49 protein-coding genes and 1 pseudogene (2 of these 50 cut by a window edge) are annotated in these 57,671 nt (G+C 44.6%); 21 read left to right on the forward strand and 29 right to left on the reverse strand.

All coding sequences use genetic code 11. The features are described 5' to 3' along the window. Positions 1–1,428, reverse strand: partial view of a hypothetical protein gene (locus H6F41_RS05140; RefSeq protein ID WP_190402412.1) — the 5' portion only. 1,518 nt of this gene lie to the left of the window's left edge; only the first 1,428 of its 2,946 coding nucleotides appear in the window; it begins with the start codon at positions 1,426–1,428; its stop codon lies off the left edge, out of view. 24 nt (positions 1,429–1,452) lie between these two features. Between H6F41_RS05140 and H6F41_RS05145 the strand changes: the two genes are divergently transcribed. Beyond that, positions 1,453–2,286, forward strand: coding sequence for a PD-(D/E)XK nuclease family protein (locus tag H6F41_RS05145; RefSeq protein ID WP_190402413.1), 834 nt, complete (start codon positions 1,453–1,455; stop codon positions 2,284–2,286). A gap of 43 nt (positions 2,287–2,329) precedes the next feature. Here H6F41_RS05145 and gltX read toward each other — a convergent pair whose 3' ends face one another. After that, on the reverse strand, positions 2,330–3,766 hold the full coding sequence (gene gltX / locus H6F41_RS05150; protein ID WP_190402414.1) for a glutamate--tRNA ligase: 1,437 nt from the start codon (positions 3,764–3,766) through the stop codon (positions 2,330–2,332). Positions 3,767–4,030: 264 nt separating this feature from the next. Here gltX and H6F41_RS05155 point away from each other — a divergent pair, with 264 nt between their 5' ends. The 4 genes from H6F41_RS05155 (at position 4,031) to H6F41_RS05170 (ending at position 10,842) form a co-directional block, all read left to right on the forward strand. Next, entirely contained in the window at positions 4,031–4,735 is a 705-nt protein-coding gene (locus H6F41_RS05155) for a Uma2 family endonuclease (protein WP_190402415.1), read from the forward strand. Between the two features lie 72 nt (positions 4,736–4,807). Next, positions 4,808–5,374 (forward strand): Uma2 family endonuclease, encoded by a 567-nt coding sequence (locus H6F41_RS05160; RefSeq protein WP_190402416.1) that lies wholly within the window; start codon positions 4,808–4,810, stop codon positions 5,372–5,374. Positions 5,375–5,522: 148 nt separating this feature from the next. Then, positions 5,523–8,090 carry a TIGR03960 family B12-binding radical SAM protein gene (locus H6F41_RS05165; protein ID WP_190402417.1) on the forward strand — a complete coding sequence of 856 codons (2,568 nt, stop codon included), beginning with the start codon at positions 5,523–5,525 and terminating at the stop codon, positions 8,088–8,090. A 67-nt stretch (positions 8,091–8,157) separates the two neighbouring features. Then, positions 8,158–10,842, forward strand: a complete 2,685-nt coding sequence (locus H6F41_RS05170) for a CBS domain-containing protein (protein ID WP_190402418.1) — start codon at positions 8,158–8,160, stop codon at positions 10,840–10,842. Positions 10,843–10,845: 3 nt separating this feature from the next. On the opposite strand, the gene H6F41_RS05175 is transcribed toward H6F41_RS05170, so the two are convergent. Together H6F41_RS05175 and clpB are read right to left on the reverse strand one after the other, a co-directional pair. Then, entirely contained in the window at positions 10,846–12,645 is a 1,800-nt protein-coding gene (locus H6F41_RS05175; protein ID WP_190402419.1) for a SpoIIE family protein phosphatase, read from the reverse strand. 143 nt (positions 12,646–12,788) lie between these two features. Then, positions 12,789–15,407: an ATP-dependent chaperone ClpB gene (clpB, locus tag H6F41_RS05180; RefSeq protein WP_190402420.1), complete on the reverse strand. Its 2,619-nt coding sequence runs from the start codon at positions 15,405–15,407 to the stop codon at positions 12,789–12,791. A gap of 176 nt (positions 15,408–15,583) precedes the next feature. Between clpB and H6F41_RS05185 the strand changes: the two genes are divergently transcribed. The 3 genes from H6F41_RS05185 to H6F41_RS05195 are packed head-to-tail and all read left to right on the forward strand — an operon-like array spanning position 15,584 to position 17,279. After that, on the forward strand, positions 15,584–15,784 hold the full coding sequence (locus tag H6F41_RS05185) for an NAD(P)H dehydrogenase subunit NdhS (protein ID WP_190402477.1): 201 nt from the start codon (positions 15,584–15,586) through the stop codon (positions 15,782–15,784). Between the two features lie 2 nt (positions 15,785–15,786). Next, positions 15,787–16,344: an OmpA family protein gene (locus H6F41_RS05190; protein ID WP_190402421.1), complete on the forward strand. Its 558-nt coding sequence runs from the start codon at positions 15,787–15,789 to the stop codon at positions 16,342–16,344. 2 nt (positions 16,345–16,346) lie between these two features. Beyond that, entirely contained in the window at positions 16,347–17,279 is a 933-nt protein-coding gene (locus tag H6F41_RS05195) for a ribonuclease Z (RefSeq protein ID WP_190402422.1), read from the forward strand. Positions 17,280–17,403: 124 nt separating this feature from the next. Here the strand turns inward: H6F41_RS05195 and gltB are convergent, their stop codons facing one another. Further along, the gene (gene gltB / locus H6F41_RS05200; RefSeq protein ID WP_190402423.1) at positions 17,404–22,035 is read right to left on the reverse strand and encodes a glutamate synthase large subunit; all 4,632 of its coding nucleotides are present in this window, start codon (positions 22,033–22,035) and stop codon (positions 17,404–17,406) included. A 423-nt stretch (positions 22,036–22,458) separates the two neighbouring features. On the opposite strand from gltB, the gene H6F41_RS05205 reads away from it, so the two are divergent. Continuing rightward, a complete protein-coding gene (locus tag H6F41_RS05205) occupies positions 22,459–22,866 on the forward strand; it encodes an EVE domain-containing protein (RefSeq protein WP_190402424.1) in 408 nt (135 codons plus the stop codon). Between the two features lie 64 nt (positions 22,867–22,930). On the opposite strand, the gene H6F41_RS05210 is transcribed toward H6F41_RS05205, so the two are convergent. Next, positions 22,931–23,509 carry an Npun_F5749 family FMN-dependent PPOX-type flavoprotein gene (locus tag H6F41_RS05210; RefSeq protein WP_190402425.1) on the reverse strand — a complete coding sequence of 193 codons (579 nt, stop codon included), beginning with the start codon at positions 23,507–23,509 and terminating at the stop codon, positions 22,931–22,933. A 53-nt stretch (positions 23,510–23,562) separates the two neighbouring features. Here H6F41_RS05210 and H6F41_RS05215 point away from each other — a divergent pair, with 53 nt between their 5' ends. Further along, positions 23,563–25,602: a hypothetical protein gene (locus H6F41_RS05215; protein WP_190402426.1), complete on the forward strand. Its 2,040-nt coding sequence runs from the start codon at positions 23,563–23,565 to the stop codon at positions 25,600–25,602. 24 nt (positions 25,603–25,626) lie between these two features. Here the strand turns inward: H6F41_RS05215 and H6F41_RS05220 are convergent, their stop codons facing one another. Then, the gene (locus H6F41_RS05220) at positions 25,627–26,586 is read right to left on the reverse strand and encodes an asparaginase (RefSeq protein WP_190402427.1); all 960 of its coding nucleotides are present in this window, start codon (positions 26,584–26,586) and stop codon (positions 25,627–25,629) included. Between the two features lie 94 nt (positions 26,587–26,680). Between H6F41_RS05220 and H6F41_RS05225 the strand changes: the two genes are divergently transcribed. The 8 genes from H6F41_RS05225 to H6F41_RS05260 all read left to right on the forward strand — a co-directional run bounded on the left by H6F41_RS05225 (position 26,681) and on the right by H6F41_RS05260 (position 34,860). Continuing rightward, positions 26,681–27,574, forward strand: a complete 894-nt coding sequence (locus H6F41_RS05225) for an alpha/beta fold hydrolase (protein WP_190402428.1) — start codon at positions 26,681–26,683, stop codon at positions 27,572–27,574. Between the two features lie 86 nt (positions 27,575–27,660). Continuing rightward, positions 27,661–28,014, forward strand: coding sequence for a YkgJ family cysteine cluster protein (locus tag H6F41_RS05230; protein ID WP_190402429.1), 354 nt, complete (start codon positions 27,661–27,663; stop codon positions 28,012–28,014). Between the two features lie 91 nt (positions 28,015–28,105). Then, complete coding sequence (locus tag H6F41_RS05235) at positions 28,106–28,294, forward strand: hypothetical protein (RefSeq protein ID WP_190402430.1); 189 nt, start codon at positions 28,106–28,108, stop codon at positions 28,292–28,294. A gap of 81 nt (positions 28,295–28,375) precedes the next feature. Then, positions 28,376–29,851, forward strand: coding sequence for a phospholipase D-like domain-containing protein (locus H6F41_RS05240; RefSeq protein ID WP_190402431.1), 1,476 nt, complete (start codon positions 28,376–28,378; stop codon positions 29,849–29,851). Positions 29,852–29,964: 113 nt separating this feature from the next. After that, positions 29,965–31,302 (forward strand): 30S ribosomal protein S12 methylthiotransferase RimO, encoded by a 1,338-nt coding sequence (gene rimO, locus H6F41_RS05245; RefSeq protein ID WP_190402432.1) that lies wholly within the window; start codon positions 29,965–29,967, stop codon positions 31,300–31,302. A 423-nt stretch (positions 31,303–31,725) separates the two neighbouring features. Further along, a complete protein-coding gene (locus H6F41_RS05250) occupies positions 31,726–32,151 on the forward strand; it encodes an STAS domain-containing protein (RefSeq protein WP_190402433.1) in 426 nt (141 codons plus the stop codon). Between the two features lie 270 nt (positions 32,152–32,421). Continuing rightward, the gene (gene zds / locus H6F41_RS05255; RefSeq protein WP_190402434.1) at positions 32,422–33,825 is read left to right on the forward strand and encodes a 9,9'-di-cis-zeta-carotene desaturase; all 1,404 of its coding nucleotides are present in this window, start codon (positions 32,422–32,424) and stop codon (positions 33,823–33,825) included. A gap of 117 nt (positions 33,826–33,942) precedes the next feature. Continuing rightward, a complete protein-coding gene (locus tag H6F41_RS05260) occupies positions 33,943–34,860 on the forward strand; it encodes a histone deacetylase family protein (protein WP_190402435.1) in 918 nt (305 codons plus the stop codon). Between the two features lie 118 nt (positions 34,861–34,978). On the opposite strand, the gene H6F41_RS05265 is transcribed toward H6F41_RS05260, so the two are convergent. The 17 genes and pseudogenes from H6F41_RS05265 to H6F41_RS05345 all read right to left on the reverse strand — a co-directional run bounded on the left by H6F41_RS05265 (position 34,979) and on the right by H6F41_RS05345 (position 46,382). Beyond that, positions 34,979–36,274, reverse strand: coding sequence for a PrsW family glutamic-type intramembrane protease (locus tag H6F41_RS05265; RefSeq protein ID WP_190402436.1), 1,296 nt, complete (start codon positions 36,272–36,274; stop codon positions 34,979–34,981). Positions 36,275–36,319: 45 nt separating this feature from the next. Next, positions 36,320–37,012, reverse strand: coding sequence for a dethiobiotin synthase (gene bioD, locus H6F41_RS05270; RefSeq protein ID WP_190402437.1), 693 nt, complete (start codon positions 37,010–37,012; stop codon positions 36,320–36,322). Positions 37,013–37,228: 216 nt separating this feature from the next. Beyond that, positions 37,229–38,395, reverse strand: a complete 1,167-nt coding sequence (gene carA / locus H6F41_RS05275) for a glutamine-hydrolyzing carbamoyl-phosphate synthase small subunit (RefSeq protein ID WP_242022928.1) — start codon at positions 38,393–38,395, stop codon at positions 37,229–37,231. A 295-nt stretch (positions 38,396–38,690) separates the two neighbouring features. Further along, positions 38,691–39,074 (reverse strand): DUF5615 family PIN-like protein, encoded by a 384-nt coding sequence (locus H6F41_RS05280; RefSeq protein ID WP_190402439.1) that lies wholly within the window; start codon positions 39,072–39,074, stop codon positions 38,691–38,693. Next, positions 39,067–39,405 (reverse strand): DUF433 domain-containing protein, encoded by a 339-nt coding sequence (locus tag H6F41_RS05285; RefSeq protein ID WP_190402440.1) that lies wholly within the window; start codon positions 39,403–39,405, stop codon positions 39,067–39,069. The genes H6F41_RS05280 and H6F41_RS05285 overlap by 8 nt, the downstream gene beginning before the upstream one ends. 88 nt (positions 39,406–39,493) lie before the next feature. Continuing rightward, positions 39,494–39,649: a hypothetical protein gene (locus tag H6F41_RS05290; RefSeq protein ID WP_190402441.1), complete on the reverse strand. Its 156-nt coding sequence runs from the start codon at positions 39,647–39,649 to the stop codon at positions 39,494–39,496. Then, entirely contained in the window at positions 39,646–40,017 is a 372-nt protein-coding gene (locus tag H6F41_RS05295) for a HepT-like ribonuclease domain-containing protein (protein ID WP_190402442.1), read from the reverse strand. Before H6F41_RS05295 ends, H6F41_RS05290 begins: the two co-directional genes overlap by 4 nt. Then, complete coding sequence (locus tag H6F41_RS05300; protein WP_190402443.1) at positions 40,010–40,312, reverse strand: nucleotidyltransferase family protein; 303 nt, start codon at positions 40,310–40,312, stop codon at positions 40,010–40,012. Before H6F41_RS05300 ends, H6F41_RS05295 begins: the two co-directional genes overlap by 8 nt. A 16-nt stretch (positions 40,313–40,328) precedes the next feature. Beyond that, complete coding sequence (locus tag H6F41_RS05305; protein ID WP_190402444.1) at positions 40,329–41,669, reverse strand: type ISP restriction/modification enzyme; 1,341 nt, start codon at positions 41,667–41,669, stop codon at positions 40,329–40,331. Beyond that, the gene (locus H6F41_RS05310) at positions 41,666–41,854 is read right to left on the reverse strand and encodes a type II toxin-antitoxin system HicB family antitoxin (RefSeq protein ID WP_190402445.1); all 189 of its coding nucleotides are present in this window, start codon (positions 41,852–41,854) and stop codon (positions 41,666–41,668) included. The genes H6F41_RS05305 and H6F41_RS05310 overlap by 4 nt, the downstream gene beginning before the upstream one ends. Positions 41,855–41,864: 10 nt before the next feature. After that, positions 41,865–42,140, reverse strand: a complete 276-nt coding sequence (locus tag H6F41_RS05315; protein ID WP_190402446.1) for a type II toxin-antitoxin system RelE family toxin — start codon at positions 42,138–42,140, stop codon at positions 41,865–41,867. Next, on the reverse strand, positions 42,121–42,549 hold the full coding sequence (locus H6F41_RS19235) for a DUF433 domain-containing protein (protein ID WP_199288667.1): 429 nt from the start codon (positions 42,547–42,549) through the stop codon (positions 42,121–42,123). The genes H6F41_RS05315 and H6F41_RS19235 overlap by 20 nt, the downstream gene beginning before the upstream one ends. A gap of 14 nt (positions 42,550–42,563) precedes the next feature. Further along, positions 42,564–44,324, reverse strand: a complete 1,761-nt coding sequence (locus tag H6F41_RS05325; RefSeq protein ID WP_190402447.1) for an N-6 DNA methylase — start codon at positions 44,322–44,324, stop codon at positions 42,564–42,566. 135 nt (positions 44,325–44,459) lie between these two features. Further along, positions 44,460–44,783: a XisI protein gene (locus H6F41_RS05330; RefSeq protein ID WP_190402448.1), complete on the reverse strand. Its 324-nt coding sequence runs from the start codon at positions 44,781–44,783 to the stop codon at positions 44,460–44,462. 24 nt (positions 44,784–44,807) lie between these two features. Then, positions 44,808–44,957 (reverse strand): annotated as a pseudogene (locus H6F41_RS05335) (element excision factor XisH family protein); the annotation flags it as partial. 66 nt (positions 44,958–45,023) lie between these two features. Next, positions 45,024–45,545, reverse strand: a complete 522-nt coding sequence (locus tag H6F41_RS05340; protein WP_190402449.1) for a VOC family protein — start codon at positions 45,543–45,545, stop codon at positions 45,024–45,026. A 99-nt stretch (positions 45,546–45,644) separates the two neighbouring features. Continuing rightward, positions 45,645–46,382, reverse strand: a complete 738-nt coding sequence (locus H6F41_RS05345; protein ID WP_190402450.1) for a tRNA1(Val) (adenine(37)-N6)-methyltransferase — start codon at positions 46,380–46,382, stop codon at positions 45,645–45,647. Positions 46,383–46,468: 86 nt separating this feature from the next. Here H6F41_RS05345 and H6F41_RS05350 point away from each other — a divergent pair, with 86 nt between their 5' ends. Continuing rightward, the gene (locus H6F41_RS05350) at positions 46,469–47,083 is read left to right on the forward strand and encodes a nucleoside triphosphate pyrophosphatase (protein ID WP_190402451.1); all 615 of its coding nucleotides are present in this window, start codon (positions 46,469–46,471) and stop codon (positions 47,081–47,083) included. After that, positions 47,080–48,873: a 2-succinyl-5-enolpyruvyl-6-hydroxy-3-cyclohexene-1-carboxylic-acid synthase gene (menD, locus tag H6F41_RS05355; protein WP_190402452.1), complete on the forward strand. Its 1,794-nt coding sequence runs from the start codon at positions 47,080–47,082 to the stop codon at positions 48,871–48,873. Before H6F41_RS05350 ends, menD begins: the two co-directional genes overlap by 4 nt. 41 nt (positions 48,874–48,914) lie before the next feature. Here menD and H6F41_RS05360 read toward each other — a convergent pair whose 3' ends face one another. From H6F41_RS05360 to H6F41_RS05380, 5 genes are all read right to left on the reverse strand, one after another. Beyond that, a complete protein-coding gene (locus tag H6F41_RS05360) occupies positions 48,915–49,751 on the reverse strand; it encodes a nitrate ABC transporter ATP-binding protein (RefSeq protein ID WP_190402453.1) in 837 nt (278 codons plus the stop codon). Between the two features lie 149 nt (positions 49,752–49,900). Continuing rightward, positions 49,901–51,898, reverse strand: coding sequence for an ABC transporter ATP-binding/substrate-binding protein (locus H6F41_RS05365; protein ID WP_190402454.1), 1,998 nt, complete (start codon positions 51,896–51,898; stop codon positions 49,901–49,903). Positions 51,899–52,018: 120 nt separating this feature from the next. Beyond that, positions 52,019–52,861, reverse strand: coding sequence for a nitrate ABC transporter permease (gene ntrB / locus H6F41_RS05370; protein WP_190402455.1), 843 nt, complete (start codon positions 52,859–52,861; stop codon positions 52,019–52,021). A 49-nt stretch (positions 52,862–52,910) separates the two neighbouring features. Continuing rightward, positions 52,911–54,596: an iron uptake porin gene (locus tag H6F41_RS05375; RefSeq protein WP_242022930.1), complete on the reverse strand. Its 1,686-nt coding sequence runs from the start codon at positions 54,594–54,596 to the stop codon at positions 52,911–52,913. Between the two features lie 184 nt (positions 54,597–54,780). After that, on the reverse strand, positions 54,781–56,130 hold the full coding sequence (locus H6F41_RS05380; RefSeq protein ID WP_190402457.1) for a CmpA/NrtA family ABC transporter substrate-binding protein: 1,350 nt from the start codon (positions 56,128–56,130) through the stop codon (positions 54,781–54,783). A 350-nt stretch (positions 56,131–56,480) separates the two neighbouring features. Between H6F41_RS05380 and H6F41_RS05385 the strand changes: the two genes are divergently transcribed. Further along, positions 56,481–57,671 carry the start of a cyclic nucleotide-binding domain-containing protein gene (locus tag H6F41_RS05385; protein WP_190402458.1) on the forward strand. It continues 1,575 nt past the right edge of the window, so 1,191 of the gene's 2,766 nt are visible here — the first part of the coding sequence; its start codon is at positions 56,481–56,483; the stop codon falls past the right edge of the window.

The raw sequence follows: 57,671 nt of genomic DNA on the forward strand, positions 1-57,671 counted from the left end.
TGACTGCTCCAGTTGAGTTTCTGCCCTGACTACGGATTCTGATACAGCGCGTTTCATTTCGCGAGGATCGACGGTCATCATACTCAGATGCCCACTTTCCACATTTTGGATCAATAACTCTAAATATCCCCGTCGCAATAGAAGGATGATCCCCACCCAAATAATTGCCACAAAGACAATAACCGCCGCAAACGAATTGGAGAAAATATCCGCAGCCATGCTGCTGCTCTTAAAAATGCCACTGAATAGCCAAATGAGAACGCCTGCCCCACCTGTGGCGAGGGGATCGGCAATGCCACGGACAAAGGATTGAATTTGACTACGAAATTGGTCGGGAACTGCCTGAAATAGTGTTGGCGAGGTGGCGGCAACAATCGTAAAGCGAAATAACTCGTCAAAAAATTTCAGTACCACGAACCCAACTAGCAAACCGAAGGGGGCAAAACCTGCGATCGTGCCTGTGATGATAATGCCGATCGGGGGCATCAATACGGCAAAAAATACACCAATTCGCTCGATAATGCGGCTAGAGCCAAAAAGCTGTAATGTCAGCTTAAATACCCCCATAATGCCGCCAAAAATCCCTAAAAAGCTGCCGATCGCTTCTTCGGTTTTAAGATGAATTTCTAGTTGAGTTTGATACTGAAACTCAATCATGAAAAACAAAACCTGCGCGGCGATAAAGAAGCCAAACAGGAGCCAGACGTATTTTAAGATATTGCCTGAGAGGGAACGAGTGGCAATTTCACGGTCTTCATCGCTGCGATAAACAGTATTGGGAAAGGCTTGGCGATAGCGACTGCTGAGATAAAAAAGGACGCAGGAACCTAGCAAAATCATTAGGCAAGTGCCGAGGATCATATTGATCGCACCAACCCAGCGCACTAAAAAGGGGTAGGAAAACCCACCAACGATTTCCGCAACAATAATGCCTGTACTAATTAGCGGAAAGGCTCGTTTGATTTCACGAATGTTAAATAGTTGGTTCGCGGCAATATCATTGTTGATATTACTCAGTACATAAATGCCTTCTACCCATAGCCGAATCGCAAATACGGCAACCATAAATAAATATGTGCCTTTTTGCATTAATCCCATCCATGCTAGGGGTAGGGGTAGGGCAAGTAACAGTGATATGCCCAGCATTACCCAACGCAAGGGAAATAACTTTTGCAGCCATGAATAAAATACTCCCAGTGCAGTAACGACTACTGCGGTGGAAATATAGATCCACACAAGGTTTTCGGCTCTGTAGGTTTCTAGAAATAGGGTGGAGCTGGAGTATTCTAGCCATACTGCGCCGATTGATGTCATGCCATAGAATAAAAACATCAAAAATGTGCGTTCAGCTTCGTCTGGGCGCAGATTGACGATTCTGAGGAATCGACGCATTAATGAGTTGGGATTGGGAATGGCTGAGGCATCCATAAATAGCGGCTGTCAATTGACGATATGGTACTACAAGAAAGTAAATCTGCAATCAAATCACCGATGACAGCTATTTTGACCGTTACGCCGATCTCGCAAGGGCATCTTCATGCTTGGGAAACCTGTCGGCGGAAATACCGATATAGTTTTTTAGAGGATTTGAGTTTACCTGAAGCTGACTTACAACGCCAACGGACTTTATTACTAGGTTCAAATTTTCACTTGCTGATGCAGCAAAGGGAGCTAGGGTTGGATGTGTCGGCGTTGGCGAGCAGTGATGATAAATTACAGTCTTGGCTGGATGCTTTTGAGTCTCAGCCTCCCAAGATGATAGACGGTGAAAGACTATGTGAGCATCGCCGTACTTTAGAGATTGCGATCGCAATTGCTAATCAACAGGAAAATAACTGCGATCGCAATTGTTTTGTATTGACAGCGATCTATGACTTTTTGATTTTGGGTAAGCATACAGCGCAAATACTTGATTGGAAAACCCATCAAATTGCGATCGCACCAGAACAATTAAAAAATAATTGGCAAACCCGTCTCTATTTGTATTTGTTAGCGAAGACAACTACCTATAGTCCTGCTCAACTATCGATGACCTATTGGTTTGCGAATACTGCTGAGTCCGTAATTATTAATTATTCGCAGAGTGAATATGAGCTTACTGAACAGCGATTACAGCAAATTTTGACGGAAATTACGAAAGCAGGTGATGATTTGGAGCAGTACCCAAAAGTTGCCTTGGGAAGTGATGCTTGTAATTATTGTGAATTTCGCGATCGCTGCGATCGGGGTGAGGTATTCGCAAAAGTGTTTACCGATATTACTGAAATTTCGGAAATCGAAATTTAATAACCAAGAAGGGAGGCGCTCTGCGCCTCCCTTCTTCACATAATTAGGCAGCTACAGCCCTTTGCAAGCGGGGCAAGGCTAAGCCCTTGCGATGCAGCAAAATAAACGAAGGAATAATTTCAGGTCCGTGCAGATCGCCTGTGAGGGCAGCTCGCAATGACTTCATGACTACGCCTTTCTTGACACCTTGGGACTTGGTGACATTTTTGATCACTTCCCCAGCACTATCAGCATCAAGCGACTCAGTTTCCTTGAGGGCATCGATGAGCGCTGTAATCACACCAGATACACCTTCACCTTGGAGGGTTGTCTTCGCATCATCGGTATAGTCTTCAAAATCAGTAAAAAAGAATTTACTGATGGTGGCGGCATCGGTGAGCAAAGTCAAGCTGGGGGCAATCAGTTTGGTGAGATCCAGTAGCCATTGACGATCAACGGATTCCAGATCATAGCCAGCATCCTTGAGAAATGGCGTAATGCGATCGCAAACATCTTCCGTTGGCAATGAGTGCAAATATTGACTATTAATCCAATTCAATTTGTCCCAATCAAACTTCGCCCCTGCCTTATTGACGCGATCGAAGCTGAAGATTTGAGAAGCTTCTTGGAGCGTGAAGATTTCTTTTCCATCACTCGGAGACCAACCCAAGAGCGCCATATAGTTGTTAAATGCTTCGGGAATATAGCCCATATTCCGAAATTCCCAAACAGAAGTTGCGCCATCACGTTTCGAGATTTTTGCGCCCTGTTGATTGAGAATGAGCGGTGTATGCCCGAATTGTGGTGGTGTTGCGCCGAGGGCTTCGTAGATCAGGATTTGCTTAGCGGTATTGGCGATATGGTCTTCCCCGCGAATAACTTGGGTAATTGCCATGTCAATATCATCGACAACTACGGCAAAGTTATACAAAGGTAAGCCAATATTGCCTTGCTCATCAACACGGGCAATCACCATATCACCACCCAGATCGCTGCTGCTCCAAGAGACCGTGCCGCGTACTAGATCATTCCATGCGATCGTCCGAGGTTCTTCGATAATAAATCGAATCACAGGGCGGCGACCTTCAGCTTCAAAGGCTTGACGTTGCTCCTCACTAAGGTGGCGATGACGATTGTCATAGCGAGGGGCTTGCTTATTAGCTTTTTGGGCTTCGCGCATTGCCTCTAGTTCTGCTTCGGTGCAGTAGCAGAAGTAGGCTTTTTTATCGGCAAGTAATTTCTCTACGGCAGCAATATAGCGATCGCTGCGTTGGGTTTGGAAAAAGGGGCCTTCGTCAAAGTTAATCCCCAACCAAGCCAGGCCTTCTAAAATATTTTGGGTGTATTCGTCCTTAGAACGTTCGCGATCGGTATCTTCGATTCTGAGGATAAATGTCCCGCCTTGATTACGGGCATACAGCCAATTAAATACGGCGGTGCGGGCAGTACCAATATGCAGGTTACCCGTGGGACTTGGTGCAATGCGAACTCGAACAGACATGAATTTGTAAACGTTATAAAATCCGATTATCCTTCATATCACGTTACTGTGGCTAAATAAAGCGATCGAGATCGTCCAGTCAAAATTTCAATTCAAAATTTCAATGGGTAGGGATGATCAAGGATATTTAGCTAAATGATTTATTTTGGGATGTGTTGAGCTATCGCGTAGTGATTCCTAAAACTTGTCTATTGGGATGATTATCATTAAAGCGATCGCCTATAATACCAACCAGATAGCTAAGATACTTTTGAGGTAATTCCGATGCTCCAAATCGATCTCAAACATCTGCCCACCAGCGACGAATTACCAGATTCTGACGATACACCTGTGGATAACGAAGACCAGAATTTTGTACCAAACTTACTATTATTTCTATTGGAATATATTTGGAAAAATCGTGATGATTGGTACTTTGGCGTGGATATGGGTATCTATCACACCACTGGTGTAAGTCCGAGGGTTCCCATAATTCCTGACGGATTTTTGAGTTTAGGTGTAGAAAGGCGCAAAAATGGCAAATCACGTAGTAGCTATGTGATGTGGGAAGAGGAATATACTGCACCAATTTTGACGCTAGAAGTTGTCTCACACAGCTATAGTGATGAATACGAGAAAAAATTAGAGATTTATCGCAAATTAGGCGTTAAATATTATGTAATTTATAATCCTCAATTCTGGCGACGTGATGGACATCTGCCCTTTGAGGTTTATAAATTAGTGGATGGTGATTACCAATTACAGATTGGTGAGCCATTGTGGATGCCAGAGATCGGTTTAGGTCTTGGACGCTGTGTGTTGCCAAGCGATCGCTTTGGACGTGAAATATTATCGTGGTTTGATGAACGGGGACAGCGTTATCTTACAGGCGAAGAAAAGGCTGATTTTGAGCGACAACGAGCAGATGCTGCTCAAAATCAGGTGGAGTTATTATTGGCAAAGTTGCGATCGCTTGGTGTTGATGCGTAATCGCAAATCTTGATCGAATCTTATAAATATTCTTTTTATTAACTCTTATCAGCAAAATATTGTAGGTAAATCATGATTGCCACACCAAAATTTGATTACATAACTCCCGACGAATATCTCGCAATGGAAGAGCAAAGTGATATTAAACACGAATATATCGATGGATATGTTTATGCAATGGCTGGCGCAAACGATCCTCACGTTACGATCGCCTTAAACATGGCTTTTTTAATTCGCAACCATTTACGCGGCTCTAATTGCCGCATCTATATGTCTGACATGAAAGCGAGAATAGATTTATTAAACCGCTTTTATTATCCAGATGTGATGGTGACTTGCGATCCTAGGGATACCCAATCGCAAAATCAAAAGAGATACCCTAAACTAATTATTGAAGTTCTATCCAAATCCACTGAAGGTTTTGATCGCGGTGACAAATTTGCTGATTATCAACAAATAGAAACTCTAGAAGAATACGTTCTCGTCAACACCAAACGTCAACGCCTTGATTGTTTCTGCCGCAATCAAGAAGGACTTTGGGTGTTAAGGTCATACTCTGGTGAGCAAGACAATTTCCAATTGTCGAGCATCAATTTTGAAGGAAAATTTGCCGATCTTTACGAAGATGTCACATTCTAGCAAAAGCGATCGCATGTAATACTAGCTAGCTAGGATACCTTTGGGGTTAGCTGATGCTACAAATGGCAAAGTTGCGATCACAGGGTATTTCTGAGGAGTAAAACGTCAAGATGTAAAATAGGGCTAGATCAAATCGTGAAAAAAATCTATGCCCGTACCCGTAGAACAGTTACTTAACTCCGAAATCCTCAAACCTGCCCGTTATCTCGGTAATGAGTTTGGTGCAGTGCATAAGCCTTGGGATCAGGCGATCGTGCGCTGGTCGCTCACCTATCCTGAAATCTACGAAGTGGGCGCGTCCAACTTGGGGCATATTATTCTTTACAGCATTATTAACTCTAAAGACGGGCAGCTATGCGATCGCGCTTATCTCCCTGCACCTGACCTCTCGACAAAGTTGCGCGAAACCAAGACTGATTTATTTGCGGTAGAGTCCAAGCGATCGCTACGGGAATTTGACATTTTGGGCTTTAGCCTTAGCTATGAGCTAGGCGCGACTAATGTATTAGAAATGTTTGATCTTGCTAATATTCCGATGACATGGCGCGAACGCAGTGAATTAAGTATTGAGGAATGTCCGCTAATCTTTGCAGGGGGGCAGACAGCGACTTCTAATCCTGAACCCTATGCGGACTTTTTTGATTTCTTTGCTCTTGGTGATGGGGAAGAGTTATTACCTGAAATTGGCGAAGTTCTCAAAGCTGCCAAACTCGCAGGTAAAACTCGCCGCGAAACTCTACTCTATCTTGCCAATGAGGTAAATGGAGTTTATGTCCCTGAATTTTATGATATGGATGAGAAAACAGGTGCAATTACTCCCAATCGTAGTGATGTATCGCCCCGCGCCCTGCGCCGTGTTGCCACACCGATGCCAGAGCATAGCATTGGCTTAGTTCCCTTAGTGGAAACTGTGCACGATCGCCTCACTATCGAAATTCGGCGCGGATGTACTCGCGGCTGTAGGTTCTGTCAGCCGGGAATGCTGACCCGTCCTGCCCGTGATGTTGACCCTGAGAAAGTGGTGGATACGATTGAGAAGGCGATTAGGGAAACTGGCTATAATGAGTTCTCTTTGCTCTCCCTTTCTTGTTCCGATTATCTCGCCTTACCATCGGTGGGCGTACAGATTAAGAATCGCTTTAAAGATGAACACGTTACTCTCTCTCTTCCTAGTCAAAGAGTCGATCGTTTTGATGAAAATATTGCCCATATGCTGCGTAGTGGCGATGGTCGCCAGCAGGGGCTAACTTTTGCGCCAGAGGCAGGAACTCAGCGCTTGCGGGATGTGATTAATAAAGGCTTGACCGATGAGGAATTGCTGCAAGGCGTGAAAACTGCCTACGTTGAAGGTTGGGATAAGGTCAAACTCTACTTCATGATTGGCTTACCGACAGAAACCGATGAAGATGTAATTGGTATCGTTAATACTGTGGAATGGCTCCAAAATGAATGTTCGCAAAAGGGAAGGAAGAAGATTTCCTTCAACTTGACCATTTCTAACTTCACACCTAAGCCCCATACACCTTTTCAGTGGTTTACGGTTTCTAGTGGCGAGTTTGTGCGAAAGCAGAGATTATTACGCCAAGAATTTCGCCGCTTGAGTGGAGTGAAAGTGAACTACACTGAGGTTCGCATCAGTGCAATGGAGGATTTTGTCGGACGGGGCGATCGTCGTCTCGGTAAGGTGCTGTATCGCGCATGGCAACTGGGCGCAGGTTTCGACTCATGGTTTGAGAATACAGAAAAAGCTTTTGGCGCATGGACACAGGCGATCGCCGAAGCAGGTTTAGTTTGGGATACGCCATCACTAAAAATGTCTGATCCTTTGCCTTGGGATCATATTGATACAGGGATTGATAAACAATGGCTGATCGAGGATTGGGAAAGAGCGATCGCAGCGAAGGTAATTCCTGATTGTTCCTTTGGTGGATGCTCGGAATGTGGCGTTTGTGGCCCTGAATTTGGACATAATGAGGTGATCCCACCTCCAGAAATTCCTGCGATTTCCCTAGAGAAACCACAAATCCCCCCTAGAGTCCAGCGCATCCGCCTCAAGTTTGGCAAACTCGGCGATATGAGTTTGATTTCCCATTTGGATCTTTATAGATTCTTTCAACGAGCGGCGAGACGGGCAGCGTTACCTATTGCCCATACGGAAGGCTTTAACCCATTGCCCCGCATTTCCATCGCTAAGGCGCTACCGCTCGGTCAAACTAGCAGTGCTGAGTTTGTGGATTTTGAATTAACTAAGGTGATTCCGATTGAGGAATTTCAAGAGCGCTTCAAAGAAGAGTTAGATGCGGATTTACCGATCTATGCGATCGAGGAAGTACCTGTCAATGCCCCTTCCCTAGATGCAATGCTAGAGGTTGCCGAATATACGCTGACCTGCGCTTTTATCACGCCTAAAGAGCGCCATGCGGCGGACATTATGGATTTACTCGAAGGTGCTGGTTATTGTGTCCTCGCCGCAACTTCCATTCAAATGCCGAAGAAATCAAAATCAGGGCGAGATCAAATGATTGAACTACGCGATCGCATTTTTACAATCAATATCATCAATCCCGATCCTGAACTGCCAACGATTCACTTTATGGGTAGTTGTAAGCCTGACAGCAATCTCAAGCCTGAGTATGTGATTTACATGATGAATAAGTATCTTGCCGAAGAGGATGAAATCAAACTAGTCAAAGTTCATCGCGAATCGATGCGGTAATCCTGAAAACAAGGGGCTTCAGCCCCTTGTTTTTTTAGAGTTAAGCGTTAACCAGTAAAATGTGGTCATGGATATTATTCTTTGTCACGTTACCGCCGATTTTGATACGCTTGGGGCAGCAGTGGGGGCAGCACGTCTGTATCAGGGGGCGCGGATTGTTTTGACAGGCGGCACACAAGCCCCCGTGCGCGATTTTTTGTCGCTGCATCGTGATGAATATCCTCTGCTGGAAATGCGATCGCTAAATCCTGCGTCAATCAAAAGACTGATTTTAGTTGATACCCAATCCCCTGCACAGTTGGGCAATGCGGCAAAGTGGCTAGAGCAACCTAACATCGAGATCCATGTTTATGATCACCATCCCACTAATATCAAACCTAATTTTCATGCGTCTTTGTGGTGCGTGGAAGCAGTCGGTTCGACCTGTACGCTAATCATTGAAAAACTGCAAGCAAAGTCAATCTCCCTAACACCCTTTGAGGTCACTGCCATGGCTTTGGGGCTGCATGTGGATACGGGTTCGCTCACTTTCGAGCATACGACGGCTAGAGATGCGATCGCATTGGCATGGCTAATGCAACAGGGCATAAATCTCAAGCTTCTATCCAGTTACATTGACTATGCGATGTCGCCTTTGATGCAGGAGATTTTATCAAAAGCCTTAGCAGAGTTGCCTGCCCATACCGAAACCATTGAAGGTTATCACATTGCGGTATGGTCACTACATTGCGATCAGTTTCTGACTGGGCTTTCCAATGTTGTTGAACATTTGATGGAATTGATCGAAGTTGATATTTTGATGGTGGTAGCCTTGCAAGTTGACCGCATCAGTCTGATCGGACGCTCGCGCCATGAATTTGCCCAATTGCATACGCTGATGCAGAGCTACGGTGGTGGTGGTCATGCTTGGGCCGCCTCAGCATCATGGAAAGTACCTATTGATCAAGATTTTCAATTATCGAGACTTGTCAACGATATCAAACAGGCTTTATGCGATCGCATTCCCAAAACGATAACTGCCGAGGCGATGATGTCCTCACCTGTGCGTACAATTCGTCCCGAAGCCTCAATTGATGAGGCTCATCGGATTTTATTGCGCTATGGACATTCAGGCTTATCGGTGGTGAATGAGCAGGATCAACTTGTTGGCATCATTTCCCGTCGTGACCTTGATATTGCCTTGCATCACGGCTTTGGACATGCCCCCGTCAAGGGCTATATGGCAACCACAGTCAGACAAATCTGCCCCACCACGCCCCTAACAGAAATCCAAGACCTGATGCTGAAGTGGGATATTGGACGTTTGCCCGTGATCGATCAGGGCAATCTGGTGGGCATCGTTACCCGCACCGATGTCCTGCGTCACCTGCACCGACTCACGCCTGAGACACCCCAAGTCACACAAGTGCGTGATCGCTTGCAAGTACAACTCCACAAGTTACTCACGCCCCGCTATTGGGATATTCTGCAACAAGCCGCCAAGGCGGCTGATCACTTAAATTTACAACTCTATTTAGTCGGTGGTACGGTGCGAGATTTTCTGTTAAATCTGGCTACCGACGATCTGGACTTAGTGGTAGACGGCAATCATCCCCTTGTGACTGACGGTGAAGAACCTGAGGGCTGGGGCGTAAAATTAGCACGATCGCTGCAATCCGTTTATCCTGACACCAAGCTAGAAGTTCACGGCAAGTTCCAAACTTCCGCACTCACTTGGTCAGATGGTTTATGGATCGACATTGCCACGGCTCGCACTGAGTTCTATCCCTATCCTGCGGCATTACCAGAAGTCGCCGCCAGTTCGATTCAGCAAGATCTTTATCGCCGTGACTTTACGATTAATGCCCTTGCCCTGCGTTTAAATGGTTCTCAAGCAGGACAAATTCTCGATTTTTTTGGTGGTTTAGAAGATTTAGAAAATCGCACGATCAGGGTACTCCATCCCAATAGCTTTATCGAAGATCCCACTCGCATTATTCGTGCCGTCAGGTTTGCAGTGCGCTTGGGTTTCCAAATCGACGAACGCACAAAGGAATATGCTCAATCAGCTAGTCACCTTGTCCAGAGCTATAGCCGTCAAGGAATCTGGTCATATCAAAATACCCGACTCAAACAGGAGTTACGCTATGTCCTTACCGCGACCTATTGGGCAGAAGCACTCGATCAACTCGATCAATTGGGCGCATTGCAATATCTGCATCCTCAGTTAGCGATCACACCGATCATGATCGAGCAGTTGCAACGGGTGGGCGCATGGCTATTCCATTTTGGGCACATCTATCCAGAAATCGATCGCAGTCACATTTGGCAAGTGCGACTAGAGATGCTGTTAGTTACTTATCCCGATGCACTAGAGGTTGCCAAAAGATTACATTTCAACCAAGCAGGGCTAAATCGCCTTGCTACTTTTCCTTCTCTTTGCGATCGCATTTTTGCAAAAATGACGACTAATCTCAGTGCTAGTCAAGTAGTGCAGCTATTAGAGAATCTTAATGTCACGGAAGTAATTATGCTGGCAGCTATTGCCCCTGCGGAAATTCGGCGGATTTTCTATCACTACCTCAACGAATGGAACTTAATCAAACTGCCCCTTGGTGGTCGAGAACTAAAACTCATGGGGTATCAACCCAGCAAACAGTATCAAGTTATGCTCAATGCCCTCCGCGATCGGGTTTTAGATCAACAGATTTCCACTGTTTCCGAGGCAGAAGTCTTTATCAGGCAGCAATTTCCTTTGAACTCAAAGCTCTAGTTCCTACAATTTCCGCTTGATCACCACAAATGTAATGTCATCATAGACCTTGCTATTGCCGATAAAATTACGCACATCATTAATTACAGTTTCCCGAATCTGTTCTACTGGCTCTAGGTGATGTTGACTAATCAGATCGACCAAACGCTCAAAGCTATATCTTTGCTTTTGAGCATTTTCTGCTTCAGTGATGCCATCGGTGTAAAGCAGCACCACATCACCCAAATTGAGATTAATCTTGACCTCAAAGATAAAATTACTAATTTCATCAGTTAAACCAATCGGAAAGCCCAACTCATCCGTATCAATAATTTCAACTTCCCCATCAGCCCGAACAACGATGACACTCTCATGCTGTCCGCTCAAACGAAGGACATGATCGTGATAGTCCATCAGAATCAGACTCAAGTTCTTATCGCAATTCATGCGTTGGAGATTGTCATAAATAGTTTGATTGATTGTTGAGAGAAACTTAATCGGATCAGTTTCGCCATTGATTAGTAAAGCCCGAATCGCAGTTTGTACCATGATCATGATTACGCCGCTTTCTAAGCCATGACCTGTAACGTCACCGATGCCAATTTTGATATGTCCATTTTGCTGCAACACATCGTAATAGTCGCCACCCACTTCATCGGCAGGTTCCATAAATCCAACTATATCCAGTGCTTCGATGCTATTGAGTTCTTTAGTTTTCGGTAAGATCATTTCCTGCAATCGCCGAGTAACTGCTAGTTCAGAACTCATCCGCATATTATCCACAGTCAATTGTTGATTGAGAAAATTGATTTCCCGATTGGCGGCAACTAATTCACTAGTACGTTCACCAATAATATCTTCAAGTCTTTTGTTGATTTGATCTAATTCGGTATAGGCATGATCTTTGAGTACCACTTGCTCATGCAACTTAATGGCAGCGCGTCTATTTTCGGCAACCAGTGCCAAAATTGCGATCGCAGTTATGGAAATCACACCCATAAACAACTGTAAGAGTAATAGGGAATTGCTATCCTGTGAAATCTTGTAAAAAATCCCGACCTTGTAAGCCGTACTAATTGATGCTGTCATCGCAGTCACCGTGACCAACAAAGTCGTAATTCTTGCCCCAAATCGGAATGCTGACCATAGTAATGGGGGCAGCAGCAGATATTCGATTGGTTGGTTTTGAGCAAGTGCTAAATAAGATATAGCCGCTAAGCTCGTGACTGTAAAAAATAACTCTTGCAGCCGAAATCTATTGAACTGGGTGCTTGTTTTGGGACTCCACCATACCAATGTCAAAGGTGCAAATACCAACGCTCCGATCGCATCACCAACCCACCAACTCCAAGTTACATCCCAATAGTTAGCGAATGGGACAAGCCCTGCTACCGTAACATTGAGCGTTCCCAACAAGGCTTGTAATAAAGTGCCGCCAAAAGTAACGGCAAGGGCAAACGTCACAAAGTGTTTGACATCACCTAAAAAATAACTAGTTTGATTAAATCGCAATATTAAAGTCGTAGATAGTAGCGCACCTAATGTGGGGATTATTCCATAAATAATTGATGGCAGAAAAGATGACTTAGTGATCAAAAATCCATTTAGGGCTGCGCCCACAAATATACCAACCCATCGTGATCTTCCCCTTGCCAGTAAAGCACCCACAGTGATGCCAGCAGGTGGCCATACTGGAGAACCAAGTTGCGATTGTGGCAGTTGCAGCACCCAATTACTCACCCAAAAGTAAAGTAATCCCACAATTAGATTATCAATCCACCAAGAATTATGGATTACTGCTTTTGCCTGTGCCAAAAATTTCATTGGTGCTGCTATTACATAGAATGATTACTCTAGATTAATACAGCGCTTTGCGCTTACTTAAAACTCAGAAAAAATTTTAAAAGCGGCGCTTCGCGCCGCTTTTAAAATTTTTTCTGGACTACTTAAAGCAATACTTGCCTTCTCTACATTGGCACTAGATTGGCAGATAGACGCTTAAAGGCAAGACGCTCATTTTCGACATCCACAAAAATCGTGTCTCCATCGGTATAGTCACCGCGCAAAATGCCCTTAGCGATCTGGGTTTCCACCTGACGCTGAATGATTCGCTTGAGTGGACGTGCGCCATAAACAGGATCGTAGCCAACTTCAGCAATGAAATCTAAAGCAGCATCGGCAATCTTGAGGTTCATGCGACGATCGGCTAGACGCTCTTCTAGACGTTGTACTTGCAGCTTGACGATACGGCGTAATTCGTCGCGGCGGAGCGCATGGAAGATCACCAGTTCATCAATACGGTTGAGAAATTCAGGACGGAAGCTGGAACGCATCGATTCCATTACCCGTTCACGCATTTCTTCATATTTAGAATCATCACCAGCAATATCAAGAATATATTGCGAGCCAACGTTACTAGTCATGATGATGATCGAGTTCTTAAAGTCAACGGTGCGACCTTGCGAGTCAGTCACGCGACCGTCATCAAGGATTTGCAGCATGATGTTAAAGACATCGGGATGTGCTTTCTCAATTTCATCAAAGAGAATTACGGCATAGGGACGACGACGGACAGCTTCAGTGAGTTGTCCACCTTCTTCATAGCCGACATATCCAGGAGGTGCGCCCACTAAACGGGAAACGCTGTGTTTTTCCATATATTCCGACATGTCGATCCGCACCATTGACTCTTCAGTGTCAAAGAGATAGGCGGCAAGAGCCTTGGCTAGCTCGGTTTTACCAACACCTGTTGGCCCTAAAAAGATAAAGCTAGCAATTGGACGATTAGGATCAGCAAGTCCTGCGCGAGAACGTTGGATGGCATCAGCGATCGCTGTGACAGCTTCTTCTTGTCCAACCACGCGATTATGCAGAACATCTTCTAATTGCAACAGCTTCTCTTTCTCAGATTCAACCAACTTACTGACGGGGATACCTGACCATTTGGAAATGATCTCAGCAATGTCTTCTTCCGTCACTTCTTGACGCAATAGGGAACGACCTGATGTTTTGGCTTCTTCGAGGTTAACCTCAGCGATTTCGAGTTGACGCTGTAAATCAGTTAGTTTGCCATACTTGAGTTCCGCAGCTTTGTTAAGATCATAGTCCCGTTCCGCCTGCTGGATTTCGACATTAACATGATCAATATCCTCCTTGAGCTTGCGGATGTTATCAATTACATGCTTCTCCGCTTCCCACTGTGCCTTGAGGGTAGTTTGTTCTTCTTTTAGATCACCCAGTTCTTTATTTAGCTTTTCGAGACGATCTAGAGATTCGCGATCAGTTTCCTTTTTTAAAGATAGACATTCCATTTCTAGCTGAATTACCTTGCGATTGATTTCATCAAGGGCTTCAGGTTGAGAAGTAATTTCCATTTTTAATTTTGCCGCCGATTCATCAACTAGATCGATCGCTTTGTCGGGCAAGAAGCGATCGCTGATATAGCGATTGGAAAGGGTCGCGGCGGCAACTAGGGCAGTGTCCGAGATTTTGACCCCATGGTGTAACTCGTAGCGATCGCGTAAACCACGTAAAATCGAGATCGTATCTTCAACATTGGGTTGATCGACATAAACCTGTTGAAAACGACGCTCTAGGGCAGCATCTTTTTCGATGTATTTGCGATATTCATCAAGGGTGGTCGCACCGATGCAACGCAACTCACCACGGGCAAGCATGGGCTTGAGTAAATTACCTGCATCCATGGCTCCCTGTGTTGCCCCTGCCCCAACAACGGTATGGATTTCATCGATAAAGAGAATGAACTGACCGCTTGATTCAGTAACTTCTTTGAGAACAGCTTTTAGTCTTTCTTCAAACTCACCACGATATTTTGCCCCTGCAATCAGTCCGCCCATATCGAGAGCAATTAGCTTACGACCTTGCAATGATTCAGGTACATCACCACTAAGAATACGTTGGGCTAATCCCTCTGCGATCGCAGTTTTGCCAACCCCAGGCTCACCAATTAACACAGGGTTGTTTTTAGTACGGCGTGACAGGATTTGAATTGTGCGGCGGATTTCGTCATCGCGTCCAATTACAGGATCAAGTTTACCTTCGCGAGCTAATTCCGTAAGGTCGCGACCATATTTGGTAAGCGCTTCGTATTTATTTTCGGGGGTTTGGTCAGTCACTTTTTGGTTGCCTCTTACTTGCTGGATCACATTACGGAGCTTGGCTTCATCGAGTCCCATTTCCTGATAGAGAGGTTTGCCGAAGCGATCATCTTTGCAGTAGGGCAACAGGATATGTTCAATGGAGATAAAATCATCACCAAAACCTTTACGCTCTTTTTCTGCTCGATCAAAGAGAACTTCTAAGTTTTTACCAAGATAAACTGAACTATTAGAACTGGATACTTTGGGCTGACGATTGATGAATTCATCGGTGCGATCGCGCAGCCTTTGAATATTAATTCCCGCTTTGCTAAAAATATTGGCAGCAAGCCCTTCTTCTTCGAGCAATGCCTTGAGTAAATGTTCAGGCTCGATCTGTTGTTGCTGTGACGCTTTCACCACATCGGGGGTTTTTGCGATCGCAGCCCATGCTTTTTCAGTAAATTGATTCGGATTTGTTGGTTGCATCGCTAGTTGCCTCCTGTGGTTTAAAACTTCTGTGAATATCTTAGAGCGGATAGCTTTTAAACAGGATCGGTTCTACATCTCCAAAGGGTGCGTGTTTCCGTACAAAATATGGTCAAAAGCTATAGAATGTACTTAGTTAAAACCATAGCAAGGAGTAGAGAAAGAGTATGCAGCCAATCATTTTCCCTGGTTCTGCGGTGCGAGTTGTCAATGAAGGCGATACCTATTACGGTTTTCAGGGACAGGTACAGCGTGTGACCGATGGTCGCGTCGCCGTGATTTTTGGTGGTGGTAACTGGGAAAAGATTGTGTCATTTCGCGCATCAGAACTAGAACTAATCGACACCACCGTTAGCTCTAAAGCTAAAAAGAAATAATCGTGACAAATTTACCGACTCCAGATAAGTCAATAGGTAAATCTTCGGGCAAACCGTCTGGCAACTTAGGTCAGGCGGGACGTACTGCGATGACATGGATAATTCGCAGTGCCGTTTTGGGTATCGGTGCGATCGCAGGTTTAGGCATTGGTTTAGCGATTGCGATCGCACGTCCTGAACTAGTATGGCAACCCTCATTTGATTTTTTAAATTATAAAAAGCAACAATTTACACTCTCCTCAGAGGCTCTATTTGACCCTAACAAGTCTAGTATTCGTCCCGAAAGTTTTCGCCTATTAGATGAGGTCGCAGCCCAATTGCCCCTAGCTACAGGTAAGCGGATCCGAATTAGTGGGCATATGGAATTGAGCAAAAATGGTGATGAACTCACCCTCTCCTATTTACGGGCTTCGGCAGTTAAAGAATACTTAGCAAGATTGCGTGGTGAGCAAACCTATTCTTGGATGGTAGTTGGATATGGTGCTAGTAGACCAATAACTAGCAGTGATGCTAACAATCGCCAAAGCAATAGCCGCATTGAGATTTTTGTAGATGACTAGATATGCAAATCACTTTTCTTGGTACTAGCTCAGGCGTGCCTACACGCGGACGCAATGTCTCTAGCGTGGCAGTGCGTTTACCTCAACGCGCCGAAGTTTGGCTGCTAGATTGTGGTGAGGCAACCCAACATCAGCTACTCCGCAGCGATGTCAAAATCAGTCAAATCACCAAAATTTTTGTCACCCACATGCATGGTGATCACATTTTTGGTTTACCAGGTTTGCTAGCAAGTTGTGGGATGGCAGGCAATGTCAGTCACATCGACATCTATGGACCTAATGGTTTAGGCGAATATCTTGATGCCTGTTTGCGCTACAGCGAAACTCGTCTGTCCTATTCGATTAAAGTACATAAGGTCAAGGCAGGGCTAGTCTGCGAAGACTCAGAATTTTATATGATGGCGGCTCCTCTGAAGCACAAAGTAACTGCCCATGGCTATCGATTGGTAGAACGCGATCGCGCAGGTAAGTTCGATGTCGAAAAAGCCATGGCAATGAATATTCCTTCAGGCCCCATTTTTGGACAGTTGAAGCAGGGCAAAACCGTTACTCTCCCCGATGGTCGTAAAATTGATGGCAAGGAGTTTTGCGGCTCTCCCCAAGTCGGGCGCAAGATTGCCTATTGTACCGATACAATTTTTTGCGATAGCTCCGTGGAACTAGCGCAAAATGCGGATGTGCTGATCCATGAGTCCACCTTTGCCCATCAAGATTCGGATATGGCTTTTCAGCGTTTACATTCCACCAGCACCATGGCGGCACAGGTGGCGCTCTTGGCAAATGTCAAGCAGTTGATCATGACGCATTTCAGTCCCCGTTATGCCCCCGGTAACGCCATTTTGTTAGAGGATCTAGTGAAGGAGGCGCGAATGATTTTTGCGAATACTATTCCTGCTCACGATTTTATGACCTACGAGATTAATCCTTCGCACTAAGTTTGTAAGTTTGTGTTTGCACGGCGATGATTTTGAATTTACTACCGCAAAAAAGAGGGCATATGCCCTCTTTTTTATACCTGTAGGACTTACGCAAAGTTCTTTTGTGTAAGTCCTAATCTGCTTAAACTGTTACGGCGACAGTCACTACGTCCGTGGCTTCGGGGCTACCTTGCTCCGAAGGTGGCACAACTTGCCAGAACTTGGGTAAATAGCTCGACCAATTATCGAGAATTTCCTTTGCTCTCGAACTGCCAGTATGTTCATAGCTAGACTGAATTAGTTCCTTCAATTGCGCGACCCCTGCGGCAGTGACAACCCTTTGTACCTTGAGAACCTCTTGACTGAGACGCTCTGAAAACTTGCCGTCGATATCGAGGAAGTAGGCAATACCGCCTGTCATCCCTGCACCAACGTTGCGACCTGTAGTTCCGAGAACAACGATTACGCCGCCCGTCATATACTCGCAGCAGTGGTCACCTGTGCCTTCCACAACCGCTTTTGCACCAGAGTTACGCACGCCGAACCTTTCACCAGCGCGTCCATGGACGAATAGCTGTCCGCCTGTTGCGCCATAGAGACAAGTATTGCCAACAATCGAGTTGTCAGCAGGATTGAAGGTGACATGGTTACTAGGTTTGATGCTGATCGTGCCACCATTCATGCCTTTGCCCACGTAGTCATTGGCTTCACCGATGACAGAGAGATGTAGACCATTGATGTTAAAAGCACCAAAGCTCTGTCCTGCTGCGCCCACAAATTCGAGATTGAGGTGGCTAGCGAGTCCAGAGTTGCCATATTGCTTGGCAATTGCCCCTGATACACGGGTGGAAACAGAGCGATCGGTGTTAACGATTTTGTAGCTCTTATGGAGATCAGTTTGATTTGCGATCGCAGCTTGTACTTCTAGATCTGCCAAAATTTGATCATCGAGAACTGCACCATTGCTGTGGGCAGTAGCAGAATGTTCTAACCAACTGCGATCGGTCTTGGTGTCAGGAAGGTTGATTAAACAGCCTAAATCAACTTGACTGAGATCGAGTTTAGCCAGCTTGAGATCTTGACGTTGAGTCAATAGATCCGAACGTCCGATGATGTCCTTGAGGGATTTGTAGCCAAGTTGGGCGAGGATTTGGCGCACTTCTTCAGCAACGAAGTAAAGGAAGTTAACCACATGCTCAGGGGTTCCGGGGAAACGCTTGCGGAACTGCTCTAATTGAGAAGTTACGCCCACGGGACATTTATTGGTATGACATACCCGAGCCATGATGCAACCTTCGGCAATCATCGCGGCTGTACCAAAGCCATATTCTTCACCGCCCAGTAGCGCCGCAATTACCACATCCCAACCAGTTTTGAAGCCGCCATCAACTCGCAACAAAACGCGATCGCGTAGTTTGTTACCCATTAGCGCCGTATGGACTTCCGCTAAACCAAGCTCCCAAGGTGAGCCAGCGTGCTTGATCGAACTTAATGGCGATGCACCTGTACCGCCGTCGTATCCAGAAATTTGGATGATGTCGGCATTAGCTTTCGCTACACCTGCGGCGATCGTACCGATGCCAATTTCTGAGACTAGTTTCACGGAAACCTTGGCAGTCGGATTGATTTGATGTAAATCGTAAATCAACTGCGCGAGGTCTTCGATGGAGTAAATGTCATGGTGGGGCGGCGGCGAAATTAGCGATACTCCTGGTTTGGAGTTTCGCAACATGGCAATATAGCTGCTGACCTTCGGCCCTGGCAACTGTCCACCTTCCCCAGGTTTTGCCCCTTGCGCCATCTTGATTTCCAATTGATTGGAACTGACTAAATAGGAAGGAGTGACACCAAAGCGTCCTGATGCAATTTGTTTAATTGCTGAATTAGCAGTGTCACCGTTTTTTAAACCCTTGAGATGAGGGAATGTCGCCGAGATACCTTGATCATTGACATCATTAATAGGCAAGTAACGCACAGGATCTTCGCCGCCTTCGCCACAATTGGATTTACCGCCAACGCGATTCATGGCGATCGCTAGCACTTCATGGGCTTCGCGACTCAAAGCTCCGAGGGACATTGCTCCTGTACAAAAGCGCTTCAAGATTTCTGAGGCGGGTTCTACATCTTCCAAAGGGATACTAGATTGATTGCTCTTAAACTCTAGTAAGTCACGCAAGGCTGTTGGTGTGCGGTTGAGTAACTGTTGGCGATAGACTTCGTAATGATCATAGCCTTCACCCGCGACAGCCTTGTGCAGAGCCTTAGCCATTTCAGGACTATTCATGTGGTATTCACCCGTGGGGCGATACTGCACAAAGCCATAGTTTTCTAGTTTCTTGATTTGCAATTCAGGGAAAGCTTGGGAATGGAAGCTCAATAGTTCGGAAGCAATATCCGCAAAGTTGACACCGCCAACGCGGGAAACTGTACCTTTAAAGGAAGTCTCAATTACTTCTGCACCGATACCGATCGCCTCAAAAATCTGTGCGCCGCTATAGCTCGACAATAGGGAAATTCCCATCTTCGAGAGGATCTTCAACAGACCACCTTCAACGGCTTTGCGGTAGCTATCTTGGACTTGCATAATTGATAGAGCTTTAATTTTACCGCTCTGCATTTGGGTTTGGGTCTTGGTTTTACCCCACCATTGGCGCGTAGTTTCCAGTGCCATGTAAGGACAAATGGCGCTAGCTCCATAGCCAATCAAGCAAGCAAAATGATGGGTACTCCAACATTGAGCCGTATCGACAATGATCGAAGCCTTCATGCGGATACCTGAGGCACTGAGGCGATGATGGACTGCACCCACAGCTAGTAATGGTGGAATATAGGCATTGTCGGCATTCAAATTGCGATCGCTAAGAATTAGCAACTTGGAACCATTTTGCACCGCTTCCACTGCCGCATCACTGAGCTTTGCGATCGCAGTTTTAAGCCCATTAGCTCCAGAAGATACCGCAAAGAGCATATCTAGCTTTGTGGAGGCAAAACCGAGGTTTTGTAATTCCTCCAGTTCAGTTTCATTAATTACAGGGCTAGACACCTTGATTTGGCTAGCGGATTCTGGTGTTGCTAACAGCAAGTTTGCCCTTTCGCCCAAAAACATGGACAAAGACATCACCGTACCCTCCCGCAGAGGATCGATCGGCGGATTAGTTACCTGTGCAAAACGTTGTTTGAAGTAGTCATAGAGCAGGTGTGGGCGCTGTGATAGAAAGGCTAGGGGAGCGTCATCACCCATACAGAACACAGGCTCTTTACCATCCTGAGCCATCGCTTCAATCACCATTTCCACATCTTCGAGGGTATAGCCAAATGCGGTTTGATGGGTGAGAACTTGCTGCTCATCAAAGGTATTGCTGTCCACAAAGGGTTTTGCTTCAAGATTTTTACGATACTGTTTAATCCATTCACCGTAAGGATGCGCCTTCACAACCCGCTCCTTAATTTCCCAATTATGGAGAACTTCATGGGTTTGCAAGTCTACGGCGATGGTTTGTCCGGGGCCAAGGCGACCCTTTTCAATGATCTCAGTTTCAGGAATATCCACAGTTCCTGCTTCGGAACTAACAATCACCATGCCATCATTAGTAATCATGTAACGAGCAGGACGTAAGCCATTGCGATCGAGAGCTGCGCCGACTATTTTGCCGTCACTAAAGGCGAGCAGTGCGGGGCCATCCCATGCTTCTTGTAAACCACTGTAATATTCGTAAAAATCAACAATTTCTTGGCGATCGCGTAAATCAGGTTGATTTTCGTAGGCTTCTGGCACGAGGATCATGATTGCCTCAAGGGGACTGTGACCAGTTTCGATCAACAATTCAAAGACGTGATCTAAGGTTGCCGAGTCACTTTCATTTGCCTTGAGAACTGGGAGCAAGTCTTTAATCCGATCGCCCTTAGCATCGACCCAATTGGGATGCGCGAGATCCCCTTGACGGGCAAGGAACCAATTGGTATTGCCCTGCATGGTGTTAATTTCACCATTGTGACCCAGAAAACGCATTGGCTGAGCAAGCGGCCATTTGGGTAAGGTATTGGTGCTGAAGCGGCGGTGATAGATGGCATAGGCAGAAACATACTCAGGATTCTGCAAATCTAAGTAAAAAGCATCTAAAATTGCCGATCGCACCATGCCTTTATAAACCATGGTGCGGTTGGACAGTGACGCGATATAAAAGTCACTACCGCCTTGAGGGTATAGCTTTTCAATCGCTAATTTAATGCGCCGACGGGTAATGTAAATGGCACGTTCTAGCTGATCAAGATTTTGATGCTCAGCATCGGCAAAAAAAGCTGCTTGTTCGATATGAGGCTGATTTTCGCGGGCTTGAATCCCTAACACCTCTGGTTTCACGGGGACAACTCGCCAACCAATCAGTTTCAAGCCTTCTTCATTGGCAATTGTGGCAGTAATTTCTTTGCATTGAGCTGCCCGATCGTGGTCTTTGGGGAAGAAAAACATTCCCACAGCCGAATGCTCTGGATCGAGCGTCGGAAAGTCTTGTTTGAGCAATGCCCAAGGAATGGCAGTCATCACCCCCGCACCATCGCCCGAATCTTGGTCAGCGCTACATCCACCCCGATGTTCCATACAAGTCAGTGCTTTGAGGGCATTACTGACAATTTTATGACTGGCTCTACCTTCTTTGTCAGCGATAAACCCAACCCCGCAGGCATCACGCTCTTCCACTAGCCAAGATGGACCTTGGATCAACTGAGTAGTTACAGACTGATTAGACTGACTTGTATTCACGCGGCTTACTTCCATCGGATTATCTGTTGCTATCAAAAAAAGGTGTATCGAAATTACGAGATTTTTGGGTTGACCCACGAAGTTATAATTACTTCCAAGTTTTTAGACATTCTGGACATTATTAAGTCTAAATTAAGCTTTCCATTAACAGATGCAAAACTGCTAATATCTGGCTTGGATAAGTTTGCTGAAACTGAACTAAGGCAAATAGATCAGTCAATCATAAACATGTGGCACTGGGACTAGGCAATAAAGACCAGTCTGGTATTTTAATATAAATTTATGATCAGTGGGGCATCATTGATTATAAACGACAAAGTTTTTCCTTGTGTTCTGCTGACTACACTTTTGCGATCGCAAGTGGCGATAAGATCTTGAAAAATATAGCGCAAGCTTTGCTTGCGCTATATTTTTTTCATTTAGTTTATATATTTAACAATGGCTTATTGGCTTCTCAAGAGTGAACCCCATGTATATTCATACGCGGATCTAGAACGCGATCGCAAAACGATTTGGGATGGGGTGAATAATAATCTGGCGCTCAAGCATATCCGCACGATGCAACCTAAGGACTTGGCTTTGATCTATCACACAGGTGATGAGCGTCGGGCGATGGGGATCGCGGAAGTGGTGAGTTTGCCCTATGTTGACCCAGCCTTGGATGACCCAAAACGGGCGGTAGTTGACGTGCAGGCAGTGCGATCGTTAGCTCAACCTGTAACCCTTGCCCAGATTAAACAAGATCCTGATTTTGAGGGGTTTGACTTAATTCGGATTAGTCGCTTATCGGTTGTGCCTGTTTCTGAGGCGCATTGGCAAAAAATCTTACAACTTGCGGAATTGTAGAAAATCCAGAGAATTAAAAGCACCGCTTTTAATTCTCTGGCGAGTACCGCATTGCGCCATGAGACTAAGGATTGACTTCCTGCTCATGCCAATTGTGTTGCGGATCGCGTGTGTATAACCAACGGTTTTGAGGATTACCCCTTAGCTCTAAACGATCAACTTCCGTTGGCTCTAGCAATAGCAAACAAAAATCAGAGATTGGTTGCAGCGCGTCGGGCAAGTTGCCATCACCGATATCCCCCACCCTGACCTCCCGTGGATGCGCCCATGCGAATTGCACCCTTGCTGAATCTGAGAGCGCTTGCCACGACTGCGATCGCAATTTTTGTAACTCATCGTCCAAATTCTGATGATCGATCAGGATCAATTTGCCTGAAATCCGAAACTGCGATCGCGTTTTTGGGAAATACCAGCCTATCTCTGCCCAAGGATTGACCGCAATTTGGGCGACTTTTTGACTACGTGCGTCAGTCACGATTTTGAGGCAATCTTGATAGCGATCGCAGTTTTCGATAAACCCGCGAAATACGACCGTGCGATTACGGGGACGACCATCTAAGCCCACGGTGGCTAATTGTAAAAACCTTGCTTCAGGTTGATTACGATGCTGGTGTAAACTTCGAGCTAGGTGCGATCGCCACATAAAAACACTTAGAATATAGTCGCGCTGAGCGCAAACCAATTCTAGACGGTTTTATGGCGAATTTGTGGATTGAAGGTGGTACGCATAGTGGCAAAACTGAGCAGATTGTGCAGCAGTTTTGTGATTGGGCAGAAATGGATTTTGCCCATCAGTTTAATCCGCAAGCCGCATCCCAAAGAGTTTTAGTCTTTGCTGTCGATGCTCAGCAGCGCCGCAACCTCAGCAATCGCTTAATGCTAGCAACCCATGGAAAATATCCGATTACATCGGTAACGCCAATCAGCTTTTGCCAAAATGAAGTGCGCCTATTTTGGACTTTGCTAGTCAATAAACTAGATTTTAAAGCTCAGTTTCCCTTGTCACTAAGAATCGAGAATGAACAGGAATTAGCAGCTAAGCTTTGGAAAGATCGCCTTGACAGTGGCACTTTACAAATGGAAGGAATTGGTCGGGAACGCCTAGTCAGACGACTATTAGATCTCTTCCTATTGTCTGCCTATGCAGGGCGGGATATTCTAGAAATCCCTGCCATTCTGAATGCTGGCATTGAAATTAATCCGATTGATTCAACAGATCCCAACCTTGTAGGCAGTAGCTCAGATCAATGGCAGGAAATTGGTGAAGCCTTGCAGGAATGGCGAGCCTATTGCTGGGAAAAGGGCTTACTTACCTATGGCATTATTACCGATTTATTCACCCATCACTTACAGCCCCATCCAACCTATCAACGGAAACTAAAGCAGAGATATCGCTATGTCATCGTCGATCGCGCCGACGAGATGCCAGCAATCACCTGTGACCTGTGTAAGTTCTTACTAGCACATGATGCTCAAGGACTATTTACCTTCAATCCTGATGGGGCAGCAAGATTAGGGCTAGGTGCTGATCCTGAATATTGGCAAGAAATCAAAACAGAATGCAAAGTTGTTAGCTTACCCAAGGCAACGGATACCCTAGGCGCACAAATTGCTCAATCGGTGTTAGAGGTTGTGAGTGAGCCAATTTTGCAATGGAAGGAACCTTACGACTCAGTACATTCCATTGAATCAGTTTCGAGGGCAAAACTATTTCGCAATGTTGCTGAGACAATTGAATCTGCGATTGCAAATGATATTAAAGCCAATGAAATCGCGATTATTGCCCCTGGATTAGACAACATTGCTCAATATGCGATCGCGGAAATTCTCCGCAAGAAAAACATCAACATCACCCCCCTCAACGATCAACGCCCATTATCCTATTCAGCAAAAGTGCGATCGCTAATTACGTTGCTAACCTTGGTCTATCCCAACCTTGGGCAACTAGTGAGCCGCGATCATATTGCCGAAATGTTAGTAGTCCTCACGGATGCGATCGATCCAGTCCGCGCAGGCATGTTAGCTGACTATTGCTTTGTAAGACATCCCGAAAATCCTCAACTACTAGAAGCCGAAACCTACAATCAATGGAATCGTCTCGGCTATGAAGCCACTCAAGCCTATGAGCAGTTAAGACAATGGCTCAAAGATCAATCTCCTAAAGATGCCCCACTTCTATGCATTGATCGCGCAATTCAGCATTTCTTTAAACCACGCAAACTCAGTTATGAGCATACATCCACCTTACAGTCGCTAATTGAGACAGCGCAACATTATTGGCAACTCGGATATCGCCTTGATCCTCATTTAGAGCGAGACGAATCGATGATCTTAGAAAACTTCATTCAACTAATTCGCCAAGGTACAGTCGCGGCTAATCCCTATGCACCCAATCTGCCTGAAGATAGTGTTGTGCTTGCCACAATTTTTCAATACCGCATGGCGAGACTATCGCATCGTTGGCAATTTTGGCTCGATGCCAGTTCAGAATTATGGCTACAGGGTGGCTCGGCGGCTCTATTTGCTGCGCCGCTATTTCTCAAGAATTGGCATGGCGGATTATGGACAATCGAAAACCAACGCGATGTTGATATGCAACGTTTACAAAGATTGCTCAGGGACTTACTCGATCGCACCCAAGAGCAGATCTATCTCTGCCACAGTGAACTCAATACCAATGGACAACTCCAAAATGGCGTACTCCTTCCTCTAATTGAGATTAGCGCCACCGCATAGAAATAGAACAAGGGGCTTAAGCCCTCAGGCTAAAGATAAATCGCCAACTGCCTCCAGACGGCTGTATTTGCCAATGGATAGAAAAGATTCCTCTAGGGTTTGAGCAACGGTGGGACTAATCCAGCCCAATTGTTTTAACAAATGGATCGAAACCGCAGTCTTCGCTCGCTTCGAGCCATCCATCACTTTAATCGCCAGACCCAAACCTTCCCCAATGCGCCCCATACATTGCACCCCTTCAGCCCCTGATTTGCTAACAACTGCACCATTAGTGAGACGCATCAACTCCGTATCAAACTGACCATCACCAGAGACCATATCAGGATGTCTAGTCATCGCACGGGTGATCCGTTCTAAATGCAATTGATCGTGGGCAGACAGCAGAGCATAGAGTCTTGCTAATTGACTAATTTCCAAGAGATAGGTGGGAACGCCACAATCATCATGGGCGCAGATAAATTCCGCCGCAGGCATTTGCAACAAATCTGCCATGGTGTTGAGCGCTAGTTGCTGAACAGGATGCTGCCGATCCAGATAGGAGGAGATTTGCCAACCCTGTTGTTTACAGATGGCGATCATTCCTGCGTGCTTACCTGAGCAGTTATGTTGCAGTGGACTTTTTTGACATTCGGGAACGGGACATTGCAACGCACTCGGCTCAACATCACAACGCCAGAGAATACTAAAAACCTGTCTGGCTTGGGCAATTGTGCCTTGATGCGATCCACAAATGATGGCGAGATCGGTTTCTGAAAGATTAAAGCGCTCCTGTGCGCCAGTAATCGAAACAGGCAAAGCTTGAATTGGTTTGAGACAAGAACGGGCAAAGGTAGTTGTCTGGGGATCTCCTGCCGCCGACAAAACCCGACCTCTGGTATCAACTACCGCAGCTTGGCAAGAATGTACCGATTCAACTATGCCTTCGCGGAGCAATTGCACGGTAATTTTGTTTGCAGAAAAACGGTTGCGCTTGCCAAGATTCATAATGTACTGCTTGAGGATCGCCACTATGATCCTACTTTAAGTTAGAGATCTATGTGAAGATATGTAACAGTTGTGTATTTGAATTAATTAAACTATGCAGACAGTATCAGCAAGTACCGCACCGATTGCAGGCGAGTATTGGCTCTGGCGGGAACAAAAAGTCTATTTTGTGAAGGCGGGGACGAATACGCAGCGTCCACCATTGCTGTTAGTGCATGGCTTTGGGGCATCCACCGATCATTGGCGCAAAAATATTGCTGAACTCAGCCAAGACTTTGAAGTATACGCGATCGATTTGCTGGGTTTTGGTCGATCGCAAAAACCCGATTGGCAATATAGCGGCAATCTTTGGCGCGATCAGCTCCATGATTTTATTACTGAAAAAATTCAACGACCTGCGGTGATTGCGGGCAATTCCCTTGGTGGGTATTCCTCATTGTGCGTGGCAGCAGACTATCCGCAATCGGTGGCAGGCATCGTCTTACTCAATAGTGCAGGCCCATTTACCGATACCAATCCTTTAGGGGCGAAAAAAGTAAACCCTGTGCAGAAAGCGATTTCCAAAACTTTACAGGGTGTTTTGCGGCAGCCTTGGGCAAATCAATTACTGTTTAGCTTTGTGCGCCAAAAGTCTCGCATCCGTAGCACTCTGCAAAAAGTGTATTTGGATCAGTCGGCAGTGACCGATCAACTCGTCGAAGAAATTTATCGTCCATCCTGTGATCAAGGTGCGCCGCAGGTATTTGCCTCTGTATTCAGTACGCCCCAAGGCAAAAAGGTGGATGAATTATTACAGGTGATGAGTTGTCCGCTATTGGTGATTTGGGGAGAAGGCGATCCTTGGATGAATTCCCGTGCCAGAGGGGCAAAGTTTCGTGAGTTTTACCCAACTTTGACGGAGCATTACATTAATGCTGGACATTGCCCCCATGATGAACGTCCAGAGTTAGTTAACCAATTAATTCGTGATTGGTACGCATTGATTTAATTTTTGGAAGCCCGCCTGCGGCGGGCTTCCAAAAAAACGATGTTTGGCAGGAACTGCAAAAACTGTATAATCAGAACTTTGTGAAAATGGCAACTTGGCAATGTATTAGCGGCTGTGGAGCTTGCTGCAATCTCAACCCTAGCGAGCGTCCCGACCTCGAAGAATACCTCACTCCTGATGAATTGCGGCAATATTTGAGCATGGTCGGGAATGATGGCTGGTGCATCAATTTTGATCACCTCAATCGCAAATGTGGTATCTACGAGCAACGTCCCCGATTTTGCCGAGTTGAGCCTGAAACGTTTTACGACATGTTTGCGATTGAGCCAGAGGATCTTGATGAATTTGCGATCGCATGTTGTGAAGAACATATTGAGTCAATCTATGGCGATCGCTCCCTAGAGTTACTAAGATTTCAGCAAGCAGTGGGTTGTGATTGAGATCACTAGGGCGGGGCGATATTAGTCACACCAATATCACAAGTTTTACAGGATGCTTAGACTCATAGAGGTATCTATTTGGGAGACATCCATGAATGATAGAAGCGTTATCAAGAACTTGGTAAGTCGTGCATTGCTCGTCAAGCGTCTTACCCCTGAACTAGAAAACATGATTAATCGCGAGCTTTCGGCTCAAGGTTACATCACTGACAATGATTACGAGGCTTTGGAATATCTGATGCAAGCTGTTGATAAAGGTCAAGTGCAGCAAATTAGTTAGGGAATTTAAGTGGATTTGCTTCAAGCAATGATCTTAAATAAACCTGTAAACTAGATTTGCATAATCTTCAGCATTGCACATATGGGTTCTTTGACCTGCCAGCGACGACGTGACCTGCGATCGCAAATGCGCCAATCAATTTCTTGGGCGCTGCTTTGTGTTGCAACGGGAATAGCGGCGGTCGCGGTGAATGCTTGCCAGCAGAAATCTACGACTTTAGACCCTTTGCCACAGCACCCCAAAGTACAAGTTTTTTTTAACCACAATCAAGCAGCACGTTACACCGACCCCTATCGCAACATTGAGCGATTCGGTGATGACCTAGAGCGAGTTTGGGTTGATAACATCAATCAGGCTAAGACCAGTATTGATATTGCTGTCCAAGAGCTGCGTTTACCCAATATCTCTAGAGCAATTGTCGATGCCAAGTTGAGGGGAATCAAGGTTCGATTAATTTTAGAAAATAATTACAGCAAAGCTTGGAGTGAGTTTACACCGCAGCAAATTAACGACCTAAATCCCCGAGATCGTGAACGTCACCAAGAATTTCAAAAATTTGCGGATATTAATAACGACGGTCAGTTAAGTGATGATGAACTAGACCGTCGCGATGGGTTGCGGCTGATTAAAGCCACAAATGTGCCTTGGGTTGATGATACTGCGGATGGCTCGAAGGGCAGTGGGCTGATGCACCATAAATTTATGGTGGTCGATGATCGGTTAGTGCTGTTTGGGTCGGCCAATCTGACCATGAGCGATATCCATGGTGACTTCACTAGACCTGATACTAGGGGGAATGCTAATAATCTATTGCGGATTGACAGCCCAGACTTGGCGCAAAGATTTAAAAAAGAGTTTGAGCTAATGTGGGGAGATGGCCCCAATGGTAAGTCAGATAGTTTATTTGGTAACCAAAAGCAGTCACGGAAAATCGATTATCTGATTGTGGATGGGGCGCAAATTCGGATTAAGTTTTCGCCTGATCCTAAGCAAACACCCCTAGAGCAAACTAGTAGTGGCATGATTGCCACTGCGATCGCAGGTACAAAAAAGACTGTCGATATGGCTTTATTTGTTTATACCGATCAATATATTTCGACGATTCTAGAAGATCGGCAACAACAAAATATTCAAATTCGCGCATTAATTGAGCCTCAATTTGCCTATCGAGATTACTCTGCGACCCTAAATATGTGGGGCTTACGGTCTGATCAATCCTGTAAAAAAGGGATAAATAACGCATGGCAGAAGCCGATCAATACTGTGGGCATTCCTAATCTTGTAAAAGGGGATACACTGCATCACAAATTTGCAATTCTCGATCGCAATTTAGTGTTAACAGGTTCGCACAACTGGTCAGGTGCGGCGAACTATACCAACGATGAAGTTGTGGTGGCGATTCAAAATGATCTCGTGGCTGCCCATTATCAAAGGGAATATGATCGCCTGTATGCTAATGCCACCTTTGGCCCAACCGCCAAATTAGTGAAAGAAACAGCGAAAGGCTGCGCGACAAGATCCAAATCTGAACCTACTCCTGAAGATACAGAATCGTGAGCAGTAACTTTGGCTAAGCTATTTAATTAGAATTATTGCGATCGCAATGCCTGAAGTTTTGTTAAGCTAGAATCTCTGAAATTCTGTGCGTCAATACTGCATCAACTACAAATATGGTCAATCTGGTTCAACCCGTCAAACCCACGATCGCATTTTCTCACTTGGGTTGTGAAAAGAACCGCGTCGATACGGAACACATGTTAGGGCTGCTCGTGCAAGCAGGTTATCAAGTCGATAGCAACGAAGAATTAGCAGACTATGTAATCGTCAATACCTGTAGCTTTATTGAAGACGCTCGCCGCGAGTCGGTACGAACCTTAGTTGAACTTGCCGAAATGGGCAAACGGATCGTCATTGCTGGATGCATGGCACAACATTTTCAGCAAGAATTACTAGATGAAATTCCTGAAGCAGTTGCCCTTGTTGGTACTGGCGACTATCAAAAAATTGTTGATGTGATCGAACGTGCCGAAACAGGCGAACGGGTTACTGAAGTTACCCAAGTTCCCACCTATATTGCCGATGACACCGTACCGCGCTATCGCACCACCAATGAGGCAGTTGCCTATGTTCGTGTTGCCGAGGGTTGTGACTATCGCTGTGCATTTTGCATCATTCCCCACCTACGCGGCGATCAGAGATCCCGCACGATTGAGTCCATCGTGGCGGAATGCGAACGATTAGCCAGTGAAGGGGTCAAGGAAATTATTTTGATTTCTCAAATCACCACTAACTATGGTTTAGATATTTATGGGCAACCTCGCCTTGCAGAGCTATTAACTGCCCTTGGACAGGTTGATGTACCTTGGATCAGGATGCATTACGCCTATCCCACAGGACTCACTCCCAAGGTGATTAATGCGATGAAGTCCACCCCCAATGTTGTTCCTTATCTTGATCTACCCTTGCAACACTCCCATCCTGATGTGCTGAGAGCCATGAATCGACCTTGGCAGGGACGAATCAATGACAAAATCATGGAACAACTCAAGGCATCACTGCCCGATGCGATCGCTCGCACCACCTTTATTGTCGGTTTTCCGGGCGAAACCGAAGAGCAGTTTGAGCATTTATTAGAATTTGTCAAACGCCACGAATTTGATCATGTTGGTGTATTTACCTTCTCAGCAGAAGAAGGTACACCTGCCTTTGACCTGCCGAACCAATTGCCTGAAGAAGTAAAACAAGAGCGTCGCGATCGGATCATGGCAGCGCAACAGGAAATTTCCTATAAAAGAAACCAGTTGGAAATTGGCAAAACCGTTGATGTCCTAATTGAGCAGGAAAATCCTAACACTGGTGAATTAATTGGTCGTTCCGCCAGATTCGCCCCTGATGTTGATGGGGTTGTCTATGTGCGCGATCCATTAGGTAAAGCGACTCTCGGTTCTATGTTTTCTGTGAAAATAACTGCGGCTGACCATTACGACTTATTTGGTGAGATTGTTTAAACAGAATCCTAGAGAAACTTTTCTTAATTTAAAAACCAGCATATAAGTGGCAGTGAAACGCCGCCACTTATATGCTGGCTATTGCTCGGCTAAAGTAGCAGCGTAGCAAATTTTTGGTAGCTGCGAATACATTGATTTTATTAAATTTATAGAATAATGATGTCTAGTAACTTTTATATAACTTTTTAAGGGTAAGTTACTAACTTTTATATATCTCTAAACGGTTATAAGCCCTGAAAAAGAGGGAATAATTGAAGGCATAGAGAAAATCAAAGTGTCATCACAAAGGTAGAAATAAAGATCTACATTGTTGATTTATTGACCTAATCCTGTATTGTCTAAGCACAATAACTTACTTATCGCACTTGGAAATTCATCACCGCAAGCAAGCACAACATCTCAAACAAATTAGCAGGAAAGACAATGGATACAATTTCTAAAGTTAACCAATTATCTTTACAGCAAGGTTTAGGTAACAAGAATGCGTTTGTGATCAAGCTTAGTAGTAGCAAATTTGATCATTTCGCAGCGTCTGAGTTGCTCGCTAAAATTGAATCTTGGGTTGCCGCCAATATGATGATGAGCAATAAAGATGTTCCAATCTTGATTGTGGATATGGAAAATGTCAGCTTTATTGACAGCGATGGTTTACAGAAGCTAGTAGCTGCATTGAGAATAATGAAATCACAGAATAGTAACTTGTTACTCTGTGCTCAACAGCCTTCTGTCCGTTTGGTATTTGAGATTTCGGGACTTGACCAATTGTTTGCGATTTTTTCTGATACACATACTTTCGATCTACAGGTTAATCCAAATCAATCTGTCGCAACTCCAGTGCTAAGTCTGTAATCCTAATTTGCAATCCTCCTTCTCAATCAACAATACAAGCCATTATTAGAGAAGTCGATCAAGTCTTTAGCTTGCTGAGCTTTGTGTCACTAGCCAAGCAAGTTTTGTCATAAAACCAGAAGCAGAATTGCGGCGCAAAGCGCCGCAATTCTGCTTCTGGTTTTGGTTTGCTGTAAGTGCCAAAAACTACAAGCCATATCCCCTATGACCAAAACAAGATTACAATATGTTAAGCAAACGTAACGACAGTATAAAGGTCGAACATAAGACATGAAAGCAGCGATTATTGGTGCGGGTTTGGCGGGTATGAGTACGGCGGTTGAACTCAGCGAGCAGGGCTATGAAGTGGAGCTTTTTGAGTCCCGTCCCTTTGTTGGCGGCAAAGTCAGCAGTTGGTTAGACAAAGATGGCAACCATATCGAGATGGGCTTGCATGTATTTTTTGGCTGCTACTACAACCTCTTCGCCCTCATGAAAAAAACGGGCGCTTTTGATCATCTCCGTCTCAAGGAGCATACACATATTTTTGTGAATCCAGGCGGATCTCAAGCAGCTTTAGATTTTCGCAACTTTGGGGGCGCACCCTTTCATGGCTTGAAGGCATTTGTAACCACAGGGCAGTTACCACTGAAGGACAAGATTCAAAATGCGATCGCAATCGGTCGTAGTCCTTTAATTCGTGGCTTAGTTGATCATGTTGGCGCAATGAAAGAAATCCGCGCCCTTGACAACATTAGTTTTAAAGATTGGTTTTTGGGCATGGGAGGCTCGCAGGCAAGTCTTGATCTGATGTGGGATGCAATCGCCTATGGTTTAGGCTTTATCGACTGCGAAAATATTTCCGCACGCTGTATGTTGACCATCTTCCAATTCTTTGCATCCAGAACCGAAGCTTCCATTTTGAGAATGTTGGAAGGCGCACCCGATGAATTTCTTCATAAGCCAATTGTGAACTTGATTGAATCCAAGGGTGGCAAAATTCATTTGCGTCGTGGTGTTCGTGAAGTTCTCTTTGAAGGTGAAGGCGAAGATACTCGTGTGACTGGATTTATCGTTGGGAAAGAAGATGGCGAAGAAATTGTCACCGCCGATGTTTATATTTGTGCGACTGATGTGCCAGGAGTAAAGCGGATTATTCCTGAGAAGTGGCGTGCATGGTCACAGTTTGACAATATCTATAAGCTCGATGCCGTACCTGTTATTACCGTCCAACTCCGCTTTGATGGTTGGGTGACGGATATTGATAATTTGCTCTATGCCACTCGCGTTGATTTCTCCACCTTCGCTGATCTCGCAATTACTAGCCCAACTGATTATTATAAGGAAGGAGAAGGTTCGCTATTGCAGGTGGTGATTACGCCTGCGGATGATTACATCAAGCTCAGTAATGAGGTAATCGTAGAGAAGATGATTGCTCAAGTGCATGAGATTTTCCCTTCTTCCAACAAGCTTAATGTCACTTGGTCAAGTGTGGTCAAACTGGCGCAGTCGCTCTATCGTGAAGCCCCCGGCAAAGATCCTTTCCGCCCAACGCAAGCAACTCCTATCAAAAACTTCTTCTTAGCAGGTAGCTATACCATGCAGGACTACATCGACAGTATGGAAGGTGCGACGCTTTCGGGAAAAATGTGTGCAGCGGAAGTGATTAAGCGCCATCAGTTGGTGAAATCTTAGTAAGCACTCACCCCTAGCCCCTCTCCCATAGGGAGAGGGGAATAAGAGAATAATAGGCTATGGCTCAGCGATAGTCCTCACCACTCTCCCGCAGGAAAGGGGAATAAGAGAATATGTATGGATTTACCATTAATCTATCATCCCAATTACGTTGCACCACTGGCGAACACTAATCGGTTTCCGATGGAAAAGTTTCGCTTGTTGCATGAGATGTTGATCATGGATGGAGTGGCTCGACCAGAGCAGTTTTTTTGTCCAGAACTACCAGACTTGGCAACGATTGCCACGGTGCATGATCGCGCATATGTAGAAGCCTATTGGACAGGAACTCTTGACTCAAAAGCTCAGAGGCGGATTGGGTTACCTTGGACTCCAGAGCTTGCCTATCGAACTCGGATTGCGGTGGGTGGGACTTTGCTCACGGCCCGTTTAGCCCTCGCCCATGGTTTGGCTTGCAATACCGCAGGAGGAACCCATCATGCTTTTCCTAGCTATGGCTCAGGTTTTTGTATTTTTAACGATCTTGCGATCGCAACTCAAGTGTTGCGACAGGAAGGCGCTGTTCAAAGGGTTTTAATTGTTGATTTGGATGTGCATCAAGGTGATGGCACGGCTTTAATTTTTCAATCTCAGCCAGATGTATTTACGTTCTCCATGCATTGCCAGATTAATTTTCCATCGGTGAAGCAAATTAGCGATCGTGATGTTCCTTTACGTGAGGGCATGGAAGACGATGAATATTTACGCACTCTTGCCGCTCATTTGCCAGATTTATTAACTGATTTTCAGCCCGATTTGGTGCTGTATGATGCGGGAGCAGACCCACATATTGGTGATCGTCTCGGTAAGTTAGCCCTCACTGATGCAGGACTTTATCGTCGTGATATGCAGGTTTTGAGTACCTGCATATCGCAAGGTTTTCCCGTCGCCTGTGTTATTGGGGGTGGATATTGTGAAGATATGCGATCGCTAGTGTATCGGCATTCGCTATTACATCGGGCGGCGAGTGAGGTATATCGCCACTATCGTCTCTAACAGGCAGACCTCACCCCTAGCCCCTCTCCCGTAGGAGAGGAGAACAAGAAAACATGAGTTTGGCTCTCCTTTTCCCTAGGGAGAAGGGGGTGGGGGATGAGGGTTCCACTTCCCTCTTTTATTTAGGCGAAAAACTATGGGCTTTGAGAATTGCGGCTACTAAAAAAGCGTAGGAAACTGCACCCACAATTGCCAATAGCCAGAAACTCACCAAGGCGCTTGTATTCCAAAGGGCATGGAGCAATGCCGAACTGAGATAGCCCACGGTGAGAATTTGCCAACGGAGAGAAGGTTTAAGAATGCTCAGTCCGATAAAATAGCCAAAATAGCCGCTATATGCCATATGTCCTGCCACCGAACCAAGCACGCGGGGAATCAGTAATTGTAGTCCTGTTAATTCTGCGATTTCTAGTCCGCCTGCTTGATTGGAGACGCTTTGAATGATGTTCGGCACATATAGCCCCAATGTCTCCGTCAGCGTAAACCCTACTGCGGAAGCCGCACCGATCAAGATTCCATCCAATGGTTCCGTAATGCCAAATCGCGATCGCAATTTTTTGCTTAGCCCCAAGCATCCAAACCAGAGCGCAAAAATCGGTAACGCCTTCAGTAATTCCTCCATCAATCCCGCGCCAAAAAACATGGAGATAAACACATTGACGAAATTGGTTGATTCCCTTGGTATCGCCCCTGGCAAGACTTGGTAAAAGAACCAGAAAAATATTTGCAGGATCGGACTTTTGAGAATCCCTACCGTAAATAGGGCTGCGCCTAAAATTACCCACCAAGGCTTATTTTTGCCACATAGTCGATAGACAAAATAGTAAGCGGCGAGGCTGATGTAAATAGAAATAGTCAGGTTGAATAATTTGGGTTGCCCTAAAAAGGCAAACATCATCACCACAAATCCAACGGTAGCCATTCCGGGCAGGAGATAATCTTTTTTCCAAAGCTCATTACCTGTTGAAAAGATTGGTAATAACTTCGTGAGCGTAATATCGGTAATCTGCGATTGGGAACGTTGCTTAAAGCCGCCATAGCGATTTTCGGTAGCTGGTACAGCCGCTAATTCAAACACAAATTGGGGGCCATCCTTGGTGAGTTGAATGTGATCGCCATGCTGTAGAATGTGGCAGCCCTGCAACCGCTGACCGTTAATAAATGTGCCATTAGCGCTATTGCGATCGCAAATTTCCCAGCCCTGAATTACCCCTCCTAAAACAGGATGAATCTCGGCATGTCGGCGTGACACCGAGCCATAGATCTTGAGATTAATGGCAATTTCACAACTCGGATCACGACCAAAAGTAACTGATCGCTCACCCAAAGCCGTCACAATGTCCCTGCGATTTTGGGAAGAACCCTCCGCAGAGATTTGTTTGATAAAAGCGGTAGGCAAAATGCGATCGGACATAGGGTCATTTTATGGGTGAAGTGCTACCAAAAGCGCAGCAACCGCTCAAATCAGAATTCTTTCAATATCTAGCTCAGCCGCAGCATGGGCAAGTTTAGCAATATCGCTTAGATTGTCAATATAGGGAAGTATTCCCAAAACAGGAATTGAGGTAAGTCGCGAAATCATCTGCGGCGGTGCAAGATCTTCAATTTCTTCAGGGGTATAGGCTTGCGAACAAGCCAACACAATTCCTCGCAGTTTTACTTTTTGAGTATTCGCCAAAGCCACATTTGCGATCGCTTGCGAGATCGCCCCTAAGCGTACAGGCACAACTAAAATTGCCTCCAAAGCCCAATCTCGCGCCAAGTCCGCCACAATATACTCATCAGTAATCGGTGAGCCTAATCCGCCCATGGACTCAACGAGCAAACATTGTTTTTGTTGTTGCAGCTTCAGAAAATTCCGCCAAATTAATCCCAAATCGATCGATTTACCTTCTTTGATTGCCGCGATCGCAGGGGCTATGGGAGTCTCAAAGTATAAAGGCGTAATCTCATCGAGGGTTTGCGCCAGTGAGAAAGTTTGGCTATAAAATTCGCGATCGCCTTCTCCTGATTGCAATGGTTTATAAATGCCCAGAGATGTACTAGGTTGGGTTTTATCGCGATAGGTTAGCCAATAGGCGGCTAAAGCTGCTGTTAAGACAGTTTTACCCACACCCGTATCACTACCAACAATCAATAAAGGCTTCGTCATTATTTTTAAACTTAATCTTTAAACTTTATTTTTAAACTTCATTTAAGTAGCTAATCGCAATTAAATATAAACTACTCAAACCTGTGGCGCACACTGTGTGTGCGCCACAGGTTTGAGCTTTAGGTTTTAATTATACCTAGCGACTTAACACTTTAAAAAGCGCGGCAAAGCCGCGCTTTTTAAAGTGTTTTGGTTTTAATTCAGCACTTAACGCTACTAAACTGCAACCAAATTGTTTTTATGCTCACGCATCGCCTTAACAAAACGCTCGAACAAATAATCAGCATCATGGGGGCCGGGACTAGCTTCGGGGTGATACTGCACCGAGAAAATTGGCAGGGTTTTATGCTCTAGTCCTGCAACGGTCTTATCATTGAGATTGATGTGAGTCAACATCGCCGCAGATTGCTCAAAGGATTCACCAGTCAGGGCAAAACCATGATTTTGGCTAGTGATCTCCACGCGGCGATCGGCATTTTCAGCTTGGTTTTGTGCGGGTTGATTTAGTCCGCGATGCCCAAACTTGAGCTTGAAGGTATCGCCACCCATGGACAAGCCTAAAATTTGGTGTCCAAGACAAATGCCAAACATCGGTTTATTTGCTTCCAGCAAAGCTTTTGCGGTCTCAATGCCTTGGGTAACAGCCGCAGGATCTCCCGGTCCGTTGGAGAGAAAAATACCGTCGGGATTGTAGGACAAAATCTTTTCGGCGGAAGTGTCGGCAGGGACAACAATAACACGGCAGCCGTAGCTAGCAAGGCGGCGGAGAATATTGCGCTTTACGCCAAAGTCGATCGCTACGACGGTGAGAGATGCGCCTGTGAGATGTGATGCCTCCACAAATTCCCATTCAGGTAAGGTTTTGTCAGACCATTCATAAATGCGATCTGTGGATGCTTCTTGGGCAAGGTTTTGACCTTGCATTGAGGGGGCTGCCTTGACCTTGGCAAGTAACGCTTCAGGATCAAGAATTTCCGTGGAAATACCGCCATTCATTGCCCCTAGCGATCGCAATTTTCGGGTAAGGGCGCGAGTGTCGATCCCAGCAATACCAACAACATTATGGGCTTTGAGGTAATCGGGTAAGGACTGACGCGACCGCCAGTTGCTCGGTAATGTCGTAATGTTACGGGCAATTACACCACGCACTTGAGGACGATCGGACTCTTCATCTTCAGGAGTTACACCAGTATTACCCAATTCAGGACAGGTAAAGGTAACTATTTGACCTCTGTAACTAGGATCGGTGATTACCTCTTGGTAACCAGTCATACCTGTATTAAATACTACTTCGCCGATCGCGGTTCCAGACGCGCCAAAGGCATAGCCTCGGTAACAAGTACCATCCGCCAAGACCAAAATCGCCGCTTGCTTTGTTGCCATATCTTCTAATAATCGTGCGTTAGACATCCATTGTGGACACTAGCGAGTATTCTAAACGTTATCTAGGTCACAAGATTAGATCTTAATTGGTTTGCTGCTGAATATTTGGCTATAAAATCTCCGATCCCCAAAATTTTGTTTTTGCCCACTAGCTTTGAAAATACTTATTTGTGGACGCAACTCTGTTAACACGTAATCTGTCTGATTTTGAAAATATTGCCAACTTGCAAGTGGAAGATTGGACAAGTTAGCCGATCACCTTTTGTCTTCATCAAGCGCGATCGCAAAATATCTCTTAGTATTCTCGAACGATAAATACTGGTGTACTGAATTTGGGTTGATTTTGCTTTTGGATACGGATTAGACGATCGCTAAGTTCTGTTGTCTGAGATTGCAAAAAGTCATTGATAAAGTTGGCTTGTCCCTGATAGTCACGATCATCTTTACAAATAATGATGCCGCTATGATTCATGCCACTACGATGTAAATCGATAAAATCATCACGATTAAAAGTTATTAGAATTCGATTTTGATTTGTGGCAAATTTTAGAACTTCAGGGTCGGGAATTCCTTGATTTGCTTGTCCTGCTTCGTAGGAGGTAAGTACATCATGCTCGTAATCGCGCAGGATTTGCACAATGTCGATCGCAAAGTTTTCGTTGGAATACAATCTAGCCAATGATCGCTTCCTCTTGTTCGTATTGGTGAGAGGCGATCGCGTGATCGATTTCTTCTTGATGTGCAGTGTAATAGAATCGGGCGTTACTCAAATCGTCTGTGGTTAATGATGGGAAGTTGCGTAAAAGCTCTGGGGTATTGGCTCCTTGCTGTTGCAGTGAGATGATTGTCCAAACTGGAATGCGGGTATTGCGAATTCTTGCATGACCTCCACATACGCCGATGGTTTTCTGGATTGCGCGGGATTTTAGTTTTTCTTGCAATAGGGCATATTCTTCTGGTGCAAGGGATTCGATAACTTGGGCTAAGGATTCTACTAGTTTTGTATTCATAGTTTTGTATCTATGCTCTGAAATTGATATGAATCGCGCAATTCGTTCATGATTTCATAGGTCTGTGGATGGCGCATATTCGTCATGCCTAATTCTCTGACAGTCCCATATCTGGCAAGCCTTTCAGGATTTTAACGGTTTCTAAGCTCAGAATAATGACTTGCTTAATCAATCTCACGATATAGATATATTTGATTTGGGTTTTGTCTTTGCTGGGGCGCATTTTTTCGACTCGCTTATTCAACAAATATCACTCCTAATCTTTGCTAATGTTTGCTTGAGACACTCTAGTTCAAAAGCACATATCGTATAAACTTCCTCATGATCGGCATCAAAATAAGCATGAGCCAAAATATTTCTAATTCCTTTAACCTCTCCCCAATTAACATCAGGATATTTATTAAGTGTACCCTTGCCAATAATTTTGTCAATTCTGCAAATATTTTCACTAATAGCAATCAACATCATATTGATGCCATCTAAGCGGTCTAGTCCATCATCATCACGAATAAAATCGTCTGGCTCTTTAATTCCATTAAAACGCCTCTCAATCCTTCTGATTGCCTCATCAATTTCTAAAAATAGTTTCAAAAGATCTACTTGTTCACGCATAAATAGCCTCCCTATCGATTTCTGATTTTAGATAAGGATTCATGCTCTTGCGATAGCGAATAACATCAACTTCTTTGTCAAATAATCTCTCTAACTCCTGTTTAAGCCCAACTCGCTTTAACATATTTGGTTCCATTTCTACAACAATATCAATATCGCTTTCTTCAGTGGCTTCATTTCTTGCTACTGAACCAAAGATACCGATCTTAGTGACTTTATAGCGATCGCGTAGTTTTAACTTCAAACCGCGCAACTCATTTAATATATACTCTCTATCTAGTGAATTTGTAATCATTGGTTTACATTTCTCCCTAATCTTTTGGTAATCCTAAATCTGGTAGACCTTTCACAATTTTAACGGTTTCTAAGCTGACGGTGATTACTTGCTTAACCAGTCTCACGATGTATTCTTCGTCATCAAGGCGATTAGGATCGTTGGTGATGCCGCTTCGTTTGTCGGTGCTGACTTGGTATTGATCGATGATCCAGTCTAGGGCGGAACGGTTGCCTAGTTTGTATTCAAAGGTTTCTGGGGGAATACCTGTGAGGGTTAGGAAGTCGTTATATTTGATTTGGGTTTTGTCTTTGCTGAGGCGCATTTTTTCGACTCGCCAATCAATTGGGAGATCTTTGTTTTCGATATGTTTGAGGCGATATTCGGGTTGTTGTTCGTAGTTGATATGGATTTCGGTGAGGCGTTTTCCTGCGATCGCAAAGGGATGAAACTCTGGTGCGAAGGGGATGCGCGGTAGTTCGCGTTTGAGGTTGGCGGCGTAGCGTTGACGATAGTGGGGATGATGGAGTAGGGCGTAGGTGTAATGGAAGATGTCCCATTTGGTAATTTTGGGATCTTGATAATGGGTTTGGAATTGTTCTAATGCCCAATCAGTAATGTTTTCGCGGCGGTTATTTCCATCTTCATCATAAGTGTAGAAAGGAAAGCATTGAGTTTGATCTATTGACGTTAAAGATAAATTTGTAATCAAATTAGAGATAAAACTCCAAAATTTAGTTCTTCCGCCTGCTCCCGGCACAGAAATAATTAAATTCTCTACTTCTGATTGATGATTAGGATAAATTAATGGGAACAGCCCACGACGATCATTTATAACTTCATCAAAATACATGAATTGCTTGCAGAATGGACGAGACAAAGCACTTCTAATTTGATCAGAATTAAATTTATGCAGATCACCTCTTTTTAACCATGTTTTGAGAGTACTGCTCCAACTGATTTTTGTGTCATCATAAATTATAAAATCATCAATGTTTAATGATTTTGATTCTTGTTGATTCCATCGACTGACTTGGATGTTGTATGCCTCAACTGTTGTTTTAATGTTTGCTGATAAATCATTAGAAGTAAAACTATATACCCAAGCATCACGATTAGTTTTTACCCCGTTGCTAAAAATCTTAAAAATACAATCGGTTACATCTACCTTTGACGCTTTAGATTCTTTGCTTCCCAAGGCAATAAAGCTATCAAAATCATCCTCAAATCCTTCTGTTAGCCAAACATATTTTTTATCTGGTTTAATTTCTTGCCAATCAACATCTTGAAGATTCTCAAACTTCTCCAAACAACTTAACTTCTGTTCCTTGCGCCAAAACTCATCCATCCGCGCATAATAAATCTTAGCCTTTCTCATAGATTTTCTTGATTTGATTGGTCAGCAATAACTCGTAAAGCTAAAGCTTGCACATTTGCGATCGCCTGTTGTTGACTATTCCCATAAACTAAAATGCCAGCAATTTCGAGGATTTCAGCAATCCAGCGACCATCTTCTTCTTGTTCTGTTTCAATAGTGAAATGATTGGAAATATGTTGTGTCATATTGTTTTCCTTAATAAATATCTCCCCTAAAATCTATCGCATAAATGAGTAATTCATTTTGTTCAAAATCAATTGCATATATCACTCTAATTTTCCCAACCCTTAGCCTTGAGAAGCCATCCCAAGAACCTTTTAATGGCTTGACATCAAGTTCTTTAGAAATAATTGAATCTGGCTTTTCTGCTAAATCAAGTAAATAGAGGATTTTAGTCTTGATCTTTTCGCTATCTTTGGGCGGAATCTTTTCAAGAAACTTAATCGCACTTTTACTTAAAACTAGTTTCATTTCTCACCCAATCTGTCATATCTACAAATTCGGCTCTATCATAATCAGATGGCGAACCAAAATGCTCCTCAATATCCGCCTGTTCCTCATCACTGACACAAGGGGTCTGAGAGAATATAAAAGCAAATTTCTCTTTTCTCAAAACCTCATTCATCGTCTCTTGGACAGTCTGTTGAACAACTTCTTTGAGTCCTTGAGTCTCTAGATTTACTCTTAATGTCGTAGCCGCATACTGTAGAACCTCTTGTATGTCCGCTGCTTCTAAATCAGGCAATGCCTGTAAGATTTCTTGATCTCGCATTCCATCCGCAAACATATCAAAGACAGTTGTAACAGGTATTCTCAAAGAGCGAATACAGGGGACACCACCCATCTTTTGAGGATTAGTTGTAATTCTCGCAAATTGCATAGTTGATTTAACCTCTAACGCTTTCTTACAAAAATATTAACACTTACCCCAACTTGAATACCAAAAACATTATGAGTTGTTCCCGATAATTTAGGATTCTTGCGAATATTTCCGCCTAAATCAAATACATAGATTTGATCAAACTCCTGTTCTAAATATTGGCGCATCCCATCAAACGCAATCCCATCAATAAAACTGTTGTTAGTCACAAACGCAACCACTCCTTCATCACCAATTCTATCCGATGCCCACCGAATTGCTTTTACGTAGGGATCAGAAAGAGAGTTTTTTAAAGTCGCTTTTGAAGCTTTGGCATAGGTAGCCGCTACGCGATCATCAATCCCCGTCTTGTTTTTAGTCGTGTACTTACGATTCTTATTGTTATCATTCTCATTCAACTGACCCACATTATACGGAGGATTCCCAATCACCACAAACAAATCTGACTCCCTTTGTCTTTCCACCCGTTTCATATTCTCAGGTGTAAACAAACCCAACTGCTCAATACGCTGATCCTCAAACGTATCTACTAAACAAATCCCCTCAAACGCCTCATACTTCCCAGTTTGCTCAAAATACTCATGCTCAATATTCATCGATGCAATGTAATAAGGCAGCAACATCACCTCATTGCAATGCAACTCATGCTCATACTTGTGAGGCAAAGCCGACTTCTGGATTTCCGCAATCTCGCGCATCACCCGCATGATGAAATTCCCCGTACCCACAAACGGATCGAGAATATGCACACCCTTATCCACCAGAGACTTACCAAACTCCCGTTGCAAAATCTCCTCCACACTCTTCACCATGAAATTCACAATCGGCTGTGGTGTATACACAATCCCATGCGTATCCGCCACCTTTGTCGAAAAGCCCTGAAAGAACTTCTCATAGACCGTATTCAAAAAGTCCTGCTTTTGCGAAAAATCATCAATTGTTGCTGCTGTTTCTTCGATCGCCCCATAAAACCGATCCAAACTACTCAAAAAATGAGCGCGGCTGAAATGCTTAGAGGTCAAAGCATTGATCACCTTCTCAATCTCAACCGCAATAATATTTCTCTGAGCAAAATCAGGATTATTGAACACACTCCGAAAAATCCGTTCCGTTAGCAAATGCTGAATCAACATCTCCTCAACCGCTGACTCCGCCAGATTGGGATTAATCGACTGACGGCAAAGCTGCATAAACGCTGCAAACGCATCGATAAACTTTTTGTTCGTCTTTTCCTGTGTGCGAATTAGCTCCAGTAAAGCCGTAGCATGATCCTTCACGCGATCGCCAAATTCCTCAGCCGCCTTCTCCCATTGTGCGATCGCAGGCGCACGATATTCAAAAAACTGGCGCACCACGTCCACCAATTCCTGCTCTTTGGTAATGTCCACATCCATTACCAACTTGCCATCCTGATAAAGAATGGCGCGATCGGGCTGCTGAAAAATAATATTGTCTTTGGGATAGCCCACCGCAAACTTTTTCTGAACTTCCTTCTTCAGATCGTCCTTGCTATCCTTTGCTTCCCAATAAGCACGCGGCAAATGATAAATATCTACTAATGCCCCATCAATGCGAATTGGTTGTTTTTGCGATCGCTTAATTGCAAATTGCTGCTCTAAAGTCCACTCAAACTGCCGCCCACAGGACTCTAGCAACTGCTGAAAAGCCGACAACACTGCGCCCTCATGCACTATGCCCAACTTGCCATAGCGATCCAAAGCTTCATAGTAATTCTTGATTGGCTTGTGCGATGGCTTAAGGCTGAGACTAGGCATATTAAGAGTGCATGAAATTTTTTGGCAATAACATTACTATAAATGAATTTAGAAAGATCGAGAAAAACAGGGCTGAAATAGTTGTTTTACAAATACCAGAAGCATTATACCAACGCCTAGCGATTCCGTATTGCATCACTTCACTCCAACAGCCTCAAACTTAGGCAGAAATGCAAGATCAATATCATTCTGAGGAATTCCCCTTTGAATCAAATCTTGAGTGATCCCTCCCTCAATTCCATCATACTCAATTAGAACCTTCCCATCCTTAATACTCACATAAATCAAATTACCCCGCACCCGTCTCTCCCGATCCCAACCAAACTGCATCAGCGCATAGCGACTATTCACATCATCAAATATCGGTTCCAAGTGAATATTGCCATGAGAAGGACGCAACTTAGCATACTCACTAATTACCTGCTTGATTACTGCTTGATAGGATTTGACGGTATCCATTGAGTTATCTCCTTAGTGCTTAGATTTACAAACACCGATAAAGCCACTTGCCGCAAGATCGACAAACAAAAAGCGATCGACATAGGAAATAACATAGGGATCGTCAGTCACTTCCCATCCATCTTTAATAACTGCTTCTTTTACAGCCTCATGAATGGAGTCTCTAACTGGCAAATTATTTACTCCTCGTTTGTTAATTTCTTGCCTATTATGATAATTGTTTTGTTTCCATATCCATATTTAGCTGATGACTTCAGCGATTTCAATTACTTGTCCGTCGGGATCTTTGACTAAAAAATTAAGGGGCTTTTCGCTGCGTACCTTGTGTTTAATACCTTTAATTTGAATCTGTAACAGCACCTGCTCTACACAGTCGCGATTGAAGCAAATATGTCTGCCGCGTTTAGGGTCGGTGATACTGGCTCCGGGGACGATATGTAGTTGGACATTTTTCTTGAGCTGATACCACGCACCTTCCATATCCGCTGAATATTGCGATGAGCGGGATCGTCTTGCCTCCGCAGGAATATAGATTGGGTCTGCGGGTGCGCCCATGCCATATTCATAGCCATAGTAGTAATGTAGTGGCACATCGGCGATTGGCAGTTTTAACTCACCCTCATAAAAATATCTTGCCTGATCAAGATCAGAGACCATGATCGTATGTACTTTTGGGGCGCTGGTGAGAAACATCCACATGGCAACGGCATACGCACCAAGCAGCATAACCATGATGCCTTGAGTAGAAAACAGTGACTCCATCGTAAAAGCAACTACATATTTTTTAAGAGACTTAGTTTTTTAGTTTAGCTCAAGTATCAGGAATTTAAGTTGTTTTCGTGAACCTGCAAGGCAAACTGCTTACAAATTTAGATAAAACTCCTTGACTAAGCCGACGTAATCTTGCGTATAAACATGTTTATGCATTTCTATAGTCATCGTAGATTCTTGGGTGGGAGAGGGGGTTGGGCTTAGTGACATCAATATCCGTTTCACGGCACTGGTGGGGGTTGGCTTGATATAAACTTTGCGATCGCAAAACAAATGGAAATCCCTAGCCCTTTCCAGAAAATTATGGGCTAAGTCGGTGGGATAAATAACGGCTAAATGCCCAGTGGGATTGAGTAGTTGTTGGGCAATTTCCAGCAAATCCTGTTGAGTCAGGCTATCACTATGCCGCGCCAAGGTGCGTGAGGGCTGGGATGCTTTATAGGCGTTTTCAAAAAAAGGGGGATTGGCAATAATCAGGTCGTAATGGTGAGCATACTTATTCGTAAGGTTCTGATTCGCAAAGTCTTGAATCCGAGAGTGATAGATATTAAGGCGATCGCGCCAAGGTGAATTTTGGATATTCTCTTTTGCTTGTGCATAGGCAGACCCATCAATTTCCACGGCATCAATTAAGGGCTGAGACAGGGAAAATTGCGATCGCTGTGCCAACATGATTGCAAGTAAACCAGTACCAGTGCCAATATCCAGAATGTGCGACTTGTCCGACAGATCTGCCCATGCTCCCAACAAAATGCCATCTGTCCCCACTTTCATCGCACATTTGTCTTGCTGGATCGTAAATTGTTTAAAGCGAAAAGAGGCATTCATAATATCGGTCACAATAAGCTAATGTAGATATTAGAGAAGTCAGCGCAAAGCGCTGACTTCTCTAATATCTACCCTGTTATGTTGCCATGTCCAATCCCGTTTTTGTGCTTGCTTCTGCTTCGCCTACCCGCAAAAATATTTTAGAAAATGCAGGAATCACACCGATCATCAAAGTTAGTCACTTTGATGAAGATGCGATTCAGGTCAGCGATCCCACCTCATTGGTCTTGACCTTGGCGCAGTGTAAAGCCAAAGCCGTTGCACCCGAATTTGCAGGACAGGATGCGCTAATTATCGGTTGCGACTCGGTGATGTATCTCAATGGCATGATCTATGGCAAACCAGATTCCAAGGAAATTGCGATCGCAACATGGCAAAAGATGCGTGGCAATTATTGCGAACTCTATACTGGGCATTGCTTGATTGATGCAAAAAATCAGCGCTCGGTCATGCGTCATGGCGTGACCAAAGTGCATTTTTCAGAAGTAACTGATGCCGAAATTGATAGCTATGTGGACTCAGGCGAACCGCTCTGCTGTGCAGGATGTTTCACGTTAGAGAAACTAGGGGGATTGTTAATCGATAAAATCGAAGGCTGCCATACAAATGTATTGGGATTGAGTTTGCCGATTTTGCGCCAAATGCTGAGTGAACTTGGTTACAGCATCCACTTTACGGCCAATGGAACTGTAATTAGATGAATACGGCGAATCGAAATACAATCTGGGCGAGCATTGTTGCCGAAGAACTCTATCGCTCTGGTGTGCGGACGGTTTGTGTTTCTCCCGGATCAAGGTCTACCCCCCTTGTGATTGCTTTTGCGGAACTGCGCGATCGTAGTCCCGATTTTCAGATTTTGGTACATATCGATGAGCGATCGAGTAGCTTTTTTGCGTTAGGTGTTGCCAAAGTTCAGAAGTCTCCCGTAGCTTTGTTATGTACATCGGGAACTGCCGCCGCCAATTATTATCCTGCGATTATTGAAGCCTATTACAGCCAAATACCCCTAATTGTCTTAACCGCCGACCGTCCGCCAGAGATGCGCGATTGTGGTTCTGGACAAACCATTGATCAAATTAATATCTATGGAAAACATGTTCGCTATTTCTTTGAAGTAGGAACGCCAGAGATGATAGGCTTCCGTTTACGCTATTTGCGATCGCTGATCGGTCGTACCGTCAGTATTGCGATGGGCAAAGGTGACCCCCCCGCAGGAGCCGTGCATCTTAATTTTCCGTTCGCTGACCCGATGCCACCCTTCCCTGTCCCTCACGATGTGCCAGAGGATTTAGCCCTGAGTAGTCCTGAGGCGATGCGTGGCAATCCATCAGGAGCGGCTTATAGCCAAATTATCGCAGGAATGCGAGCCTTTGATACTGATACCATCGCTGCGATGGCAAATCAAATCATTAGCCATCCCAAGGGTGTGCTAGTTGTGGGTGTGTACGACGCGCCCATAGGATTTCTAGAGGCAGTGCGGCACTTGGCGAGGGCAACGGGTTATCCGTTATTGATCGAAGCCACAGGAGCGCATCGTCACAATGAAATTGGACATTACGATAGTTTTTTGCGATCGCAAAACTTCTGCAATACCCATGTTCCCGAACTGGTAATTCGCTTCGGAGCCATGCCCACTTCCAAAAGCTATTTGCTCTGGCTTCAGAAACATATCAGTTGTCAGCAAATTGTCGTTGGCAGCACCAATAGCGACCCTACCCACGGGCTTACCCAAGCTTTAAATGTTGATCCTGTCAGCCTTTGTCAACAGTTAGCGCACTATCTAGAAAACTATGCTCAATCTATCTGGCAAGATAAACAATGGCGTTTAGATTTTGAACTAGCGGAAAGTATTGCTGAACATACGATTACAGAATCCCTTGAAAAAATTGAGGAATTATTCGATGGCAAAGTCTATGGAGAACTCGCGCAAATTCTCCCCGAAGATAGTTATATCTATGTGGCAAGCAGTACACCAATTCGTGATTTAGATACATTCTTCCACTGCGATCGCCCAGTTACAGTTTTAGCGAATCGCGGTGCAAATGGTATCGATGGCACTATATCCAGTGCGCTTGGTGCAGCTTGGGGTTGCGATCGACCCATGGTTCTCATTTGCGGAGATTTAGCCTTCTATCATGATTTAAATGGTTTACTTGCCGCCAAAAAATATCATATTTCGCTCACAGTAATTCTTTTAAATAACGATGGCGGTGGCATTTTTAATTTATTGCCAATTGCTAAATTTACAGATACCTTTGAAGAATTCTTCGGCACATCTCACGGTATAGATTTTGCGCCAATTGTTAAGGCTTATGATTGCGAATATACATTGATTCAAGATTGGCAACATTTTCATACAACATTGACAAATTCCCTCAATCAAAAAGGTACTCAAGTCCTAGAAATTAGAAGCGATCGCCAACGTAATCAAGAGCTTCATTTCACGATTTGGAATCAGATTATCGAAAATTGCGATCGCAACTTTAGTTAAAGAGGCGATTGGTGGCGCGGAGTGTCACCAATCGCTGATGATTACTCGTCGTGGGCAAAACGGTTATACAGAAAATCTAAAGCTGTATTTCTAAGATCGTAATATAAAGGATCTTCCATGATTTGGGCGCGATCGCGAGGACGGGCAAAGGGAATAGTCATGATTTCGCCAATACTTGCGGCTGGGCCATTGGTCATCATTACTAAGCGATCGGCTAGGAATAAAGCCTCATCAATATCATGGGTAATCATTAATACCGTACAGCGATGCTCTGTCCAAATTTGCAATAGTTCCTCCTGCAATTCCTCTTTGGTGATTGCATCCAATGCCCCAAATGGTTCATCAAGAATTAATACCTCGGGACGAATTGCTAAGGCTCTAGCGATCGATACACGCTGTTTCATCCCCCCTGAAATTTGGGTTGGCTTTTTCTCGGCAGCTTCGCTTAAGCCTACCATCGCGAGGTGATGGCGAACGATATCATTTTTTTCACTTTTGGATAGGTTAGGATTTACCGAGTCCACTGCCAGCATCACATTTTCATAAACCGTTAACCAAGGTAACAGCGCATAGCCTTGAAATACGACCATGCGATCGGGCCCCGGTTTAGTGATTAATTTGCCATTTACGGATACTTCACCAATGGAAGGCTTAGAAAATCCACCAACCATATTAAGAAGTGTGGATTTGCCGCAGCCAGAGTGACCGATCAGGCAAATAAATTCACCTTCTTGAATATGTAAATTCACATCTTTGAGAACAACATATTCACCGTTATTTGGTGTGGGATAGATTTTAGAGACATTCTCAATGCGAAGGAAAGATTCTTGTGGTGGAATTGTTGCGATCGCGTTTCTGTTAAGGATGGTTTGGGTCATAGGTCTTAGTTAACAAGTTTCTAAAGTTTTTGGAGGGAATAAGACCCTCTCCCCTCTCCCCTCTCCCAAAAGGGGAGAGGAGAACAAGATAGGATTTTTCTAGCTCCCCCTCTCCCATTAAGGGAGAGGGGGCTGGGGGGTGAGGGAAGCTAAGCCACCATTCGCATTGATTCCATTGCAATTTCTGCCATTGTGATATTGCGCTTGATGTCTAACTGATTGAGATAGGCGATCGGATCTTCGGCATTAAAGGGAATATCGTCAAAGAGTTGAATCGCATTGCGGCTATAGCTGATATCAGTCAGACCGAGTTCACGCGCTGCCGTACTGAATACGCCCACACGACAGGTTTTTTCTAATACTTCCACCCAGTTGCGAGGGAAGGGAACATCACCCCAACGCGCCATTTGGGTAATGTGCCAGAGATGTTCAGAGCGGCTAGGACGATTGACACCAGCGCCATAGAACTGATGGTGAGCAGGTTCTCGCATCGGGGTGTCGATCGCACAGGTGACATCATCGGGGTTGCCTAAATGGATGTAATTCACATTGGTGCTAACGTAGGCGCGACGGGAGAGAATTTGGCGGATCTCTTCGGCATTGTTAGAATCGGCGCAGTACATACAGGCTTCTAAAAGTGCCTTGACCAGTGCAATGTGGGTATTAGGATAGGCATTTGCCCAGTCTTCGCGCACGCCGAGAACTTTTCCGGGGTGACCATTCCAGATTTCTAAATCCGTAGCAACGGTGAAGCCGATATTTTCCATGGCGGCACGGAAGTTCCAAGGCTCACCAACACAGAAACCATCGATACTGCCTGCTTTCAGGTCAACCACCATTTGCGCGGGAGGAATAGTTTTCAGTTCCACATCAAGATCAGGGTCAATGCCGCCAGCCGCTAGCCAATAACGCAATAGCAGATTGTGCATCGATGAAGGATGGACTACGCCCATGCGGTGCGTGCGATCGCGAGTATTTTGGAGCATCGCTTTAAAATCAGCGAGGGTATGAATACCGCGATCATAGAAATGCTTATCTAGAGTAATGGCGTTACCGTTACGGGTCATGGTTAGCGCCGTGACGATGGGCTTACAAGTGCCCGCACCACCGAGGGTCATCCACATTGGTAAACCTGAAGGCATTTGTGCTGCATCGAGATAGCCGCCTGCAATACCATCGACAATGCCACGCCAACTGGTTTCACGAACGAGAGAAACTTCATCAAGTCCATGCTTCTCAAAGAAACCTTTCTCCTTCGCGATAGCGATCGGTGCACAGGCAGTTAAGGGAACGAAGCCGATCTCTAAGTTGACTTTTTCTAGACCGTGGCGGGCAACAGTGGCAACCTTACGGGCATTTAGTTTCTTGACGCGCTTTTGTTGGTTCAAGAAATAGATGATTTCGCTACGGAGACTGTAGTAACTAGGATGATTAACCGCTTCCATGCGTTGACGAGGACGAGGAATGTCAACTTCCAAAATGCCGCCAATTTTCGAGGCAGGGCCGTTGGTCAACATCACAATGCGATCGCTAAGTAGTACCGCTTCATCAACATCGTGGGTAACCATCACGGCAGTGATCTGGTCTTCATTACAGATCTGCATCAACTTTTCTTGCAAGTTACCGCGAGTCAAGGCATCCAAAGCGCCAAAGGGTTCATCAAGGAGCAATAGCTTAGGACGGACAGCTAATGCGCGGGCGATCGCTACTCTTTGACGCATTCCCCCCGATAGCTGTGTTGGTGGCTTATCGATCGCATGGGCAAGCCCGACCATCTTCACATAGCGCTCCACTAAATCATGACGCTCACCCTTCGGCAAATGGGAAAGCACTTCATCAACAGCAAGAGCCACATTTTCGCGTACCGATAGCCAAGGCAATAGCGAATAGTTTTGAAATACCACCATGCGATCGGGGCCGGGGCGAGTGACGCGCTCATCTTCGAGCATGACTACGCCGCCAGTGGGTAAGTCTAGCCCTGCAATCATATTGAGCAAGGTGGATTTGCCGCAACCAGAGTGACCGATGAGGGAGATAAATTCACCTTTTTTTATTTGGAGATCAATTCCCTTGAGGGCAATATATTCTTTGCCACCGCCCAATGGGAAGGTTCTTTCTATTTGGTCAACTAAAACAAAGTCCTGCATTTTAAAATTTCTCCTTTCTTCATATAAAACTGTTTTTAACCCCTCCCTAACCCTCCCCTTGAAAGGGGAGGGAACAAGACTTCCAATCTCCCCCCTTTCAAGGGGAGACTAAGGGAGATATTACTTCTGTTCTTCAGGCAAGATCACATTTTGCAGCCATGCCACAGCGCGATCGAGAATCAAACCAACAGCACCGATGTAAACTAGCGCCAAGATAACTTCGCCCACTTTGTCATTGGTGTAAGAGTTCCAGATGAAGAAACCGATCCCGACAATCCCTGACATGATGATTTCGGCGGCGATAATGGCAAGCCATGCGAGACCGATGGAAATGCGTAAACCAGTGAAAATATAAGGCAGTGCCGAAGGAATCAAAATCTTGAAGAAATACTTTTGGCGAGAGAGTTGCAGCACCCGCGAAACGTTGCGATAGTCCTGAGGGATTTGCTTCACACCCACAGTGGTATTTAACAAGATTGGCCATACAGCAGTGATGAAGATAACAAACAATGCTGCTGGTTCATTTTGACGCAATGCTGCAAGTGCGATTGGAACCCATGCAAGAGGTGGTACTGTTCGTAAAAACTGGAAGAGAGGATCGAGAGCTTTGTCAATTACTGGCGTTGTGCCGATTAAAATACCCATACCGATACCGACGATCGCGGCTAGTGAGTAACCTTTAGCAACACGCTCGAAGCTAGCGAGAGTCTGCCAGAAAAGTCCTTTATCAGTGCCACCACGATCGAAGAAGGGATACAGTAACAGGGTACGAGTGTTTTTCTCAGAAATGATATTAATGGGACTTGGTAACTTGAGTAAGCCCGTGCCAGAGAGGATTTGCCATAGGAGCAAAAATCCCAAAAGTCCGATAATTGGCAGTGCCCAGTTTTGAGCATTTTTTTGCCAGAATTTGCTGAGCGATCTCCCTAAGCTACCGTTACGATTACCAATACTTGCTGCCATAAACTATTTACTCCTATGAAATTTAATTGGTTGTTAGCTGTTGTTTTTTTTAGAATGTGAAGGTGGTTCGTAATACCCCAACAGTTGCGGTAGGGGCGTTATTGATGCCTTCAGGATTAAATACAAAGAACACGCCGGGGGTAATACTGATATTTCTAGATACTTTGAAGTTGAAATATCCTTCTAATTGATATGGCTTGGCTGTGGCTGTATTGGGAATAGTGGCAAGTCCACCAGCAGCACTACGGGCTAGAGGTTGACCGAAGAGAACACCTGCTGTATTGCCCTCCTGAAAGACATCGCTAAAATGGAATCCACTCATCCAACTAGTAAAAGTGGTGGAAGCATCCTTATTAGTAAGATTGGCAAAAATCCAAGCGCCAGACAGGTTAAAAGCAATCTTAGGGGTAATCCGCCATGTTAAAGTCGAGCCGATAGAATTCAGTTTAATTGGGTCGTCTAGTTCTGTCTCTGCGCCACTAATTGCATTAATGTCTGCGGAAGCTAAACCAGTTCCCAAAATATTGATCTGGTGATAGCTATTGGCATAGTTAAGTCCGATGTCTAAATTGGAAGTGGGTTTGAGGGTTAATTGAGCAGCCGCAATGGTACTACCACCAAAGAAGCCTGCACCAAGCAAAGTAGTGGGGCTGTTAGCTGCGATCGCAGAGTTGACACTGCCGTATAAAGCTCGCAAATCAACCTGATCAGAGGGATTCCAGATTAAACCAACAGCAGCAGCTAGCCCAGTACCAGATGTACCTCCAGATACACGAGTCGCCGCATTTAAGCCTTGACCAAAACGGGAGATAGAGCCTTGACCTTCACTAGCAAATGGGCTAATCGCAGGGAAAGCATCGGAAACTTCCGCATTGGAACCTGCAAACATTGTCAACTTATCGGCAACTGGGAAAATGTAGAGCAGCTTGTAAAGATTGACCGAGTTGGCGGCGGCTGTATTGGAGTTCGATGGATTGAAGTTGATAAATTGATTCTCAAATCCTAGACGGACATTACTAGAACTTTTGATGGGGTCATCCGCATAGCCTAAAGGTGCAGCTAGACTGTTGATATTGCTGGCTTGCAAGCCCGTAATCAATAAGTCCTTACCAGAAAAACTGGTCAATAAATTCAGGCGTACACGGTTATTAAAAGCAATGTTAGTGTTTGTACCACCGTTGTTAGGATTTGCTCCTGTTGCGCCCGACACGCTGAAAATCGCTTCGCCACTTAGTTTAGTTGTCGTGGAGAACTGTTGCGCTTCCAGTTTGGCGGTTTTCGCATCAAGGGCATCAACTCGTCCACGCAGGGTTGCGAGTTCGGCGGCAAATTCCTCTTGGAGTTTTTGTAGGGTTGCGAGGTCTTCTTTACTAACCTTGTCAGATAGTCCCGCCGAAACAATCTCATTGATTTTGTCAAGACAAGCATTTAAGCCAGCCGCAAACTCGTAGCGAGAGGCTACTTGTTTGCCGCGAAATGTGCTATCGGGATAGCCTGCGATGCAACCATAGCGCTCAACTAGGGATTGTAAAGCGGTGAAAGCCCAATCCGTAGGACGTACATCTGATAGTTGAGAAACTGATGTGACATTTTGAGCAATGGGATCAGTTGCGATCGCATTATGTTGAATTTCGCTAGCGATTGGTGAAACAGTAGAGGTTGTATTTGAAGTTAAATTGTCGGGATTGGCTTCTGCCGATGATGATATAAATATGACTCCTAGTGATAGAGACAAACTTATTAGAAGTAATTCAAGTTTACTAGTGTGAATTTTCAAAATTAACGGCTCTCTCTTAATAGTTTTGATTCGCTTGCTTATCTATCTAGAATTCTTTAAGTCTTTAGGTTTGGTTTAGATGTGATTGACATGAGTTTTGACCACATCACATCTAAACTCTGCATAAATCCTATGCTTGGGACTATGCCTTCTTAATCTTCAATCCATCCAGATAAGCCTGTGGATTCTCAGGATCGAATTTTGTACCATCAAAGAATTCTTCAATGCCGCGAGAAGTGCTAGGGGGAATGTCGGCGGTGAATCCTGCTTCCTTAGCAGCTTCGCGCCAGATATCTTCGCGATTGATCTTTTTAATCAAATCCTTAGCCGTAGCTAAAGACTCTTTTGGCAAGAAGCCCCAGCGCACACTCTCAGTGATGAACCAAAGATCGTGACTCTGATAGGGATAAGACACATTGCCCTTCGCGTCTTTCCAATAGAGAGGAGCCATGCTCTTGTCATCAATGATGCGTCCATCACCCATATCGTACTTACCCATCATCGGGTCAGTAAGGATTTCAGGATCAACACCAAAATAGTTTTGACCCGAAACAATCTGGATGAGTTCTTTGCGGTTGTCAAAGTTATCGCACCATTGCTGTGCTTCCATGATTGCCTTCAGCACAGCCTTGGTTGCCTTAGGGTTTTTATCAACCCAATCGGCACGCATCGCCAAATATTCTTCAGGATGTCCTTTCCAAATTTCGGCAGTGAGAGCCGAGACGAATCCAATTTTTTCTTTAACGATGCGATAGGGCCAAGGGTCACCTGTACTGAAGGCATCCATTGTGCCAGTTTTCATGTTGGCAACGGTTTGGGCGGCGGGTACAGTTAGCAGATCAATGTCAGCATCTGGATCGACTCCATTGGCAGCTAACCAGTAACGAATCCAGAACTCTTGATTAGCTTTGGGGAATGTGTAAGCCGCTTTAAACTTTTTCCCTTCTGATTTCATCTTGTCAATGACTGGCTTTATCTTGTCAGATTTCAGAGCTAGCCCCTGATCTTTTAGCTTACCTGCGATCGCAATGCCATTGCCGTGAGTATTTAATTGGAGCAATACGTACATTGGAACTTTGAGATTGTCGGTAATAATACCTTCTGACATTAAGTAAGGCATGGGCATTTGCCATTGACCGCCATCAATACCACCTGCGGAGGAACCGATTTTAGCGTTATCTCTAGCCGCACCCCAGTTAGCTTGCTTTGAGATATCAACATCAGTCATGCCATACTTTGCAAAGAAGCCCTTTTCTTTAGCAATAATTAATGGTGCAGCCTCAACAATTGGTAAGTAACCGAGCTTGACCTTCGTAATTTCAGGGACTTGCTCTGGGGGAAGATTGATCTTAGTAGCATTAGTAGAACTTATAGTTGGTGTGTCCTCAGGTGGGTTACCCAAACATCCTTTAAGAAGTACAGAACTAAGTGCTGTTGCCCCTGCTGTAGCAAGGAAACGTCGTCGTGAAATATTGTTTTTGAGACTAGACATAGCTTCTAAAGGCTTTTGTAATAACAATTGGTTTCTTTGTGTTGCTATCTTAGGGTGAATAGTAGATAGAGTAAAGTCTATTATTTTTATAATAAAGATAAGTTAAAATCTATGCATTTTTTTGATAAAGTTTCTATAGGTAAATTTATATGGTTATCATCCTTATGTAGCTATAAATCATCTTTTGCATGTGTCAAATCTAGCTTTGAGCGATAATAGCTGTAGATTGGTTAGATAAATAAATCTAATCAATCTGCGAGGCAAACTCATAAATCCCTAACAAGGCGCTTAAGCCCCTTGCTTGTTGAAATTACTTCTAAACTAATCTCACTATCCAATAGCAAAAAATCATGCTTGCTCAAATATCTGAACAACAAATCCGAAAAGTGCGATGGGTCTTAACCTGTGCTTGGTTACTGCTCATTGCTTCGCTCTTTTATGATCCGATTTCTCCTCTAATTACGACTGCAAATCAAACTTGGAGTCCTTTTCGCATTAAGCCCGAAGATTGCATAGCTGTGCAAAATACTTGTTTAGATCTGCAACCCTATCCCCTTGGCGCACCAATATTTTGGGGGATGATCGTCCCTAGTTCAATCTTTATCTTATTAGTATTTGGGCATGAGCTATGGCGGCGCATTTGTCCTTTATCCTTCTTATCACAAATTCCTCGCGCTTTGGGATGGCAAAGGCAAATAAAGAGAACCGATAGTAAAACTGGGAAAATTCGTTATGAAATTCCGAAGGTTAAAAAAGATTCTTGGCTAGGTAAAAACTATTTATATCTTCAGTTCGGACTGTTATTCATTGGTCTATGTAGTCGGATTTTGTTTATTAATGGCAATGCGATCGCCTTGGGTTTATGGCTACTGATGACGATCGCCGCAGCTATCACCGTCGGCTATCTCTATGGCGGTAAGACTTGGTGTAATTACTTCTGTCCGATGGCTCCTGTACAGAAGGTATATGCCGAGCCATCAGCATTATTGGCGACGAAGGCACACATGAGTGATCGCACAATTACTCAGTCAATGTGTCGGACAATCACCGATAGCAAAGAGCAAAGCGCCTGTGTTGCTTGCCAAAATCCCTGTATTGACATTGATTCCGAGCGATCATACTGGGATGGCATAGAGAAACCTGAATCAAAGATGCTTTATTACGGTTATTTGGGATTAGTAGTTGGTTATTTCTTCTATTACTATCTCTATGCAGGTAGTTGGGACTATTATTTTTCAGGAGCTTGGGCAATGGAAGGAAATTCTATCCAAAATCTCTTATCTTCTGGATTATATTTGTACAATCAAGCTATTCCCATTCCCAAGATTTTGGCAGTACCGATTACCTTGGGGCTATTTACAGGCTTAGGTTATATTTTTGGGCATCTTTCAGAACGGATCTATCGCGCTTATTTACATTTTTATAAGCAAAAAGCACCACTTACCCTAATTCGACATCATTTATTTAGCATTTGTACCTTTATTGCTTTTAACCTATTCTTTATTTTTGGCGGTCGCCCATTTATCCGTTTATTACCTAGC

It is taken from the genome of Pseudanabaena mucicola FACHB-723 (genome assembly GCF_014696385.1).
In the GTDB taxonomy this organism is placed as follows: domain Bacteria; phylum Cyanobacteriota; class Cyanobacteriia; order Pseudanabaenales; family Pseudanabaenaceae; genus Pseudanabaena.

Excerpts from the sequence above, each read along its gene's own strand:
- H6F41_RS05145 (WP_190402413.1), top strand. The coding sequence starts at position 1,453 with ATGGTACTACAAGAAAGTAAATCTGCAATCAAATCACCGATGACAGCT.
- gltX (WP_190402414.1), bottom strand. The coding sequence starts at position 3,766 with ATGTCTGTTCGAGTTCGCATTGCACCAAGTCCCACGGGTAACCTGCAT.
- H6F41_RS05155 (WP_190402415.1), top strand. The coding sequence starts at position 4,031 with ATGCTCCAAATCGATCTCAAACATCTGCCCACCAGCGACGAATTACCA.
- H6F41_RS05160 (WP_190402416.1), top strand. The coding sequence starts at position 4,808 with ATGATTGCCACACCAAAATTTGATTACATAACTCCCGACGAATATCTC.
- H6F41_RS05165 (WP_190402417.1), top strand. The coding sequence starts at position 5,523 with ATGCCCGTACCCGTAGAACAGTTACTTAACTCCGAAATCCTCAAACCT.
- H6F41_RS05170 (WP_190402418.1), top strand. The coding sequence starts at position 8,158 with ATGGATATTATTCTTTGTCACGTTACCGCCGATTTTGATACGCTTGGG.
- H6F41_RS05175 (WP_190402419.1), bottom strand. The coding sequence starts at position 12,645 with ATGAAATTTTTGGCACAGGCAAAAGCAGTAATCCATAATTCTTGGTGG.
- clpB (WP_190402420.1), bottom strand. The coding sequence starts at position 15,407 with ATGCAACCAACAAATCCGAATCAATTTACTGAAAAAGCATGGGCTGCG.
- H6F41_RS05195 (WP_190402422.1), top strand. The coding sequence starts at position 16,347 with ATGCAAATCACTTTTCTTGGTACTAGCTCAGGCGTGCCTACACGCGGA.
- gltB (WP_190402423.1), bottom strand. The coding sequence starts at position 22,035 with ATGGAAGTAAGCCGCGTGAATACAAGTCAGTCTAATCAGTCTGTAACT.
- H6F41_RS05205 (WP_190402424.1), top strand. The coding sequence starts at position 22,459 with ATGGCTTATTGGCTTCTCAAGAGTGAACCCCATGTATATTCATACGCG.
- H6F41_RS05210 (WP_190402425.1), bottom strand. The coding sequence starts at position 23,509 with ATGTGGCGATCGCACCTAGCTCGAAGTTTACACCAGCATCGTAATCAA.
- H6F41_RS05215 (WP_190402426.1), top strand. The coding sequence starts at position 23,563 with ATGGCGAATTTGTGGATTGAAGGTGGTACGCATAGTGGCAAAACTGAG.
- H6F41_RS05220 (WP_190402427.1), bottom strand. The coding sequence starts at position 26,586 with ATGAATCTTGGCAAGCGCAACCGTTTTTCTGCAAACAAAATTACCGTG.
- H6F41_RS05225 (WP_190402428.1), top strand. The coding sequence starts at position 26,681 with ATGCAGACAGTATCAGCAAGTACCGCACCGATTGCAGGCGAGTATTGG.
- H6F41_RS05230 (WP_190402429.1), top strand. The coding sequence starts at position 27,661 with ATGGCAACTTGGCAATGTATTAGCGGCTGTGGAGCTTGCTGCAATCTC.
- H6F41_RS05235 (WP_190402430.1), top strand. The coding sequence starts at position 28,106 with ATGAATGATAGAAGCGTTATCAAGAACTTGGTAAGTCGTGCATTGCTC.
- H6F41_RS05240 (WP_190402431.1), top strand. The coding sequence starts at position 28,376 with ATGGGTTCTTTGACCTGCCAGCGACGACGTGACCTGCGATCGCAAATG.
- rimO (WP_190402432.1), top strand. The coding sequence starts at position 29,965 with ATGGTCAATCTGGTTCAACCCGTCAAACCCACGATCGCATTTTCTCAC.
- H6F41_RS05250 (WP_190402433.1), top strand. The coding sequence starts at position 31,726 with ATGGATACAATTTCTAAAGTTAACCAATTATCTTTACAGCAAGGTTTA.
- zds (WP_190402434.1), top strand. The coding sequence starts at position 32,422 with ATGAAAGCAGCGATTATTGGTGCGGGTTTGGCGGGTATGAGTACGGCG.
- H6F41_RS05260 (WP_190402435.1), top strand. The coding sequence starts at position 33,943 with ATGGATTTACCATTAATCTATCATCCCAATTACGTTGCACCACTGGCG.
- H6F41_RS05265 (WP_190402436.1), bottom strand. The coding sequence starts at position 36,274 with ATGTCCGATCGCATTTTGCCTACCGCTTTTATCAAACAAATCTCTGCG.
- bioD (WP_190402437.1), bottom strand. The coding sequence starts at position 37,012 with ATGACGAAGCCTTTATTGATTGTTGGTAGTGATACGGGTGTGGGTAAA.
- carA (WP_242022928.1), bottom strand. The coding sequence starts at position 38,395 with ATGGCAACAAAGCAAGCGGCGATTTTGGTCTTGGCGGATGGTACTTGT.
- H6F41_RS05285 (WP_190402440.1), bottom strand. The coding sequence starts at position 39,405 with ATGAATACAAAACTAGTAGAATCCTTAGCCCAAGTTATCGAATCCCTT.
- H6F41_RS05295 (WP_190402442.1), bottom strand. The coding sequence starts at position 40,017 with ATGCGTGAACAAGTAGATCTTTTGAAACTATTTTTAGAAATTGATGAG.
- H6F41_RS05300 (WP_190402443.1), bottom strand. The coding sequence starts at position 40,312 with ATGATTACAAATTCACTAGATAGAGAGTATATATTAAATGAGTTGCGC.
- H6F41_RS05305 (WP_190402444.1), bottom strand. The coding sequence starts at position 41,669 with ATGAGAAAGGCTAAGATTTATTATGCGCGGATGGATGAGTTTTGGCGC.
- H6F41_RS05310 (WP_190402445.1), bottom strand. The coding sequence starts at position 41,854 with ATGACACAACATATTTCCAATCATTTCACTATTGAAACAGAACAAGAA.
- H6F41_RS05315 (WP_190402446.1), bottom strand. The coding sequence starts at position 42,140 with ATGAAACTAGTTTTAAGTAAAAGTGCGATTAAGTTTCTTGAAAAGATT.
- H6F41_RS19235 (WP_199288667.1), bottom strand. The coding sequence starts at position 42,549 with ATGCAATTTGCGAGAATTACAACTAATCCTCAAAAGATGGGTGGTGTC.
- H6F41_RS05325 (WP_190402447.1), bottom strand. The coding sequence starts at position 44,324 with ATGCCTAGTCTCAGCCTTAAGCCATCGCACAAGCCAATCAAGAATTAC.
- H6F41_RS05330 (WP_190402448.1), bottom strand. The coding sequence starts at position 44,783 with ATGGATACCGTCAAATCCTATCAAGCAGTAATCAAGCAGGTAATTAGT.
- H6F41_RS05340 (WP_190402449.1), bottom strand. The coding sequence starts at position 45,545 with ATGGAGTCACTGTTTTCTACTCAAGGCATCATGGTTATGCTGCTTGGT.
- H6F41_RS05345 (WP_190402450.1), bottom strand. The coding sequence starts at position 46,382 with ATGAATGCCTCTTTTCGCTTTAAACAATTTACGATCCAGCAAGACAAA.
- H6F41_RS05350 (WP_190402451.1), top strand. The coding sequence starts at position 46,469 with ATGTCCAATCCCGTTTTTGTGCTTGCTTCTGCTTCGCCTACCCGCAAA.
- menD (WP_190402452.1), top strand. The coding sequence starts at position 47,080 with ATGAATACGGCGAATCGAAATACAATCTGGGCGAGCATTGTTGCCGAA.
- H6F41_RS05360 (WP_190402453.1), bottom strand. The coding sequence starts at position 49,751 with ATGACCCAAACCATCCTTAACAGAAACGCGATCGCAACAATTCCACCA.
- H6F41_RS05365 (WP_190402454.1), bottom strand. The coding sequence starts at position 51,898 with ATGCAGGACTTTGTTTTAGTTGACCAAATAGAAAGAACCTTCCCATTG.
- ntrB (WP_190402455.1), bottom strand. The coding sequence starts at position 52,861 with ATGGCAGCAAGTATTGGTAATCGTAACGGTAGCTTAGGGAGATCGCTC.
- H6F41_RS05380 (WP_190402457.1), bottom strand. The coding sequence starts at position 56,130 with ATGTCTAGTCTCAAAAACAATATTTCACGACGACGTTTCCTTGCTACA.